This is a genomic window from Mycobacterium europaeum, assembly GCF_002102155.1.
Lineage (GTDB): Bacteria > Actinomycetota > Actinomycetes > Mycobacteriales > Mycobacteriaceae > Mycobacterium > Mycobacterium europaeum.
In genome coordinates this window covers 1-55,489 of the sequence record NZ_LQOU01000039.1, presented here as the reverse complement: position 1 = coordinate 55,489, position 55,489 = coordinate 1, and the positions used below count along the sequence as shown (strand labels likewise).

At 69.8% G+C, this 55,489-nt stretch carries 56 protein-coding genes and 1 pseudogene (1 of these 57 cut by a window edge); 40 read left to right on the top strand and 17 right to left on the bottom strand.

The features are described from left to right. Window positions 1–324 carry the 3' portion of a DUF1802 family protein gene (locus AWC03_RS17870; RefSeq protein WP_085242056.1) on the top strand. It extends 249 nt beyond the left edge of the window, so 324 of the gene's 573 nt are visible here — the last part of the coding sequence; its start codon lies off the left edge, out of view; the stop codon is at window positions 322–324. On the opposite strand, the gene AWC03_RS17865 is transcribed toward AWC03_RS17870, so the two are convergent. Together AWC03_RS17865 and AWC03_RS17860 are read right to left on the bottom strand one after the other, a co-directional pair. Continuing rightward, complete coding sequence (locus AWC03_RS17865) at window positions 283–2,013, bottom strand: CocE/NonD family hydrolase (protein WP_085242055.1); 1,731 nt, start codon at window positions 2,011–2,013, stop codon at window positions 283–285. The two genes, AWC03_RS17870 and AWC03_RS17865, sit on opposite strands and share 42 nt — an antisense overlap. 28 nt (window positions 2,014–2,041) lie before the next feature. After that, complete coding sequence (locus tag AWC03_RS17860) at window positions 2,042–2,626, bottom strand: DUF3558 domain-containing protein (protein ID WP_085242054.1); 585 nt, start codon at window positions 2,624–2,626, stop codon at window positions 2,042–2,044. Window positions 2,627–2,773: 147 nt separating this feature from the next. Here AWC03_RS17860 and AWC03_RS17855 point away from each other — a divergent pair, with 147 nt between their 5' ends. From AWC03_RS17855 to AWC03_RS17840, 4 genes and pseudogenes are all read left to right on the top strand, one after another. Beyond that, window positions 2,774–3,751 (top strand): metallophosphoesterase family protein, encoded by a 978-nt coding sequence (locus tag AWC03_RS17855; RefSeq protein ID WP_085242053.1) that lies wholly within the window; start codon window positions 2,774–2,776, stop codon window positions 3,749–3,751. Beyond that, entirely contained in the window at window positions 3,748–4,428 is a 681-nt protein-coding gene (pptT, locus tag AWC03_RS17850; RefSeq protein ID WP_085242052.1) for a 4'-phosphopantetheinyl transferase PptT, read from the top strand. The genes AWC03_RS17855 and pptT overlap by 4 nt, the downstream gene beginning before the upstream one ends. Continuing rightward, window positions 4,425–5,315: pseudogene (gene truB / locus AWC03_RS17845) on the top strand (tRNA pseudouridine(55) synthase TruB); the annotation flags it as partial. The gene pptT and the pseudogene truB, both read left to right, overlap by 4 nt. Before the next feature lie 146 nt (window positions 5,316–5,461). Then, complete coding sequence (locus AWC03_RS17840; RefSeq protein ID WP_085242051.1) at window positions 5,462–6,652, top strand: lipid-transfer protein; 1,191 nt, start codon at window positions 5,462–5,464, stop codon at window positions 6,650–6,652. Between the two features lie 17 nt (window positions 6,653–6,669). Here the strand turns inward: AWC03_RS17840 and mntR are convergent, their stop codons facing one another. Continuing rightward, window positions 6,670–7,374: a manganese-binding transcriptional regulator MntR gene (gene mntR / locus AWC03_RS17835; protein ID WP_085242050.1), complete on the bottom strand. Its 705-nt coding sequence runs from the start codon at window positions 7,372–7,374 to the stop codon at window positions 6,670–6,672. Window positions 7,375–7,475: 101 nt separating this feature from the next. Between mntR and AWC03_RS17830 the strand changes: the two genes are divergently transcribed. The 5 genes from AWC03_RS17830 to AWC03_RS17810 all read left to right on the top strand — a co-directional run bounded on the left by AWC03_RS17830 (window position 7,476) and on the right by AWC03_RS17810 (window position 13,874). Then, window positions 7,476–8,453: a bifunctional riboflavin kinase/FAD synthetase gene (locus AWC03_RS17830; RefSeq protein ID WP_085242049.1), complete on the top strand. Its 978-nt coding sequence runs from the start codon at window positions 7,476–7,478 to the stop codon at window positions 8,451–8,453. 136 nt (window positions 8,454–8,589) lie between these two features. Continuing rightward, window positions 8,590–8,859, top strand: coding sequence for a 30S ribosomal protein S15 (gene rpsO / locus AWC03_RS17825; RefSeq protein WP_066995824.1), 270 nt, complete (start codon window positions 8,590–8,592; stop codon window positions 8,857–8,859). A gap of 342 nt (window positions 8,860–9,201) precedes the next feature. After that, window positions 9,202–11,490 (top strand): polyribonucleotide nucleotidyltransferase, encoded by a 2,289-nt coding sequence (locus AWC03_RS17820; protein ID WP_085242048.1) that lies wholly within the window; start codon window positions 9,202–9,204, stop codon window positions 11,488–11,490. Then, complete coding sequence (locus tag AWC03_RS17815; protein ID WP_085242047.1) at window positions 11,477–12,844, top strand: M16 family metallopeptidase; 1,368 nt, start codon at window positions 11,477–11,479, stop codon at window positions 12,842–12,844. The genes AWC03_RS17820 and AWC03_RS17815 overlap by 14 nt, the downstream gene beginning before the upstream one ends. Before the next feature lie 4 nt (window positions 12,845–12,848). Further along, window positions 12,849–13,874 carry a nitronate monooxygenase gene (locus tag AWC03_RS17810; protein WP_085242046.1) on the top strand — a complete coding sequence of 342 codons (1,026 nt, stop codon included), beginning with the start codon at window positions 12,849–12,851 and terminating at the stop codon, window positions 13,872–13,874. Here AWC03_RS17810 and ald read toward each other — a convergent pair. Further along, a complete protein-coding gene (gene ald, locus AWC03_RS17805) occupies window positions 13,871–14,986 on the bottom strand; it encodes an alanine dehydrogenase (protein ID WP_085242045.1) in 1,116 nt (371 codons plus the stop codon). The genes AWC03_RS17810 and ald overlap by 4 nt on opposite strands. 100 nt (window positions 14,987–15,086) lie before the next feature. Between ald and AWC03_RS17800 the strand changes: the two genes are divergently transcribed. Next, a complete protein-coding gene (locus tag AWC03_RS17800; protein ID WP_085242044.1) occupies window positions 15,087–15,548 on the top strand; it encodes an SRPBCC family protein in 462 nt (153 codons plus the stop codon). A 16-nt stretch (window positions 15,549–15,564) separates the two neighbouring features. Here AWC03_RS17800 and AWC03_RS17795 read toward each other — a convergent pair whose 3' ends face one another. Together AWC03_RS17795 and AWC03_RS17790 are read right to left on the bottom strand one after the other, a co-directional pair. Next, window positions 15,565–16,014 carry a GNAT family N-acetyltransferase gene (locus AWC03_RS17795; protein ID WP_085242136.1) on the bottom strand — a complete coding sequence of 150 codons (450 nt, stop codon included), beginning with the start codon at window positions 16,012–16,014 and terminating at the stop codon, window positions 15,565–15,567. 71 nt (window positions 16,015–16,085) lie between these two features. Continuing rightward, on the bottom strand, window positions 16,086–16,661 hold the full coding sequence (locus AWC03_RS17790) for a TetR/AcrR family transcriptional regulator (RefSeq protein WP_420845681.1): 576 nt from the start codon (window positions 16,659–16,661) through the stop codon (window positions 16,086–16,088). 167 nt (window positions 16,662–16,828) lie between these two features. Here AWC03_RS17790 and AWC03_RS17785 point away from each other — a divergent pair, with 167 nt between their 5' ends. Beyond that, complete coding sequence (locus AWC03_RS17785) at window positions 16,829–17,836, top strand: aromatic ring-hydroxylating dioxygenase subunit alpha (protein ID WP_085242042.1); 1,008 nt, start codon at window positions 16,829–16,831, stop codon at window positions 17,834–17,836. Further along, window positions 17,833–18,915, top strand: a complete 1,083-nt coding sequence (locus AWC03_RS17780) for an NAD(P)H-dependent amine dehydrogenase family protein (protein WP_085242041.1) — start codon at window positions 17,833–17,835, stop codon at window positions 18,913–18,915. Before AWC03_RS17785 ends, AWC03_RS17780 begins: the two co-directional genes overlap by 4 nt. Window position 18,916: 1 nt before the next feature. Here AWC03_RS17780 and AWC03_RS17775 read toward each other — a convergent pair whose 3' ends face one another. Continuing rightward, on the bottom strand, window positions 18,917–20,263 hold the full coding sequence (locus AWC03_RS17775; RefSeq protein WP_085242040.1) for an HNH endonuclease signature motif containing protein: 1,347 nt from the start codon (window positions 20,261–20,263) through the stop codon (window positions 18,917–18,919). Between the two features lie 104 nt (window positions 20,264–20,367). Here AWC03_RS17775 and dapB point away from each other — a divergent pair, with 104 nt between their 5' ends. The 3 genes from dapB to AWC03_RS17760 are packed head-to-tail and all read left to right on the top strand — an operon-like array spanning window position 20,368 to window position 22,020. Further along, complete coding sequence (dapB, locus tag AWC03_RS17770) at window positions 20,368–21,105, top strand: 4-hydroxy-tetrahydrodipicolinate reductase (RefSeq protein ID WP_085242135.1); 738 nt, start codon at window positions 20,368–20,370, stop codon at window positions 21,103–21,105. Between the two features lie 7 nt (window positions 21,106–21,112). Continuing rightward, window positions 21,113–21,568: a hypothetical protein gene (locus tag AWC03_RS17765; protein ID WP_085242039.1), complete on the top strand. Its 456-nt coding sequence runs from the start codon at window positions 21,113–21,115 to the stop codon at window positions 21,566–21,568. Further along, entirely contained in the window at window positions 21,565–22,020 is a 456-nt protein-coding gene (locus AWC03_RS17760) for a flavodoxin family protein (protein ID WP_085242038.1), read from the top strand. The genes AWC03_RS17765 and AWC03_RS17760 overlap by 4 nt, the downstream gene beginning before the upstream one ends. Here AWC03_RS17760 and AWC03_RS17755 read toward each other — a convergent pair. Genes AWC03_RS17755 through AWC03_RS17745 form a run of 3 tightly spaced genes read right to left on the bottom strand, consistent with a single transcriptional unit; the run spans window position 22,017 to window position 25,264 of the window. After that, on the bottom strand, window positions 22,017–22,847 hold the full coding sequence (locus AWC03_RS17755; RefSeq protein ID WP_085242037.1) for a thioesterase family protein: 831 nt from the start codon (window positions 22,845–22,847) through the stop codon (window positions 22,017–22,019). The genes AWC03_RS17760 and AWC03_RS17755 overlap by 4 nt on opposite strands. Before the next feature lie 44 nt (window positions 22,848–22,891). Further along, on the bottom strand, window positions 22,892–24,448 hold the full coding sequence (locus AWC03_RS17750; protein WP_085242036.1) for a GAF domain-containing sensor histidine kinase: 1,557 nt from the start codon (window positions 24,446–24,448) through the stop codon (window positions 22,892–22,894). 3 nt (window positions 24,449–24,451) lie between these two features. After that, window positions 24,452–25,264 (bottom strand): response regulator transcription factor, encoded by an 813-nt coding sequence (locus AWC03_RS17745; RefSeq protein ID WP_085242035.1) that lies wholly within the window; start codon window positions 25,262–25,264, stop codon window positions 24,452–24,454. Here AWC03_RS17745 and AWC03_RS17740 point away from each other — a divergent pair. The 4 genes from AWC03_RS17740 to AWC03_RS17725 all read left to right on the top strand — a co-directional run bounded on the left by AWC03_RS17740 (window position 25,263) and on the right by AWC03_RS17725 (window position 30,735). Beyond that, on the top strand, window positions 25,263–25,556 hold the full coding sequence (locus AWC03_RS17740) for a hypothetical protein (protein WP_085242034.1): 294 nt from the start codon (window positions 25,263–25,265) through the stop codon (window positions 25,554–25,556). The two genes, AWC03_RS17745 and AWC03_RS17740, sit on opposite strands and share 2 nt — an antisense overlap. A gap of 61 nt (window positions 25,557–25,617) precedes the next feature. After that, on the top strand, window positions 25,618–25,821 hold the full coding sequence (locus tag AWC03_RS17735; RefSeq protein ID WP_085242033.1) for a hypothetical protein: 204 nt from the start codon (window positions 25,618–25,620) through the stop codon (window positions 25,819–25,821). An 88-nt stretch (window positions 25,822–25,909) separates the two neighbouring features. Next, entirely contained in the window at window positions 25,910–27,454 is a 1,545-nt protein-coding gene (locus tag AWC03_RS17730) for a class I adenylate-forming enzyme family protein (protein WP_085242032.1), read from the top strand. Continuing rightward, window positions 27,451–30,735, top strand: a complete 3,285-nt coding sequence (locus AWC03_RS17725) for an acetyl-CoA carboxylase family protein (protein WP_085242031.1) — start codon at window positions 27,451–27,453, stop codon at window positions 30,733–30,735. Before AWC03_RS17730 ends, AWC03_RS17725 begins: the two co-directional genes overlap by 4 nt. Here the strand turns inward: AWC03_RS17725 and AWC03_RS17720 are convergent. Next, complete coding sequence (locus AWC03_RS17720) at window positions 30,690–31,037, bottom strand: PE-PGRS family protein (protein WP_085242030.1); 348 nt, start codon at window positions 31,035–31,037, stop codon at window positions 30,690–30,692. The genes AWC03_RS17725 and AWC03_RS17720 overlap by 46 nt on opposite strands. 90 nt (window positions 31,038–31,127) lie before the next feature. On the opposite strand from AWC03_RS17720, the gene AWC03_RS17715 reads away from it, so the two are divergent. From AWC03_RS17715 to AWC03_RS17705, 3 genes are read left to right on the top strand one after another with little or no spacing between them, the layout of a single operon-like run. After that, the gene (locus AWC03_RS17715; protein ID WP_085242029.1) at window positions 31,128–31,904 is read left to right on the top strand and encodes an SDR family oxidoreductase; all 777 of its coding nucleotides are present in this window, start codon (window positions 31,128–31,130) and stop codon (window positions 31,902–31,904) included. A 2-nt stretch (window positions 31,905–31,906) separates the two neighbouring features. Continuing rightward, the gene (locus AWC03_RS17710; protein ID WP_085242028.1) at window positions 31,907–33,100 is read left to right on the top strand and encodes an acyl-CoA dehydrogenase family protein; all 1,194 of its coding nucleotides are present in this window, start codon (window positions 31,907–31,909) and stop codon (window positions 33,098–33,100) included. Beyond that, window positions 33,097–34,188, top strand: coding sequence for an acyl-CoA dehydrogenase family protein (locus AWC03_RS17705; protein ID WP_085242027.1), 1,092 nt, complete (start codon window positions 33,097–33,099; stop codon window positions 34,186–34,188). Before AWC03_RS17710 ends, AWC03_RS17705 begins: the two co-directional genes overlap by 4 nt. A gap of 24 nt (window positions 34,189–34,212) precedes the next feature. Here AWC03_RS17705 and AWC03_RS17700 read toward each other — a convergent pair whose 3' ends face one another. After that, entirely contained in the window at window positions 34,213–34,962 is a 750-nt protein-coding gene (locus tag AWC03_RS17700; RefSeq protein ID WP_085242026.1) for a dienelactone hydrolase family protein, read from the bottom strand. A gap of 42 nt (window positions 34,963–35,004) precedes the next feature. Here AWC03_RS17700 and AWC03_RS17695 point away from each other — a divergent pair, with 42 nt between their 5' ends. From AWC03_RS17695 to AWC03_RS17655, 9 genes are all read left to right on the top strand, one after another. Then, window positions 35,005–35,805: a thymidylate synthase gene (locus AWC03_RS17695; protein WP_085242025.1), complete on the top strand. Its 801-nt coding sequence runs from the start codon at window positions 35,005–35,007 to the stop codon at window positions 35,803–35,805. Then, window positions 35,802–36,299, top strand: a complete 498-nt coding sequence (locus AWC03_RS17690; protein ID WP_085242024.1) for a dihydrofolate reductase — start codon at window positions 35,802–35,804, stop codon at window positions 36,297–36,299. Before AWC03_RS17695 ends, AWC03_RS17690 begins: the two co-directional genes overlap by 4 nt. A gap of 86 nt (window positions 36,300–36,385) precedes the next feature. Beyond that, window positions 36,386–37,087, top strand: a complete 702-nt coding sequence (locus AWC03_RS17685; RefSeq protein WP_085242023.1) for a DivIVA domain-containing protein — start codon at window positions 36,386–36,388, stop codon at window positions 37,085–37,087. Window positions 37,088–37,105: 18 nt separating this feature from the next. Further along, complete coding sequence (locus AWC03_RS17680) at window positions 37,106–38,359, top strand: winged helix-turn-helix domain-containing protein (RefSeq protein ID WP_211279251.1); 1,254 nt, start codon at window positions 37,106–37,108, stop codon at window positions 38,357–38,359. Beyond that, window positions 38,359–39,732 carry a type I restriction-modification system subunit M gene (locus AWC03_RS17675; protein WP_085242022.1) on the top strand — a complete coding sequence of 458 codons (1,374 nt, stop codon included), beginning with the start codon at window positions 38,359–38,361 and terminating at the stop codon, window positions 39,730–39,732. The genes AWC03_RS17680 and AWC03_RS17675 overlap by 1 nt, the downstream gene beginning before the upstream one ends. After that, the gene (locus AWC03_RS17670) at window positions 39,729–40,790 is read left to right on the top strand and encodes a restriction endonuclease subunit S (RefSeq protein ID WP_085242021.1); all 1,062 of its coding nucleotides are present in this window, start codon (window positions 39,729–39,731) and stop codon (window positions 40,788–40,790) included. Before AWC03_RS17675 ends, AWC03_RS17670 begins: the two co-directional genes overlap by 4 nt. Before the next feature lie 10 nt (window positions 40,791–40,800). Continuing rightward, window positions 40,801–41,556 carry an FAD-dependent thymidylate synthase gene (thyX, locus tag AWC03_RS17665; protein WP_085242133.1) on the top strand — a complete coding sequence of 252 codons (756 nt, stop codon included), beginning with the start codon at window positions 40,801–40,803 and terminating at the stop codon, window positions 41,554–41,556. Between the two features lie 63 nt (window positions 41,557–41,619). Continuing rightward, window positions 41,620–42,522, top strand: a complete 903-nt coding sequence (dapA, locus tag AWC03_RS17660; RefSeq protein ID WP_085242020.1) for a 4-hydroxy-tetrahydrodipicolinate synthase — start codon at window positions 41,620–41,622, stop codon at window positions 42,520–42,522. Window positions 42,523–42,539: 17 nt separating this feature from the next. Further along, window positions 42,540–44,216 carry a ribonuclease J gene (locus tag AWC03_RS17655; RefSeq protein WP_085242019.1) on the top strand — a complete coding sequence of 559 codons (1,677 nt, stop codon included), beginning with the start codon at window positions 42,540–42,542 and terminating at the stop codon, window positions 44,214–44,216. 14 nt (window positions 44,217–44,230) lie between these two features. Here the strand turns inward: AWC03_RS17655 and AWC03_RS17650 are convergent, their stop codons facing one another. Next, window positions 44,231–44,578: a YbaB/EbfC family nucleoid-associated protein gene (locus AWC03_RS17650; RefSeq protein WP_085242018.1), complete on the bottom strand. Its 348-nt coding sequence runs from the start codon at window positions 44,576–44,578 to the stop codon at window positions 44,231–44,233. Between the two features lie 269 nt (window positions 44,579–44,847). Between AWC03_RS17650 and AWC03_RS17645 the strand changes: the two genes are divergently transcribed. From AWC03_RS17645 to AWC03_RS17635, 3 genes are all read left to right on the top strand, one after another. Next, on the top strand, window positions 44,848–46,161 hold the full coding sequence (locus AWC03_RS17645) for an EspA/EspE family type VII secretion system effector (protein WP_085242017.1): 1,314 nt from the start codon (window positions 44,848–44,850) through the stop codon (window positions 46,159–46,161). A 71-nt stretch (window positions 46,162–46,232) separates the two neighbouring features. Continuing rightward, window positions 46,233–46,547, top strand: a complete 315-nt coding sequence (locus tag AWC03_RS17640) for an ESX-1 secretion-associated protein (RefSeq protein ID WP_085242016.1) — start codon at window positions 46,233–46,235, stop codon at window positions 46,545–46,547. 77 nt (window positions 46,548–46,624) lie between these two features. Then, on the top strand, window positions 46,625–47,215 hold the full coding sequence (locus tag AWC03_RS17635; protein WP_085242015.1) for a hypothetical protein: 591 nt from the start codon (window positions 46,625–46,627) through the stop codon (window positions 47,213–47,215). A gap of 43 nt (window positions 47,216–47,258) precedes the next feature. On the opposite strand, the gene AWC03_RS17630 is transcribed toward AWC03_RS17635, so the two are convergent. From AWC03_RS17630 to AWC03_RS17620, 3 genes are read right to left on the bottom strand one after another with little or no spacing between them, the layout of a single operon-like run. After that, entirely contained in the window at window positions 47,259–48,131 is an 873-nt protein-coding gene (locus tag AWC03_RS17630) for an SAM-dependent methyltransferase (RefSeq protein WP_085242014.1), read from the bottom strand. A gap of 6 nt (window positions 48,132–48,137) precedes the next feature. Beyond that, a complete protein-coding gene (locus AWC03_RS17625) occupies window positions 48,138–48,959 on the bottom strand; it encodes a mycofactocin-coupled SDR family oxidoreductase (RefSeq protein WP_142278429.1) in 822 nt (273 codons plus the stop codon). Beyond that, on the bottom strand, window positions 48,956–49,270 hold the full coding sequence (locus AWC03_RS17620; RefSeq protein ID WP_085242012.1) for a putative quinol monooxygenase: 315 nt from the start codon (window positions 49,268–49,270) through the stop codon (window positions 48,956–48,958). The genes AWC03_RS17625 and AWC03_RS17620 overlap by 4 nt, the downstream gene beginning before the upstream one ends. On the opposite strand from AWC03_RS17620, the gene AWC03_RS17615 reads away from it, so the two are divergent. Beyond that, window positions 49,269–51,950, top strand: coding sequence for a DNA translocase FtsK 4TM domain-containing protein (locus AWC03_RS17615; protein ID WP_211279250.1), 2,682 nt, complete (start codon window positions 49,269–49,271; stop codon window positions 51,948–51,950). The two genes, AWC03_RS17620 and AWC03_RS17615, sit on opposite strands and share 2 nt — an antisense overlap. Before the next feature lie 68 nt (window positions 51,951–52,018). Here the strand turns inward: AWC03_RS17615 and AWC03_RS17610 are convergent, their stop codons facing one another. Beyond that, window positions 52,019–52,546, bottom strand: a complete 528-nt coding sequence (locus AWC03_RS17610; protein ID WP_085242010.1) for an amino-acid N-acetyltransferase — start codon at window positions 52,544–52,546, stop codon at window positions 52,019–52,021. 38 nt (window positions 52,547–52,584) lie between these two features. On the opposite strand from AWC03_RS17610, the gene pgsA reads away from it, so the two are divergent. The 4 genes from pgsA (at window position 52,585) to pspM (ending at window position 55,404) form a co-directional block, all read left to right on the top strand. After that, complete coding sequence (gene pgsA, locus AWC03_RS17605) at window positions 52,585–53,184, top strand: CDP-diacylglycerol--glycerol-3-phosphate 3-phosphatidyltransferase (protein ID WP_085242132.1); 600 nt, start codon at window positions 52,585–52,587, stop codon at window positions 53,182–53,184. 117 nt (window positions 53,185–53,301) lie between these two features. Beyond that, window positions 53,302–53,628, top strand: coding sequence for a transcriptional regulator ClgR (clgR, locus tag AWC03_RS17600; RefSeq protein WP_085242009.1), 327 nt, complete (start codon window positions 53,302–53,304; stop codon window positions 53,626–53,628). A gap of 128 nt (window positions 53,629–53,756) precedes the next feature. Beyond that, a complete protein-coding gene (gene pspA / locus AWC03_RS17595; RefSeq protein WP_085242008.1) occupies window positions 53,757–54,587 on the top strand; it encodes a phage shock protein PspA in 831 nt (276 codons plus the stop codon). Window positions 54,588–54,648: 61 nt separating this feature from the next. Beyond that, complete coding sequence (gene pspM, locus AWC03_RS17590; protein WP_085242007.1) at window positions 54,649–55,404, top strand: phage shock envelope stress response protein PspM; 756 nt, start codon at window positions 54,649–54,651, stop codon at window positions 55,402–55,404. Window positions 55,405–55,489 lie beyond the last annotated feature (85 nt).

Below are 55,489 nucleotides of genomic sequence, written 5' to 3'. Positions count from 1 at the left end.
CTGGTGATACGGGCCGCCGCGAAAGTCGTTGCCGCCGTGGAGGTCGACCGGCCGGAGGGCCTTGCGGCGATCGAGGACCTACACATCTGGACCGCCGAGTCGGTGCGCGCCGACCGGCTCGACTTCCGGCCCAAGCACAAGCTGGCCGTGCTGGTGGTGTCGGTGCACCCGCTGACCGAGCCGGTGGAGATCGACCGGACGCCCGAGTACGGCGGCTGCAAGAGCTGGGTGGAGCTGCCGGTGCGCGCGCCGTTGGCGCCGCCGGCGCTGGACGGGGCCGCGCTAAGCGAGGTCGCCGCGCGCGTCCGCCGCGCCGTTGGCTGACAGGTCCAGCGGGCCGACGGGCAGCAACAACCGGGAGCGTCCGTAGCGCACCCTGTGGGTGGCCGGCCTGGACTGCCGGCCCGTCAGGATCGGCTCGTCGGTGCCCAGGTTGCGTGCGTAGCGCGGAAACCAGCTGCCGGCGATGAGCAGGCGGATGCGTGAGCCGGCGCGAAACCGGTGGGCGATGCCGTCGAGTTCGACGCGGACCGTCTTCCTCGAGTTCTTGGCCGAGTTCTTGACCGGGGCGTCCAGCCTCCGGTAGCCGTCGCTGACGTTCGTCGACCGGCCCTTGGCGTCGACCTCGCTCACCCGGACGAACAGGTCGACATGCGGGGTGTCCGCGCCGTGCGCCAGCTCGACGACCGGGTTGCCGTAGATGGACAAGTCGTGGGTGAGGGTGAGGCTGGTGAAGGCCAGCACGTCGCCGCGCGCCGCGAGCCGGCCGTCGTCGCGATAGCCGCCGTTCGGCGACAGCAGCGGGCCACCGGTGGTGGGGGTCGGGTCGGCCGGGTCGTAGCGGAAGGTCGCCGGCGCCAGCCGCGTCAGGTCCGTCGGCGCGGTCTCGCCCAGGTGGCCGCCGGGCCGCAGGTACAGAACGCGCTCGGTGGTGGCCGGCGGCCAGTCGGCCACGGTCCGCCAGCCCTGCCCGGTGACGTAGACGCGGACCGGGCCGGACCGGCGCGGGCCGGGCGCGCCACCCAGGTGGGTGTCCAGCCAATCCAGCGACTCCCGCACGCAGGTGCTCAGCCCGCTCGTCAGTATCTGGGTGTGCGTCCACGGGCCCATGGTCAGCGCGACGTCGACCCCCCGGGCCCGCAGATGCCGGTACTGCTGCAACGTCTGCCTGACGAAGATGTCCTGCCAGCCGCCGATCAGCAGGACGGGCACGTCGACGCGGTCCAGCGCGTCGCCGCAGCGCAGCGCGTCCCAGAACGGATCGTTCGGGTCGGTGTGCTCGACCCACGACTCGAACCACGGCGCGCCGGCGCCGAGCAGCGCGCGGGCCGTGTCGCCCACGGGCAGCCCGAGCGCCGCCCGTGTCACCCGGTTGCGGCTCTGCAACTGCCGCAGCGCCGACCGGGCGCGCACCGGGTCCTCCTGATGGGCGACCATGTCGCTCCAGCCCAGGAAGTCGTTGATGGCGAACGAGCCGGTGCCCCACACGGATGCGTTGAAATCGTGCGGCCCCACGGTGATGACCGCAGCGGCCAGCTCCGGGGGCGGATCCTGCAGCAGCGCCCACTGGGTGAACCCGAGGTAAGACATGCCGATGGTGGCGAACCGGCCGGTGAACCAGGGCTGCTCGCGCAGCCAGGCCACCGTGTCGGCGCCGTCGGCGACCTCGTTGGCCATCGGCTCGAAATCCCCGCCCGACCCGAACGTGCCACGGACGCTCTGCAGCACGACGTGATAGCCCCGGTTCGCGTAGAACGCGCCGAACACCAGGGAGAACGGGAACGCGCGCCCGTACGGTCCCCGGACCAGCAGGGTGCCGACGGCCGCCGAGGTGGTCGGCGCGTAGTGATCGGCCACCAGCTCGACGCCGTCGCGCATCGGCACCCGGACCCGGTGCACGGTGTAATCGGCGGTCGCCGGCGGCAGGCGCAGCAGCCGCCCCACCGCCCTGCCGCCGAGGTGTCGCAGGGTGTGCAGCGTGGGCTGGGCGGCTCGCGTCGAGGTGATACTCACGGTGCCAGGTTAAGGCCCGGGCCGCCGGTCAGAACTTGTAGTACGGCGCCAGGTCGTTGGCGCGCTGCAGGTCGGTGGACATGCAATCCACCTCGGGATTGGAGTAGACCGTCGAGTAGTAGAGCGCCTGCTGCAGCACGCCGTAACTGGTCTTGAACACGACCATGCAGGAGTAATACCAGTAGCTGTTGTGATAGGTCGGCTTGAGCACCCAGTACTGCGCGGCGCGGTGTCCTGCGATGGTGGTCTCGACCGCGTCGGGCGGCAGGGTCTCCTCGTAGGTGCGCCAGATGATGGGTTCGACGGCCAGCTGGTAGTTACCCGCGTCGAAGTGGCAGCGCAGGCCGTCTTCGTGCTCGGGCGGGGTGAACGCCAGCCCGAGCCGCTGCACCGCATCGAACGGGATGTCCTCGCACGCGTCGAACGGCCGCGGGTCGGTGGTCGCCACGATCGGGCTCTTCATGGTGGTTTCCATCGGCGCCGCCGTCGAGCGCAGCTCCACGCGCCCGGGCCCCGCCGGCCCCGGCGCGGCGCCCTGCCACCCCACCGTGCCAGCTACGGCCGCTGCGACGAGGGCACCGACCGCCCCGATCAGACGCACCTTCGCGAACACGACACCCCCTGACGGCTCGGCGGCCCTTGCCCGGGAGTGTACAAGTCGCGTCGCCACGGCCACAGACAAACAAGAACACGTTCTAATGCCGCGGGCAAGGGCCGGTCCCGGCCGGCGCGCGGCCCCGGGTCATTAGTCTGGTTAATCGTGGCTGGTCAAAATGCGGGGCAGGAATCGGCGAATGGGGGGCAACCGACGCTGTGGGCCGTTTCCGACCTGCACACCGGCCACCTCGGCAACAAGCCGGTCACCGAATCGCTGCACCCGTCCTCGCCGGACGACTGGCTGATCGTCGCCGGAGACGTCGCCGAACGCACCGACGAGATCCGTTGGGCCCTTGACCTGCTGCGCCGCCGGTTCGCCAAGGTGATCTGGGTGCCGGGCAACCACGAGCTGTGGACGACCACGCGTGACCCGGTGCAGATCTTCGGCAAGGCCCGCTACGACTACCTGGTCAACATGTGCGACGAGATGGGCGTCGTCACGCCCGAGCATCCGTTCCCGGTGTGGACCGAGCGCGGCGGGCCGGCGACGATCGTGCCGATGTTCCTGCTCTACGACTACAGCTTCTTGCCCGAGGGCGCGGCCAGCAAAGCCGAGGGCCTGACCATCGCGCGGGAGCGCAACGTGGTCGCCACCGACGAATTCCTGCTGTCGCCGGAGCCGTATCCGACCCGGGAGGCCTGGTGCCGGGAGCGGCTGGCCGTCACGCGGGCCCGCCTCGAGCAGCTGGACTGGATGACACCGACCGTTCTGGTGAACCATTTCCCGCTGGTCCGCGACCCCTGCGACGCGCTGTTCTATCCGGAGTTCGCGCTGTGGTGCGGAACCACCAAGACCGCCGACTGGCACACCCGCTACAACGCCGTCTGTTCGGTCTACGGTCACCTGCACATCCCGCGTACCACCTGGTATGACGATGTGCGCTTCGAGGAGGTGTCGGTCGGTTACCCGCGGGAGTGGCGGCGCCGCAAACCGCACCACTGGCTGCGCCAGGTGCTGCCCGATCCGGAGTACGCGCCCGGTTACCTCAACGACTTCGGCGGCCACTTCGAGATCACTCCCGAGATGCGGCAGCAGGCCGCGCAGTTCCGGGAACGGTTGCGGCAGCGGCAATCACGATGACCGAGGACATGCTGGTTTCCTCGGTGCTGCCGACGGCGGACGGCCTGGCCTACTCGGAGGTGTATACCGATCCGCCCGGCCTCGCGCCGCTGCCCGAAGAGGAGCCGCTGATCGCGAGGTCGGTGGCCAAGCGCCGCAACGAGTTCATCACCGTCCGGCACTGCGCGCGGGTCGCGCTCGGCGAGCTCGGCCTGCCGCCGGTGCCGATCCTCAAGGGTGAGAAGGGCGAACCGTGCTGGCCCGACGGCGTGGTGGGCAGCCTCACCCATTGCACGGGCTATCGCGGCGCGGTCGTGGGGCGCACCGACGCGGTGCGCTCGGTGGGCATCGACGCCGAACCGCACGACGTGTTGCCCGACGGCGTGCTGAACGCGATCAGCCTGCCCGAGGAGCGGCACGAGATGAGCACCCTGCCCGACGGCCTGCACTGGGATCGAATCCTGTTCTGCGCCAAGGAAGCGACGTACAAGGCGTGGTTCCCGCTGACCAAGCGCTGGCTGGGCTTCGAGGACGCCCACATCGTGTTCGACCTCGACCCGCCCGACGGGGGCTCCACCGGGGTGTTCGTGTCCAAGATCCTGATCGATGGGCAGACGCTCGACGGCCCGCCGCTGACCGCGCTGAGGGGCCGGTGGTCGGTGGAGCGGGGACTGGTGCTGACCGCCATCGTGCTATGAGTCAAAGCCCCAGCGGGCCGGGCATAGTCGTCGTCGACAAGCCGGCCGGGATGACCAGCCACGACGTGGTCGGGCGCTGCCGGCGCATCTTCTCCACCCGCAGGGTCGGGCACGCGGGAACGCTGGACCCGATGGCCACCGGCGTGCTGGTGATCGGCGTCGACCGCGCCACCAAGATCCTCGGCCTGTTGACGGCGGCCCCCAAGTCCTACGCCGCCACCATCCGGCTTGGCCAGACCACCTCCACCGAGGACGCCGAAGGGGAAGTGCTGCACAGCGTTTCGGCCGCGCACCTGACGCGTGAGGCCATCACCGCCGCGGTGGCCGCCCTGCGCGGCGACATCGAGCAGGTGCCGTCGGCGGTCAGCGCGATCAAGGTCGACGGGCGGCGCGCCTACCGGCTGGTTCGCGAGGGCCGGGCCGTCGAGCTCGCGGCCCGCCCGGTGCGCATCGACCGGTTCGAGGTGCTCGACGTCCGGCCCGCCGGCCAGTTCGTCGACGTGGACGTGGAGGTGGACTGCTCGTCGGGGACCTACGTGCGCGCGCTCGCCCGCGACGTCGGGGCCGCGCTGGGCGTGGGCGGGCATCTGACGGCACTGCGGCGCACCCGCGTCGGTCGCTTCACGCTGGACCGGGCCCGCTCGCTCGACGACCTGGCCGAGCGGCCGGGCCTGTCGTTGACGCTGGACGAGGCGTGCCTGCTGATCTTTCCTCGCCGCGACCTGACCGCCGAGGAGGCCGAGGCGACGGCCAACGGGCGGCCGCTTGCGGCGGCCGGCATCGACGGCGTCTATGCCGCCTGCGACGCCGGCGGGCGGGTCATCGCGCTGCTGCGCGACGAGGGCGCGCGCACCAAGTCGGTGGTCGTGGTCCGCCCGGCGACGATGCGCGCCGCGGAGCGGCGAGGGGTGGGGGTGCCCCCAGCCGCGGAGCGGCGAGGGGGAGAGCCGGGCAATCCGACGTGAGCCCGGCGACGCTCGGGGAATAGGCTGTGACGCGGATCTCCTCAACCCTGTCGAAGAAGGGGCGCGCTATGTCGAACAAGGTTTACGTCGTCGGCGTCGGCATGACGAAATTCGAGAAGCCGGGCCGCCGCGAGGGCTGGGATTACCCCGACATGGCGCGCGAGTCCGGAACCAACGCGCTGGCCGACGCCGGCATCGACTACCGCGAGGTCCAGCAGGGCTACGTCGGCTACGTCGCGGGCGATTCGACGTCCGGGCAGCGGGCGCTCTACGAGCTGGGCATGACCGGCATCCCGATCGTCAACGTCAACAACAACTGCTCGACCGGCTCGACGGCACTGTTCCTGGCGGCGCAGGCGATCCGGGGCGGGCTGGCCGACTGCGCCATCGCGCTCGGCTTCGAGAAGATGCAACCCGGCTCGCTGGGCGGGGGAGCCCAGGACCGCGAATCGCCGATGGGCAAGCACGTCAAGGCGATGGCCGAGATCGACGAGTTCGCGATGCCCGTCGCGCCCTGGATGTTCGGCGCCGCCGGCCGCGAACACATGAGGCAATACGGCAGCACCGCAGAACATTTCGCCAAGATCGGCTACAAGAACCACAAGCACTCCGTCAACAACCCATTCGCGCAGTTCCAGGAGTCCTACACGCTCGAGGACATCCTGGCCGCGCGGATGATCTCCGACCCGCTGACCAAGCTGCAGTGCTCGCCCACGTCCGACGGTTCCGGCGCGGCGATCCTGGCCTCGGAGAACTTCGTCGACAGCCACGGGTTGGCCGCCCAGGCGGTGGAGATCGTCGGTCAGGCCATGACCACCGACTTCGCCTCCACCTTCGACGGAAGCGCCAAAAATCTGATCGGCTACGACATGAATGTTCAAGCGGCGCAACAGGTTTACCAGCAGTCCGGGTTGGGGCCCGAGGACTTCCAGGTGATCGAGCTGCACGACTGTTTTTCGGCCAACGAGTTGCTGCTGTATGAGGCGCTGGGGCTGTGCGGGCCGGGTGAGGCGCCCAAGCTGATCGACAACGGCGACACCACCTATGGCGGGCGCTGGGTGGTCAATCCGTCCGGCGGCCTGATCTCCAAGGGGCATCCGTTGGGTGCCACCGGGCTGGCGCAGTGCGCCGAGCTGACCTGGCAGCTGCGCGGCACCGCCGACAAGCGTCAGGTCGAGGGTGTCAGCGCCGCGCTGCAACACAACATCGGACTCGGTGGGGCCGCCGTCGTCACCGCCTACCAGCGCGCCGAACGCTAGCCCGAGCCAACTGGGGGCTAGCCCACCACCCAGATCGCCCGGGCGGCCGGGCTGCCCAGGTCGACGGTCGTCTCGGCTCCGTCGCCGTCGTCGATCGCCACTGAGATCATGCCGGCGAACTCGCGACGCGTCAGGACGCGCAGCCGCGAGTCGAGGTTGATGCCGACATCGGCGAAATAGCGCAGCATCTCCGGGTCGGCGTCGGAGATGCGGGCCACGGTTCCGGTGTCTCCGTCGCCGCACGCCCACAGCTGACGTGCCGGCGGAGTGGGCACCTGTCCGTCGGGGGCCGGGATCGGGTCCCCGTGCGGGTCGCGCTGCGGGAACCCCAGCTTGGCGTCGATGCGGGCCACCAGCCGATCCGACACCGCGTGTTCGAGCACCTCGGCCTCGTCGTGCACCTCGTCCCAGCCGTAGCCGAGCTCGTTCACCAGAAACGTCTCCAGCAGCCGGTGCCGGCGCACCATCGCCAGCGCGGCCCGCCTGCCCGCCTCGGTCAGGGTCACGGCCCCGTATTTCTCGTGGTCGACCAGGCCCTGCTCGGCGAGCTTGCGGATGGACTCCGACGCGGTGCTGGCCGACACCCCGATCTTCTCGGCGAGCATCTTGGTGCTGACCTTTTCGGGCGCGTCCTTGGGCGACCACTCCTGGGCGTTCCAGATGACCTTGAGGTAGTCCTGGCCGACGGCGGTGAGACCGCCACGCTCTTCGTCAGCCCTCACAACGACAAAGTTTAGGCAACCCAGACCTGATCGTGTGCTCCTCGCCACCCTCGCGGCGGCGGATCTCCCGGCGGACGGCGGGTGGCCGTAGGCTTGCCCTCGTGCAGCGGTGGCGCGGCCAAGACGAGATTCCCACGGACTGGGGCAGATGCGTGCTCACCATCGGCGTGTTCGATGGGGTGCACCGGGGCCATGCCGAATTGATCGCGCATGCGGTGAAGGCCGGGCGCGCGCGCAACGTGCCGACCGTGCTGATGACCTTCGACCCGCACCCGATGGAAGTGGTCTACCCGGGCAGCCACCCGGCGCAGCTGACGACGCTGACGCGGCGCGCGGAGCTGGTCGAGGAGATGGGCATCGATGTCTTCCTGGTGATGCCGTTCACCAGTGACTTCATGAAGCTGACCCCGGAGCGCTACGTCCACGAGCTGCTGGTGGAACACCTGCACGTGGTGGAGGTCGTGGTCGGGGAGAACTTCACGTTCGGCAAGAAGGCGGCCGGCAATGTCGAGACCCTGCGGCGCGCCGGGGAGCGCTTCGGGTTCGCGGTCGAGGCCATGTCGCTGCTGTCCGAGCACCACAGCAACGAGACGGTGACGTTTTCCTCCACCTACATCCGGTCCTGCGTGGACGCCGGTGACGTGGTGACGGCCATGGAGGCGCTGGGCCGCCCGCACCGCGTCGAGGGCGTCGTCGTCCGCGGCGAGGGCCGGGGCATGGAGCTGGGCTTCCCGACCGCCAACGTGGCGCCCCCGATGTACTCGGCGATCCCGGCCGACGGCGTGTACGCCGCGTGGTTCACCCTGCTCGGGCACGGGCCGGTGACCGGCACCGTCGTCCCGGGCGAGCGCTACCACGCCGCGGTGTCCGTCGGCACCAACCCCACGTTCTCGGGACGCACCCGCACCGTCGAGGCCTTCGTGCTGGACACCGCCGCCGACCTCTACGGCCAGTACGTGGCGCTGGACTTCGTCGGCCGCATCCGCGGGCAAACCAAGTTCGACTCGGTGCAGGACCTGATCGACGCGATGGGCAACGACACCGAGCGGGCCCGCGCGATGCTCTCGGCGCGGGACTGATCCGGGGCGGCGCCGGCCTGGGATTTCGGCCGGGGTCGCAGCCGCTGATAGACTCGCCCCCCGATATGGCGTGTGCTGCAGTCCGCGGCGGCCACGTACACGTTTTTTCGCGGCACCCAATTGATGGAGATGTTTCGTGGCGCTGACAGCCGAGCAGAAAAAGGAAATCCTGGGCAACTACGGCCTGCACGACACCGACACCGGTTCCCCGGAGGCCCAGGTCGCGCTGCTGACCAAACGGATCGCCGACCTGACCGAGCACCTCAAGGTGCACAAGCACGATCACCACTCCCGGCGGGGCCTGCTCCTGCTGGTCGGTCGGCGGCGCCGGCTGCTCAAGTACGTCGCTCAGATCGACGTGGAACGGTACCGCTCGCTGGTCGAGCGTCTGGGTCTGCGTCGCTGACGCTCGGAAACCGCCAATCGGCGAAGCCCTGCCGGCGGCGCAAGTTCGCCATGTAGAGTAGGAGCGTTCTGGGCCGGTTCGGCCCGAGCAAACGGTGCGGTCACGCAGATCCGCGTGTGCCGTTCCAGCGTGTCACTGCGCACGTCACCAGGGAGCAGCCCGGTCTGCATCGGGCGGTCTTCGGTAGTGGCTGCCGGGCTCTCCGGATCTGGGGCAGGTCGGCAGCTTCGATCGATGGCCGTAGCCGCATTCAGACTCTTTCCTCTCCTTAGGAAGCTCTCGGGTTACCTGCGCGTGACCACGCGAAAAAGCTGAATACCCAGAGAGGCCGTACGGACACCTATGTCTGTCGCTGAAATTGAAGAAGGCGTGTTCGAGGCAACCGCCGTTATCGACAACGGGAGCCTCGGCACCCGCACCATCCGTTTCGAGACCGGCCGGCTGGCCCAGCAGGCCGCCGGCGCCGTCGTCGCCTACCTCGACGACGAGAACATGCTGTTGTCGGCGACCACCGCCAGCAAGAGCCCCAAGGAGCACTTCGACTTCTTCCCGCTGACGGTCGACGTCGAGGAGCGGATGTACGCCGCCGGCCGCATCCCCGGCTCGTTCTTCCGCCGCGAGGGCCGCCCCTCCACCGACGCGATCCTGACCTGCCGGCTGATCGACCGCCCGCTGCGGCCGTCGTTCGTCTCCGGCCTGCGCAACGAGATCCAGGTCGTGGTGACGATCATGAGCCTGGACCCCAACGACCTGTACGACGTGCTGGCGATCAACGCCGCGTCGGCCTCCACCCAGCTGGCCGGCCTGCCGTTCTCCGGTCCCATCGGGGGCGTGCGGGTGGCGCTGATCGACGGCACCTGGGTCGCCTTCCCCACGGTCGAGCAGCTCGAGCGGGCCGTGTTCGACATGGTGGTGGCGGGCCGGATCGTCGGCGAACAGGGCGGTGCGCCCGGAAACGTCGACGTCGCGATCATGATGGTCGAGGCCGAGGCCACCGAGAACGTCATCGAGCTCGTCGAGGGCGGGGCCCAGGCGCCGACGGAGACCGTCGTGGCCGAGGGCCTGGAGGCCGCCAAGCCGTTCATCGCCGCGCTGTGCACCGCGCAGCAGGAGCTGGCCGACGCGGCCGCGAAGCCCACCGGCGACTACCCGACGTTTCCCGACTACGGCGAAGACGTCTACTACTCGGTGGCCTCGGTGGCCACCGACGAGCTGGCCAAGGCGCTGACCATCGGCGGCAAGGCCGAGCGCGACGCGCGCACCGACGAGCTCAAAGCCGAGGTGCTCACGCGGCTCGCCGGCGCCTCTGGGACCTACGAGGGCCGCGAGAAGGAGGTCGGCGCCGCGTTCCGCTCGCTGACCAAGAAGCTGGTTCGCCAGCGCATCCTGACCGACCACTTCCGCATCGACGGCCGGGGTGTCACCGACATCCGCGCGCTGTCGGCCGAGGTGGCCATCGTGCCCCGGGCGCACGGCAGCGCGCTGTTCGAGCGCGGCGAGACCCAGATCCTGGGAGTGACCACCCTCGACATGGTCAAGATGGCCCAGCAGATCGACTCGCTGGGGCCCGAGACCAGCAAGCGCTACATGCACCACTACAACTTCCCGCCGTATTCGACCGGTGAAACCGGCCGGGTCGGCTCGCCCAAGCGCCGCGAGATCGGGCACGGGGCGCTGGCCGAGCGGGCGTTGATCCCGGTGCTGCCCAGCGTCGAGGAGTTCCCGTACGCGATCCGCCAGGTGTCCGAGGCGCTGGGTTCCAACGGCTCGACGTCGATGGGATCGGTGTGCGCGTCCACGCTGGCGCTGCTCAACGCCGGGGTGCCGCTGAAGGCGCCGGTCGCCGGCATCGCGATGGGGCTGGTCTCCGACGACGTCGAGGTGGACGGCAAGGCCGAGCGCCGATTCGTCACCCTGACCGACATCCTGGGCGCCGAGGACGCGTTCGGCGACATGGACTTCAAGTGCGCCGGCACCAAGGAGTTCGTCACCGCGCTGCAGCTGGACACCAAGCTCGACGGCATCCCGTCCCAGGTGCTGGCGGGCGCGCTGGCGCAGGCCAAGGACGCCCGGCTGACCATTCTCGAGGTGATGGCCGAGGCCATCGACGAGCCCGACGAGATGAGCCCCTACGCGCCGCGGGTGACCACCATCAAGGTCCCGGTGGACAAGATCGGTGAGGTGATCGGGCCCAAGGGCAAGGTCATCAACGCGATCACCGAGGAGACCGGCGCGCAGATCTCCATCGAGGACGACGGCACCGTGTTCGTCGGCGCCACCGACGGCCCCTCGGCGCAGGCGGCGATCGACCGGATCAACGCCATCGCCAACCCGCAGCTGCCCACCGTGGGCGAGCGGTTCCTCGGCACCGTGGTCAAGACCACCGATTTCGGTGCGTTCGTGTCGCTGCTGCCGGGACGCGACGGCCTGGTCCACATCTCCAAGCTCGGCAAGGGCAAGCGCATCGCGAAGGTCGAGGACGTCGTCAACGTCGGCGACAAACTGCGGGTCGAGATCGCCGACATCGACAAGCGCGGCAAGATCTCGCTGGTGCTGGTCGAGGAAGACGCCGCGGCCCCGGCCGATGCCGGGGCTCCTCAGGAGGCCACGCCAGCCGATGCCGCTAGCTGACCCAGGAAGGCCAGCGGCTGTCGCCGCGTTGCGGCGCGGCAAGCACACCGCCACGGCGGAACCGGACCGCCAGTCCGCGCTGCGCCGCAGCACGCTTCCGGGCGGTCTGCGGGTCGTCACCGAGTACCTGCCATCGGTGCGCTCCGCGTCCGTCGGCGTCTGGGTCGGCGTCGGCTCGCGCGACGAGGGTGCCACCGTGGCGGGCGCGGCCCACTTCCTCGAGCATCTGCTGTTCAAGTCGACGCCCACCCGCAGTGCCGTGGACATCGCGCAGGCGATGGACGCCGTCGGCGGGGAGCTGAACGCCTTCACGGCCAAGGAGCACACCTGCTACTACGCGCACGTGCTCGACAGCGACCTGGAGCTGGCCGTCGACCTGGTGGCCGACGTCGTGCTCAACGGCCGCTGCGCCGCCGAAGACGTCGAGCTGGAGCGCGACGTGGTGCTCGAAGAGATCGCGATGCGCGACGACGACCCCGAGGACGCGCTGGGGGACATGTTCCTGGGCGCGATGTTCGGCGATCACCCGGTGGGCCGGCCGGTGATCGGCACCGCGCAGTCGGTGTCGTCGATGACCCGGACGCAGCTGCACTCGTTCCACGTGCGCCGCTACACGCCGGACCGCATGGTGGTCGCGGTGGCCGGCAACGTCGACCACGACGAGGTCGTGGCGCTGGTGCGTATGCACTTCGGGCCGCACCTGGTCCGCGGGCGCCGGCCCATCGCCCCGCGCAAGGGCGCCGGACGGGTGACCGGACAGCCCCGGTTGATGCTGGGCAACCGGGACGCCGAGCAGACCCATGTGTCGCTGGGCGTGCGTACCCCGGGGCGTAGCTGGCGGCACCGCTGGGCGCTGTCGGTGTTGCACAGCGCGCTGGGCGGCGGCCTGAGTTCCCGGCTGTTCCAAGAAGTTCGCGAGTTGCGCGGGCTGGCCTACTCGGTCTACTCGACGGTGGACATCTTTGCCGACAGTGGCGCGCTGTCTATCTATGCCGCCTGCCAGCCCGAGCGGTTCGCCGAGGTGATGCAGGTCACCAACGAGGTCCTCGAGTCGGTGGCCCGCGACGGCATCACCGAGGCGGAGTGCCGCATCGCGAAGGGGTCGTTGCGCGGCGGGCTGGTCCTCGGTTTGGAGGATTCCAGCTCGCGGATGAGCCGTCTGGGCCGCAACGAACTGAACTACGGCGAGCACCGCAGCATCGAGCACACCCTGCGGCAAATCGACCAGGTGACGGTCGAGGAGGTCAACGCGGTTGCCCGCCGGCTGCTGAGCCAGCCCTACGGCGCCGCCGTCCTGGGGCCCTATGCCTCCAAACGGTCACTGCCCCAACGACTTCGGGCGATGGTAAATTAGCTCCGTGGTACTGGGCTTTTGGGACATCATGGTGCCCATCGTGGGTGCGCCGATGGCCGGCGGACCGGGCACGCCCGAGCTGGCCGCGGCGGTGTCCAACGCGGGCGGGCTCGGCTTCGTCCCCGGCGGCCACCGCAGCGCGGAGCGGTTCGCCGAGGACATCGCCGCCGCGCGCGCGGCCACCACCGGCCCGCTCGGCGTCAACCTGTTCGTTCCCCAGCCCAGCGTCGCGGACTGGGTGGCGCTGGACTACTACGCCGAGGAACTCGAGGAGATCGCCGACTACTACCAGGTCGAGGTCGGACACCCGCAATACGGCGACGACGACGACTGGGAGCGCAAGCTCGAAGTGGTGGCCGACGTGCGGCCCGAGCTGGTCTCGTTCACCTTCGGTGTCCCGCCACCCGACGTCATCCGGAGACTGGGGGCGCTGGGCCTGCTGGTGATGGTCACGGTGACGTCGGTGTACGAGGCGGGCGTGGCCGTCGCCGCCGGCGCGGACAGCCTGATTGTGCAGGGCCCCGACGCGGGCGGGCACCGGGGCACGTTCGCCCCCGACATGGAGCCCAGCAATGAATCGCTGCACCATCTGATCGACCGCATCCGCCATGCGCACGACGTCCCGGTCATCGCGGCCGGTGGGCTGGGCACCGCGCGCGACGTCGCGGCGGTGCTGCACCGGGGCGCCGTTGCCGCACAGGTCGGCACCGCGCTGCTGCTCAGCGACGAAGCCGGCACCAGCGCCGCGCACCGCACCGCCCTGAAGAATCCGGTCTTCGGCACCACCGTCGTCACGCGCGCCTTCTCGGGCCGCTACGCGCGCGGCCTGGAGAACAACTTCACCCGCCTGCTCGACAACGTGGCGCCGCTGGGCTACCCGGAGGTCAACCAGATGACCACCCCGATCCGGGAGGCGGCGGCCGCCCTGGAGGACCCGAACGGGATACCGCTGTGGGCCGGAACGTCGTTCAAGGAGGCGAAGGCGGGGCCGGCGGCCGACATCATCGACAGCCTGGTGGAGCGCGATTAGGTCAGCAGGCCCGCCGGATCGGTGAACGGCAAGTCCAGGTCGGTGGCCACCGGTTCGGACAGCAGCCCGCCGTCGTGCGTCGAAAGGCCTTTCGCCAGAGCGGGATCCGATCGGCACGCCGCCCGCCAGCCGCGGTCGGCCAGTTCGAGCACGTACGGCATGGTCGCATTGGTCAGCGCCACGGTGGACGTCTTGGGCACCGCGCTGGGCATGTTCGCCACGCAGTAGAACTGCTTGTCGTACACGGCGAACGTCGGGTCGTCGTGTGTGGTCGGCCGGGAATCCGCGAAACAGCCGCCCTGGTCGATGGAGATGTCCACCAACACCGCGCCCGGCTTCATCTGTGCCACAAGCGAATTGGGAACCAGCTCCGGTGCCTTGCCGCCCGGCAACAGGACCGCGCCGATCAGCAGGTCGGCGCGCGTGACGGTGCCCTCCAGCTCGTAGGCCGACGAGTAGCGCGTGCGGACCTGTCCGCCGAATTCGGCATCGAGCACGCGCAGCTTGCCGATGTTGACGTCGAGGACCGTCACGTTCGCGCCCATGCCGTTTGCGACCCGGGCGGCGTTGTAGCCGGCCGTACCCGCACCGATCACCACGACGTCGGCCGGCTTGACGCCCGGGACCCCGCCCATCAGTACGCCGCGGCCGCCGTGCGTGCGCATCAGGTGGTAGGCGCCGACCTGGGCCGAGAGCCGGCCGGCGACCTCGCTCATCGGCGCCAGCAACGGCAACGTGCCGTCGGCCGCCTGCACAGTCTCGTAGGCGATCGACGTTGTGCCGGAAGCCAATAGCGCTTGGGTGCAGGTGCGGGAGGCGGCCAGGTGCAGATAGGTGAAGAGCACCTGATCCCGGCGCAGGAGGCCGTACTCGGGCTCAATCGGTTCCTTCACCTTGAGCAGCAGGTCGGCCTCGGCCCACACCTGTTCGGCCGAGTCGGCCAATCGGGCGCCCGCCGCCTTGAACTCGTCGTCGGGGATGGACGACCCGTCCCCGGCGCCGGCCTGCACGAGCACTTCGTGGCCGCGGCGGGTCAGTTCGGCGACGCCGGCAGGGGTGATGGCCACTCTGAACTCGTTGACCTTGGTCTCGGTCGGTACGCCGACTCGCATGCTTGCCCCTCGCTCTGGACGGTTCGCACTCAAGTGTGGAGAAAGTTCGGAGGGGCCGCAATCACGGTGGGATCCGGCGCGTGCTGGCTATGATCGGCGGATGACTGATCCGTGCGTGACGGCCACCGTGCAGGTCGACGCCCGCCCCGAGGTGGTGTATCGGCTCCTCACCGACCTGCCGACGCTGGCCTCGTTCGCCGAGGAGGCGGTGGCGATGGAGTGGCGCAAAGGCGATGCCGCGCGGCCCGGGGCCGTGTTCACCGGTCACAACGAAAGCGGCAAACGACGCTGGAGCACCACGTGCAACGTCACCGACGCGGAACCGGGCCGCGTCTTCGCGTTCGATGTGCGACACACCGTCCTTCCGATCGCGCGCTGGCAATACGACATCGTGGCCGCCGACGGCGGCTGCCGGGTCACCGAGAGTACCTGGGACCGCAGGCCCCGCTGGTTCCGCAAGCTCGCCGGCAGGGCCACCGGTGTTCCGGATCGCGTGGCCGCCAACACCGAACACATCCGGCTCACCTTGCAGCGCCTCAAGCAGCGCGCCGAGTCCGAGTAGCCGGCGGCCGCCGAAGCTAACGCCGACGGAGCCGATAGCCCCGATGGGCGATCTTGACACCGGGCAGCGGCTCCCAGTCCAGGGTGCGCCCGTCGGCGCGAAAGTCGTTCTTCTCGTAGAAGAGTCGCGCCTGAGTGTTGTGTTCGGCGCACCACAGGACGACGTCTCCGGGCGGGCTCTCGGTCAGGGCCGTGGCCAGCAGGCGCATTCCGACACCGTGGCGCTGGCGGTCGGCGGCGATGTAGAGCGAATCGAGTTCGATCTGCTCGGGGTTCGCGGGATCGGGGCCGAAGATCGTCATACCGATTGTCCGCGAACCGGATTCGGCCAGCCACATGCTCCAGCGCCTGCGCCGCAGAATGCCCGGGTACGCCAGGATGGCCCAGCGCCGCGGCGATCCGAGGAGGTCGAGCGTGGCGTCCGGCAGCACGCCGGCCCAGGACTGCCGCCAGACCGGATAGTGCATCTCGGCGACCCGGGCGAGATCGCTCGGGGCGGCTCGGCGGATCGCGATGTCGCACGGGATGTCGCCGGTCGTCACGGACGTGATTGCTCCAGGTAGGCGGCCAGCGCGTTGGTCAGGCCGCGCCGCGCCATGTCCAGGTCGGCGTAGGAGCCGAGCTGCCGCTCGGACACCAGGCCGCGCATCGCGCCGGGGATCAGGGCGGCCACCTCGCGCACCCGATCGGGGTCGACGTCCAGGCCGGCGAAGGCGTTCTGGCAGGTTTCCAGCCAGCTCTTGCCCCAGGAGAACAGCTCGGCGGCGGTGCGCGGGAACAGGCGCTCGAGCTCGCCGGGGTCGCGGGGGAGCGCCGCCCGCAGGTTCTCGATCGCCCGGGAATCCGGCGACGCCAACCCGTCGTAGAGGGTGTCGACGATCGCGCCGACCCGCTCGCGCAGGGGCGCGTCCGGTGAGACCGGGGTCGACAGGGTCGAGAATGTCGCCGCGCGCCGTTCGGCGGTGCGGTGCAGCACGGCCGCCCAGAAACCGTCGGTGTCGCCGAACTGGTACTGCACGGCGCCCCAGGTGGCGCCGATCTCCTTGGCGATGCGGTTGGCCGACACCGAACCCGGGTCGCCGGAGGCCAACGACTTGAGCGCGGCTTCGAGCATGCTTTCTCGCGTGGCGTTGCCACGCCGATTGGGGCGCCGGCTCGCGGTTCCGGCCGGGCTAACCTGCCGAGTCATCTGCCGAGCCTAGCGCGCCCCAGGGTTTCATAGAGGGTACTTTGATTTGGCTGAGCGTCCCGCCTATCATTTCTGCCAAGGAGGGATCCCGCATGGCTAAGCCGCCGTTGTCGATGACACCAACCGGCTGGTTCCAGGTCGCCTGGTCCGACGAGATCGGCGTGGGCGACGTGCACACGATGAAGTACTTCGGGCAGGAGATGGTCGCGTGGCGGGCCGAGTCCGGTCAGCTCACCGTGATGAACGCCTACTGCGAGCACCTCGGCGCGCATCTGGGTTATGGCGGCACGGTCGTCGGCGAGGTGTTGCAGTGCCCGTTCCACGGCTGGCAATGGAGCCAGGAGGGCCGCAACGTCTGCATTCCCTACCAGGACCGGCCCAACCGGGGCCGTCGCATCCGCACCTACCCCGTGGTGGAGCGCAACGCCTCGGTCTACATCTGGCACGACGTCGAGCGCCGTGAGCCGTATTTCGACGCGCCGGACGTCTTCGCCGCGTTCGGCGACGGCAGCAGCGCCGACGACTACTACCCGCAGCAGCGGTTGTATCGGCAGGCCTTGGAGCTGCATCCCCAGTACGTGCTCGAAAACGGGGTCGACTTCGCGCATTTCAAATTCGTGCACAACACGCCCATCGTGCCCGTGTTCACCCGTCATGACTTCGCCGAACCGGTGTCGTTCGTCGACTTCACCATCACGTTCGAAGGTGACGACGGGCAGAAGATCGAGGACGTCAACAGCGGTGTCGAGGCCATCAACGGCGGCTTGGGCATCGCGGTGACCAAGAGTTGGGGGATGATCGACAACCGCACCATCTCCGCGGTCACCCCGGTCGACGAGTTCACCTGCGACGTCCGGTTCATGGTCTACATCGGCCGGACGCCGGGTAAAGACCCCGACCGCGCCGAGCGCAAGGCGGCCGAGTTCGGCCGCGAAGTGATCCGGCAGTTCGAACAGGACATCGAGATCTGGCGGCACCAGCGCTACTCGGACCCGCCGGCACTGGCCACCGACGAGTACCAGGGTTTCACCGCAATTCGCAAGTGGGCCAAACAGTTCTACCCCGAGGCGTTCGCATCACAGGAAGGCTCAATGCAATGACCAGCGCACCGATCCGCGTGTTCCAGGTGGCCACCGGAAACGTCGGTTCGGAGATGATCAAGCGGATCGCGACCCAGCCCGACCTGGAACTCATTGGCGTGCACTGCTATTCGCCGGAGAAGATCGGGAAGGACGCCGGCGAGCTCGCCGGTGTGGCGCCCAACGGGGTGAAGGCCACCGGCACCATCGAGGAGATCATCGCCGCCAAGCCGGACGTACTCACCTTCCACGGCGTGTTCCCCGACGAGGACCTCTATGTCAAGGTGCTCGAGGCGGGCATCAACGTCGTCACCACCGCCGACTGGATCACCGGCTGGCACCGCGACAAAAACCATCCGCACCCGTCGGGCAAGCCGGTGAGCCGGCTACTGGCCGAGGCCTGCGAAAAGGGCGGCGCGACGTTCTACGGGACCGGGATGAACCCGGGCCTGAACCAGATTCTGGGCGTGGTGTGTTCGGCCGACGTCGCCGACATCGAGAACGTCACCACGATCGAATCCGTGGACGTGTCATGCCACCACTCCAAGGACACCTGGATCGAGGTGGGCTATGGCCAGCCGGTCGACGATCCGGAAATCCCGGCCAAGCTGGAGAAGTACACCCGCGTGTTCGCCGACAGCGTGCTCATGATGGCCGATTGCTTCGACCTGCCCCTCGACGAGGTGAAGTTCAGCTACGAGCTCGGCGCTTGCACCAAGGACGTGGATCTGGGCTGGTACACCCTGCCCAAGGGCTCGCTGGGCGGCAACTACATCAAGTACCAGGGCATGGTGGACGGCGTGCCCCGGGTCGAGACGCACCTGGAATGGCAGATGACCCCGCACACCGACCCGAGCTGGAACATCAAGGGCTGCTACATCACCCAGATCAAGGGCGACCCCTGCATCTACAACAAACACATGATCTTCCCCAAGCCCGGCGTCGACCTGTCCAACCCGGACAACTTCGCCTCCATCGGCATGACCGTCACCGGCATGCCGGCGCTGGCCTCGATCAAATCGGTCGTCGCGGCGCCGCCGGGACTCATCACCAGCGCCGACCTGCCACTGCGCGGGTTCGCGGGGCGGTTCAAGATCTAGGTCAAGGGTCCGCAAGCCGTTCCGGGTGGTGGTAGTCGTTGGTGCCCGGGCCGCGGCCCTGTTGCGGCGGCGGTATCCATTCGGTGCGCCCGTTCGGGAGTCTCCTTGTCCGCCAGCCCCTGTCGATCAGCTTGTGGTGCGGCGTGCAGGCGAACGCGATGTTGTCGGCGTCGGTCGGGCCGCCGGTGGCCCAGTCGTCGAGATGGTGGACCTCGCACCAGTAGCCGGGCGCATCACAGCCGGGATGCGTGCAGCCGCGGTCCTTCGCGTACAACACGATACGCTGGTCCGGCGTGGCGATTCGCCGCGTCCGGCCGAGATACAGCGGGCGCCCGGAGTGTTGATCGAAGACGGCCAGATAGTGGTAGGCATGGCGTGCCATCCGGATCACGTCGCGCATGGGGAGCACCGTTCCGCCGCCGGTGACCGCCCGCCCGGTGCCCGCCGTCAGCTCCTGCAGCGTGGTGGAGACGATGACGGTGACCGGCAACCCGTTGTGCGCGCCCAGTTTCGGATCGCCCAGTCGGCCCCGGACCAACGCGTTGAGCGCGTCATGCTGGCGCTGCGCGTGGCTGCGCACGTCGCCGCTCGCCGACTCGTCGCTGGGTTCGCCGTCGACACAGGGCTTTTCGTCGTCCGGGTTGCACGCGCCGGGCGCGGCGAACCGCGCCAGCCAGGCATCCAGGTTGGCCCGCAACTCCGGGGAAGCGACCAGTTTGCCGATGCTCATCCCGTCGATGCGCTGGCCACTCCAGGTGAATCCGCGCTGCCGGGCGCGGTCGGCGCCGGAGAATTTTCCGTCGGGGTTGATCCGCACCGCGCACTGGTTCGCGACCTTCTGCAACTGGTCGGGACGCAGGCCCACCGCCTGCCGGGCCAGGAAACGCTCGGCCGCATCCACCTGATCGGCGGGTGTGGCGTCTGGCAGGTCGCGTACGAAGGTCTGGATCACCCGCAGGTGCTGACCATCAAGAAGGCCGTTCCGCCACGCCCGGGCGGTGGCCGGCAACTCCGGCGGCAGCACCTCGCCGGTCAGGGTCAGGCGCGTCGATAGCTGTCTCGCGTCCCGAACTCGACGGCATGCCTCGGCATAGCTGATCCGCAACCAGTCCCCGATGACCTTGTGAACCGGCCCGCCCAGGTCGCCGGGATCCTCGCGCGCCAGCCCCGCGATCAGGTCATGACTCGTCGCGACCTGCCGCCGGCGCGAGGTCTCGAGACACTCCAGCACCCGCAGCCTGACCACCGGGCTCAGCGCGTCAAAGTTCAGCTCGCGGAGCGCCGCGTCGGCCGCGTCCCGCGCCTCCAGGGCGGCGGCCACCTCCGACGGAAGCTCGATCGAACCCATGTTCGAACACTATCGGGGAGCCTCCGCCGAGCACCACCGAGAAAGCGACCGCTGTGGATAAACACCCGACTGTGGATGAATCGGCCCGGTCTAGGGTGAACCTCATGCGGGTAGGCGTCTTGGGAGCCAAAGGCAAGGTCGGTTCGGCGATGGTGGCCGGCGTGCAGGCCGCCGACGACTTGACGCTGTCCGCGGAGGTGGACGCCGGCGACCCGCTGAGCCTGTTCACCGACTCGGACACCGAGGTGGTCATCGACTTCACCCATCCCGACGTGGTGATGGGCAACCTGGAGTTCCTGATCGGCAACGGGATTCACGCCGTCGTCGGCACCACCGGCTTCACCGCCGAGCGCATGCAGCAGGTCGAGGCGTGGCTCAACAAAAAGCCCGACACCTCGGTGCTGATCGCGCCCAACTTCGCGATCGGCGCGGTGCTGTCGATGCATTTCGCCAAGCAGGCGGCGCGTTTCTTCGAGTCGGTGGAGGTGATCGAGCTACACCACCCGCACAAGGCCGACGCCCCGTCCGGTACCGCCGCGCGCACCGCGAAGCTGATCGCCGAAGCGCGAAAAGGCCTGCCGCCCAACCCCGATGCCACCAGCACCAGCCTGCCCGGCGCGCGCGGCGCCGACGTCGACGGCATCCCGGTGCACTCGGTGCGGCTGGCCGGGCTGGTCGCCCACCAGGAGATCCTGTTCGGCACCGAGGGGGAGACGCTCACCATCCGTCACGACAGCCTGGACCGCACCTCGTTCGTGCCGGGCGTGCTGCTGGCGGTGCGGCGCGTCAAGGAACGGCCCGGCCTGACCGTGGGGCTCGAGCCCCTGCTCGACCTGCAGTGAACCGGCGATGAGCGCCGCACTGCGCACCCAGTTGCTCATCGCGTTCATGTGCGTCGCGATGCTGGCGTACTTCGTGTTGCTGGGGCGGATGGCCGTCGCGCTGATCGCCTCGGGCCGGGCGGCCGCCGTGGGGCTGGGCCTGGCGGTGTTGATCATGCCCGTGATCGGGCTGTGGGCGATGATCGCGACCCTGCGCAACGGGTTCGCCCACCAGAAGCTGGCCCACCTGATCGCGGCCGACGGCATGGAGCTCGACACCAGCGCGCTGCCACGGCGGGCCTCGGGCCGCATCGAGCGGGACGCCGCCGACGCACTGTTCGCCGAGGTGCGCACCGAAGTCGAAGACCACCCCGATGATTGGCGGCGCTGGTACCGGCTCGCCCGCGCGTACGACTACGCGGGGGATCGCCGCCGGGCGCGGGCAGCGATGAAGACGGCGCTCGAATTGCAGGGCCGCCCATGAGCAAGACGCTGCTGATCGTCCACCACACACCGTCCCCGCACTGCCACGAGATGTTCGAGGCGGTCGTCTCCGGAGCCACCGATCCGGAGATCGAGGGTGTCGAGGTCATCCGGCGACCCGCGCTGACCGTGTCGCCGGCCGAGATGCTGAGCGCCGACGGCTATCTGCTGGGCAGCCCCGCCAACCTGGGCTACATGAGCGGGGCGCTCAAGCACGCGTTCGACTGCGCCTACTACCAGCTGCTCGACTCGACGCGCGGGCGCCCGTTCGGCCTTTACCTGCACGGCAACGAGGGCACCGAGGGCGCCGAGCGCGGCGTCATGTCGATCACCACCGGCCTGGGCTGGACGAAAGCCGCGGAGACCGTGGTGGTTTCGGGCAAGCCGGACAAGGGCGACCTGCAGGCCTGCTGGGAACTCGGCGCGACGGTTGCCGCCCAGCTGATGGACTAGGAGAATTCCGGCCGGAACGCCTCGGCCGGCTGGGCCAGGGCCAGTGCCGAGCTGGTGCCGATCGGGCCGTGCCGGTCGAACAAGGTGGCGGCGCCGGTGGCCACCCCGGCCGTGCCGTAATGGCTTTGCGCGGCCAGGCCCAGGTACTCACCGTCGGGCAGGCGGCTGGCGGTGACCGTGTAGTCGGCGTTGATGTAGCGCAATCCGCCGGTGCCCCAATGGGTCAGCGAACTGGTGACGTCACCGACGAAGGCCAGGCGGGTGAACGGGGTCAGTGGGTGGCCCTGCACCATCGGGCGAAACAGCCGCGTCCAGGCGAACTTCTGGGAATGCGACTGTTCCCACTCGCCGGCCGCGATGCCCGGACTTCCCGCCGCGGTGGCCCCGTAACCCCAGATCAGAAACGGCATCTCGGCCGGGAAACCCTCGGAGTCGGCCGGCAGCGGCGGCATCGTCAGGGGTGCCGACCACACCGCACCGTCGGGATGTTCCCCGCGCCGCAGGAACAGCGCGCTGGCCCGCGCGACGGTGTTTCCGTTCTGCACCAGGGCGCCGTCGACCAGCTTGATCCGCCGGCCTTCCCGCTGCACCGAGGTCCGGATCTGCACGGGTTCGAGCAACGCCGGACGGAGCAGGTCGACCGTGAGGCGGGCCGGCTGGAAGTCGGGCTCGATGCCGGATCGTTCTATGCCCCAACCCAACAGGCCGCCGACGATCTGGCCCCCCATCGCGGCGCCCCACGGCCCCCGGGTCATCGCGCCCGGGACATACGAGTCGCCGTCGACGGTGAAGAATGCCTCGGGCGTAACGGCGGAATCATTCGTCACCGCTATGACGATAGGACACTCCGACGGTGAAACCTGCGCGGGCGTCAGGCGCGGGTGGGGATCGCCACCCGCAGCGCGGTCCCGCCACCGGGCGGGCTGGCGATGTCGAGGTGACCGCCAAGCGCTTCGACCCGGTCTGTCAATCCGACGAGCCCGGATCCGTTGCGGCTGTCGGCGCCGCCGACTCCGTCGTCGCGGATGGCGACCGTCAGTTGCGACTCGTCGGTTCGGGCGTCGACGTCGACGAGTGAGGCGTGCGCATGCCGGGCGGCGTTGGTAAGTGCCTCCGCCACAACGTAATACACCGCGACCTCGGCAGACTCGGGAATCTGTTCGTCCAGGGCCAGGCGCACGGTGACCGGTACGGGGCAGCGGCGGGCGAGCGCCTCGAGCGCCGGTCCGAGCCCGCCTCTGGACAGGATCGCCGGATGGATCCCCCGGGCGAGCTCCTGGAGATCGGCAGATGCCGCGTTCAAACCCGTCACGACGGCCGAGATTTCGTCCTTCAGCGGACCCAGTTCGGGCGGAACCCCGGCCTCGATCGAGCGCAGTTGCAGGGCAAGCGATACCAGACGCTGCTGCGCCCCATCGTGCAGATCACGCTCCAGGCGGCGGCGGGCGTCGTCGGCGGCCGTGACGATCCGTGCTCGGGACGCCGTGAGCGCCGCGTGGGCTTCGGCATTGGCAACGGCGACGGCAACGAGTTCGGTGAACTCGCCGATCCGCTGTTCGGTGTCCGGCGGCAGCGGCTCCGCGGAGGAGCCGACGACGGCGACACCCCACAGCCTGCCCTCGACCACGATGGGCGCCCCCACGCCGCTGCGCAATCCGAGGCGGCGAATCAGCGCAGCCACGTCACCAACCGCCGTGTCGTGACTGTCCATTCGAGCGGGTTGACCGGAATCGGCCACCATCGCGCCGATGTTCTGCCCGTCCAACGACCAGCGGCTACCGACGGGCATCCGCGCCACCTGAACCGGGTCGTCGCGGCCCGCGACAAGCGTTGCGGTGCCGTCGCTCTCGTAGCGCCAGAGTGCGGCATTGGCAACGCCGAGCGACCTGGCCAGCTCGTTGGCGACGGCCGGGAAGACGTCCGATGGCCGAACGCCGCGCGCGACCAGGGTCGCGACCCGGCGCAGCGCGGCTTGTCGGTCGGCCAGCGCACCGAGCTCGTCGCGGCTCGCCTCGGCGTCTCGCCGCCGCTGTTCGGCGTCTGCGGCGTGCGCTCGTGCGGTGCGCGCCAAGGCGTTTGCCGCCAGGCCGACGACCACGAAGACCAGCAACGCCGTCCAGTCCTGGGGCTGGGTCGGCACCATCGTGCTGTCCGGCCAGTTGCGAAAGTAGACGAAAGCGAGCGCGCTGAGGGCCGCGGTGGCGGCGGCCAGTCCGGCGCCCCAGCCGGTAGCGACGATCAGGACGCCGATCAGGTAGAGGACGCCGAAGGCGTTTTCTTCGGCGAGTGTCTTCAGCAGCAGCATCACGGAGGTTTCCACCGCAATGCAGGCGGCGGCGACCGCGACGCCCAGCGGCGTGGGTAGCGGGTTCCGCGACAGCGACCTCGAGCCGAGGCGGGACAGGTTCTCCGACTTGGCTTTCGGCACCGGTCAGCGGGCCTTCAGGAAGGTGACGACGGCACGAACCCGCCGGTGATCGTCCGGGGTCTCGCGCAGCTCCAGCTTGGTCATGATGCTGCGGACGTGCTTTTCGACGGTGCCCTCGGTAACCCACAGGCGGCGGGCGATGCCGGCGTTGGAGCGCCCTTCCGCCATCAGGGCAAGGACTTCCAACTCCCGTGGGCTCAGCACGGCCAGCGGATCGTTGCGCGTGCGCGATTCGACCAACTCCTGGACCAGCGCGGGATCGACCACACACCCGCCGTCGGCGATCCGGCGCAGCGTGTCCAGGAAGTCGTCGACATCGGTGACCCGCGTCTTCAGCAGGTAGCCGACGCCGCGGCCGCTGGCCAGGAGTCGCGTCGCGGGCTCGACGTCCACGTGGGCGGACAAGATCACCAGTCCGGCGGCCGGCAGCTCGTCGCGGATGGTCATCGCGGCGTCGAGTCCTTCGGTGGTGCCCGTCGGCGGCATCCGGATGTCGACGATCGCCAGGTCCGGCTTTTCCCGGCGGACCAGCTCGAGAAGGCTCGCGGCGTCACCGGCCTGGCCCACGACGCGGTAGCCCGACCGCGTCAGCAGGCTGGCCAGCCCCTCCCGCAACAGCACGTCGTCGTCGGCGAGGACGACGCGCACGCCCGGCTTGTCCGACTCCACCTGATCCCGGTCCTCTCGTCTGATCCGCACCGGCTGTGCTGAGCGTAATTGCAGCCAGCGGGTACGGCCGCGGTCAGGCTGGCCGTCCCGCAAGACGGGTGTCAGCACCGACGACACCGACCCGGCGGCGCGTGAGCCTGGGGTCATGAAGACGACCACCGCTTCTCCGGCCAGTATCCGCGCCGCGGGCGGCCGGTATCTGGCGAGGTCCGTGCTCCACGTGGCCGAGACGCTCGCCTTCAACGCGGCCGTCTTGTCGGCGGGAGTTCGGCTGACCGGATTGGGCTTGTCGGAGCTGTGTCTGCTGGTGCTGCCGCCGATGATGGCGGGCTCCGGGGCCGTCCTGACGTTCTTGGCGCTCGACGGGATGCTCTTGCGGTCAGAGGCGGCCGAGGCCGCTGTCGACCGCACACCCGATCTGGTCAGTGGAACCCGGTAGTGCGCGTCGCCGTCCGCTTATGTATGGGGCGGGCAGCCGCCGGGTGAGGAGGAGTCGTCAGGTGATCGTCGAGATACTGCTCGCCGCCGCTCTGGCGCTGAGCTGCGGTGGCGGGGCGCCGGTCCGCGCCGACCCCAGCGTCTTCGGCACCCTGGGCTGCGCCTGCGCGGACAGGCCTTCAGGCGGCGGCCCGGTTCAACAACACGACATCGACCGCGGGATCGCGGACGGTCTTTCCGGGTGGCCGCCGGGACCACCGCGCTGATCCGGTCGCCCCGTTTCGGGCCCTGGGGACGGACCGCCTACTACGCTCGCAGCGGAACGTGACTGTTCTTTGTGACGGAGGTCGAGACGTGACGCAGCGGGGCGCAGTCCTCGACATTTCCCGGGACAACAACCCGTTCCCCACGACCGGCGTGATTCGCGGCGCCGACGGCATCCCGCGCTACGACGATCTGCCGGCCACCCTGCTGGACATGCTCGCCGAACACGTCGAGCGGCGCCCGGACGGCGAGGCGGTGGTCGAACTCGGCGCCGGGCGACTGACCTACCGCCAGCTGTGGGACCGGGCGGCGCGCGTGGCCGGCGGGCTCCGCGCGGCCGGACTGCGACCGGGTGACCGCGTCGCGGTGCGCTACCCCGCGGGCATCGACTGGGTGCTGGCGTTCTGGGGCACGGTGATGGCCGGCGGCGTCGCGGTCGCGGTCAATACGCGCTCGGCGCAACCGGAGGTCGAGTTCGTGCTCTCCGACTCGGGGGCGACGCTCGACCTGGCCGCCGACACGCCGTTGCCCGACGGCCGGCCGTACGTGACCGAGCAACTCGGTCCCGCCGACGTGGCCGCGCTGTTCTACACCTCGGGCACCACCGGCCACCCCAAGGGCGTGCCGACCACCCACGAGGCCTTCCTCACCAACACCGAGAACGCCATTCGCTGCCTCGACCAGCCCCGGGATCTCGGCGAAGCGATGCGCACGCTGATCTCCGTGCCACTGTTCCACGTGACCGGGTGCAACTCGCAGCTGCTGGCGGCCACCCGGCTCGGCGGCGCCTCGGTGATCATGCCCGCCCTCGACCTGGCGGGGCTGATCGCCACGCTGAGCGCCGAGCGCATCTCCGTCATGGTCACCGTCCCGGCGATCTACGCATTGATGTTGCGGCACAACAGCTTCGCCGACGCCGACGTCTCCGGTGTGCGCTGGGTGGGGTACGGCGGCGCCCCGATCGCCCCGTCGCTGGTGCGGGCGGTGAAGAACGCCTTCCCCCAGGCCACGGTGTTCAACGGCTACGGCATGACCGAGACGGCCTCGCTGATGACCGTCCTGCCCAGCCGCGACGCCGTCGAGCACGCCGACTCGGTCGGCTACGCGGTGCCGTCGGTCGACCTGGGCCTGGTCCCGTTCGGCGGCGATGAGCCGGGAGTCGGCGAGCTGGTGGTGCGCGGCGCCAACGTGACCGCCGGCTACTGGAACCGCCCGGAGGCCACCGCGGCCACCATCGTGGACGGCTGGCTGCACACCGGCGACGTGGTGCGCGTCGACGACGCCGGCCGGGTCCACATCGTCGACCGGCTCAAGGACATCATCAACCGCGGCGGTGAGAACGTCTCCAGCGTCGAGGTGGAAGCCGTGCTCCTGGCGGCGCCGCACGTCGCCGACGCGTGCGTGCTCGCGGTTCCCGACGACATCATGGGCGAGAAGGTGGGTGCGGTGCTCTTCGGCGGCGCGGACGAGATCGACGTGCCGGCGGTGCTCGACCACTGCCGCTCGCAGCTCGCCGACTTCAAAGTGCCGCAGTACGTCACCGTGGTCGATGGTGCGCTGCCGCGCAACGCCGGCGGCAAACTGCTCAAAGGCAAACTCCGTGAGCAGGTGCGGTGGGGGGACCCGCTGCGATGAGCGCGACCGTGCTGGTCGCCAACCGCGGCGAGATCGCGCTCCGCATCATCCGCACGGCAACCGAACGGGGCATGCGCACGGTGGCCGTCTATGCCGAGGACGATGCCGAGAGCCCGCACGTGCACGCCGCCGACGAGGCGATCGGCCTGCCCGGTGCCGGACCGCGAACGTACCTGGATCAGCCGGCGATGCTGGCCGCGGCAAAGGCTGCCGTAGCCCAGCTGATCCACCCGGGCTACGGGTTCCTCAGTGAGAACGCCGAATTCGCCCGCGCCTGCGCCGGCGCCGGGTGCACGTTCGTGGGGCCGGACGCCGACGCGCTCGAGCTGGTGGGCAACAAGTCCGCCGCCCGCGGCGCCGCCGTCGCCGCCGGGGTGCCGGTGTTGCCCGCGACCGACGGGCCGAGCAGCATCGCGGACGTCGAGGCGTTCTTCGCCGCCCAGGGCGGCGCCATCATGATCAAGGCGCTGGCCGGCGGGGGCGGGCGGGGGATGCGCACGGTGCGCAGCGCCGATCGGATCGGCGACGCCTACCAACAGTGCGCCGCCGAGGCGCAGCTGGGCTTCGGCGACCCGGCGTTGTTCGCCGAGGCGCTGCTCGACGGTGCCCGGCACATCGAGGTCCAGGTGGTCGCCGCCCCGGCGGGGCACCAGACCCGCGCGCTCGCGCTCGGCGACCGCGACTGCAGCATCCAGCGGCGCTATCAGAAGCTCGTCGAAATCGCGCCCGCGCAAGGGCTTTCCGACCGATTGCGGCGGGACCTACACCAGGCCGCGGCCCGGCTGTGCGCGCGCGTCGCGCTGCGCGGGCTGGCCACGGTCGAATTCCTGGTCACCGGTGAGGACTTCGTGTTCCTGGAGGTCAACCCGAGAATCCAGGTGGAGCACACGGTCACCGAGGAGACGACCGGCGTCGACCTGGTGGCCGTCCAGTTGGGCATCGCCGCCGGCGCCTCCTTCTACCAGCTCGGCCTGCCGGCCGGAATCGCCTCCGACGGCACCGAGGTCATCGGCGAGCCCGCCGCGCACCGCGGCATCGCGATCCAGGCGCGGGTCAACGCGGAGACCTTCGTCGCCGACCTCTCGGTCGTCCCCTCCGCCGGCACGCTCACCGCCTTCTCGCCACCGAGCGGGCCGGGGATCCGGGTCGACACCTACGGCCGGGCGGGACTGTCTGTCAACCCGCACTACGACTCGCTGCTGGCCAAGGTGGTCACCCACGTGCACGGACCGTCAACCGAGGCCGCGCTGCGCAAAACCCGGACCGCGCTGGCCGAGTTCGGCATCGAGGGCGTCCGCACCAACATCGATTTCCTGCGCGAGCTGCTGAGCGACCCCGCGGTGGAATCCGGCTGCGTGAGCACGGGTTTCGTCGACGACAAGCTGCCCGAGCTGGCCGCGGCCGCGGCGGCGCACCACCACGAGGTCCCCGTTGCGCCGGTCGAGCTCTACCCCGGCGAGGACGTACTGCGGGCGCAGCTGGCCGGCACCGTGGTCGAGGTGGCGCCCGAGGGCGCCGAGGTTCACGCGGGCGGTCAGCTCGTCATCCTCGAAGCGATGAAGATGCAGCACGTCCTCGTCGCGCCGGATGCGCTGCGGACCGCGCGCAACCTGGTGGCCCCCGGGCAGGTGGTCGGAACCGGTGATCCGTTACTGGTCTTCACCCGCACCGGCACCGCCGGCGGTGGCGATTCGGCAACGGCCGCAGCGGATCTCGATCGGCCGCGCGCCGACCTCGACGAGGTGCACCGGCGGCATCAGCTCACCCTCGACGAGGGCCGCGAGGCGGCGGTTGCCAAGCGGCACAAGCAAGGTCGTCGCACCGCCCGGGAGAACATCGCCGACCTGATCGACCCCGGCAGCTTCGTCGAGTACGGCGCGCTCGCGATCGCGGCGCAGCGCAGCAGACGTTCGGAGGAGGACCTGATCGCCAACACGCCGGCCGACGGACTGGTCGCCGGCCTGGCCGCGATCGGCGCGGACCGCTTCGGGCGAGCGGCGGCCGAGGCCGTCGTGGTGTCCTACGACTACACCGTGCTGGCCGGCACGCAAGGCATGCGCAACCACGCCAAGACCGACCGCGCGTTCGACCTGGCCGCCCGAAAGCGGTTGCCGGTGGTGCTGTTCGCCGAGGGTGGCGGCGGCCGGCCGGGCGACACCGACGTCGGCGGCGCCGCCGGGCTGGACGTGCCGACCTTCCGGATGCTCGCGGCGCTGAGCGGCCGGGTCCCGCTGATCTCGATCGTGTCGGGCCGGTGCTTCGCCGGCAACGCCGCGCTGGCCGGGGTGTGCGACGTCATCATCGCGACCCCGGACGCCAACATCGGCATGGGCGGCCCGGCCATGATCGAGGGCGGCGGCCTGGGGGTGTATCCGCCGGAGGCGATCGGGCCGATCGGCGTGCAGCGGCGCAACGGCGTCGTCAGCCTCGTCGCCCGCGACGAGGCGCACGCGGTCGCGCTGGCCAAGCAGTACCTTTCGTACTTCCAGGGCACGGTGGGCGATTGGGCCGCACCGGATCCGCGGTTGGCCCGGCATGTGGTGCCGCAGAACCGGTTACGGGCCTACGACGTGCACCGGGCGATCGAGGCGATCGTCGACTCCGGCTCGGCGTTGGAGCTGCGGCCCGACTACGGCGTCGGGATCGTCACCGCGCTCGTCCGCGTCGAAGGGGCGCCCTACGGGCTGATCGCCAACAGCACCCATCACCTCGGCGGCGCCATCGATGCCGAGGCTGCCGACAAGGCCGGCGACTTCCTGGCCCTCTGCGAATCGTTTCGGCTGCCGGTGATTTCGCTGTGCGACACCCCGGGCTTCATGGTCGGCCCCGACGCGGAGACCCAGGCGGCGGTCCGGCGGTTCGGGCGCATGTTCGTCCTGGGTGCGCGGCTGACCGTGCCGGTCGGGATGATCATCCTGCGCAAGGGCTACGGGCTCGGCGCCATGGCGATGGCGGGTGGTTCGTTCCGCGCCCCCCAGTTCACCGTCGCCTGGCCGACGGGCGAGATCGGTGGGATGGGCCTCGAGGGCGCGGTACGCCTCGGCTTCAGCAAGGAACTGGCAGCGGAGGCAGACCCGGCGAAGCGCCAGGAACTGTTCGACAAGCTGGTGGCGGCGGCCTACGAGCACGGCAAGGCGCTGCGCGCGGCCACCACGTTCGAACTCGACGACGTCATCGACCCCGCGGACTCCCGGGCCTGGATCGCCAGGCTCCGGGAGTCGCCGGGTCGACCCGATCAGGCGTGGCCGGAACCGCAGCCGACACCCGGCAGACAACCCTGACCGCCGGGGATCCCGCCGGGCCCCGCATTCTGGCCGCCGGAGCCGCAGCCGACGCCCGGGACGCAGCCCTGGCCGCCCGGACCGCCGCCGGGCCCGTTGAACTGGCCGCCGGAACCGCAGTTGCCGTTGGCGTCACAGCCGCCACCGCCCGGATCGTCCTTGAACACCACGTGCGTCGGCGCCGCCGACGGCGCGGGCGCCGAGGCGTGGGAATCGGTCATGGCGATCGGTGCGACCGCGATTGCCGCGGCGGCCGTCCCGCCCACCACCAGTCTTTTCGCGAGGGTTAATTTCGAGAACATGCGGGTCGCATACCACGCGCATACGCGTGTAAAACATCCATGTAGCGAACGGGCAACCGTTGGCATTCGCGCAACGGAAGGCGCATCACGATGACCTCACTGGATCTGACCGGCCGCACCGCGATCATCACCGGCGCCTCGCGCGGGATCGGGCTGGCGATCGCGCAGCAGCTCGCGGCCGCGGGGGCCAACGTGGTGCTCACCGCCCGCAAGCAGGAGGCCGCCGACGAGGCCGCCGCGCAGGTGGACGGCAACGCCCTGGGCGTCGGCGCGCACGCGGTCGACGAGGACGCCGCCCGGCGCTGCGTGGACCTGACGCTGGAGCGCTTCGGCAGCGCGGACATCCTGGTCAACAACGCGGGCACCAACCCCGCCTACGGCCCGCTCATCGACCAGGACCACGCCCGGTTCACCAAGATCTTCGACGTCAACCTGTGGGCGCCGCTGCTGTGGACGTCGCTCGTGGTCAAAGCGTGGATGGGCGAGCACGGCGGCGCGATCGTCAACACCGCCTCCATCGGCGGCCTGCACCAGTCCCCGGCCATGGGCATGTACAACGCCACCAAGGCCGCGCTCATCCACGTCACCAAGCAGCTCGCGCTGGAGCTCTCGCCGCGCATCCGCGTCAACGCCATCGCCCCGGGGGTGGTGCGCACCCGGCTCGCCGAGGCGCTGTGGAAGGACCACGAGGATCCGCTGGCCGCCTCGATCGCGCTCGGACGCATCGGTGAGCCCGCCGACGTGGCCGGCGCCGTGGCCTTCCTGGTCTCCGACGCCGCGAGTTGGATCACCGGCGAGACCATGGTCATCGACGGCGGCCTGCTGCTCGGCGCCGCGCAGGGCTTCCAGGTACGGCCGCAGGGCTAGCGATGAGCTCCGAAGACCTGGCGGTGGACCTCAAGGCGCGGGTCCAGGCGCTGCTGGACGAGCACGACCCGGCCACCACCGACCCGCGCGAGTTCCTTGGCGCGCAATACGACGCGGGCCTGGCCTGGGTGCACCTGCCGCACGGTTTCGGCGGGCTGGACCTGCCGCGCAAGGCCCAGGAAACCGTCGACGCCCAACTGGCCGCCGCGGGCGCGCCGGTGGGCGGCACGGCGAAGAATTTCATCGGGATGGGCATGGCGGCCCCCACCATCGCGGCATTCGGGACGGACGACCAGAAGCGAAAGTTCCTGCGTCCCTTGTTCACCGGTGAGCAGGTTTACTGCCAGCTGTTCAGTGAGCCCGGCGCGGGCTCGGACCTGGCCGGGGTGGCCACCCGGGCGGTCCGCGACGGTGACGACTGGATTGTCAACGGGCAGAAGGTGTGGACCTCGATGGCCCAGCACGCGCAGATGGCCATCCTGGTCGCCCGCACCGACCCCACCGTGCCCAAACACGCGGGCCTGACGTATTTCCTGTGCGACATGACGCAGCCCGGCGTCGAGGTGCGACCGCTGCGGCAGATCACCGGCGAGGCGGAGTTCAACGAGGTGTTCCTCACCGACGCCCGCGTGCCCGACGCCAACCGGCTCGGCCCGGTCGGCGGCGGCTGGCGGGTCGCGACCACCACCCTCAACAACGAGCGCGTCGCCATCGGCACCCGCGCGGGGACACCGCGCGAGGGCGGGATGATCGGGCAGGTCGCCCGGGTGTGGCGGGATGAGCCGGGGCTGCGCAACCCCGGGATGCACGACGAGCTGATGCGGCTGTGGGTCGACACCGAGGTCCTCCGCCTGGCCGGTGAGCGGCTGCGACAGCAGGCCCAGGCCGGCCAGCCGGGACCGGAAGGCGCGGGCATGAAGGTGGCCTTCGCCCGGCTCGCGCAAGCCATTTCGGGCTTCGACATCGAGCTCCACGCCGAGTCCGGCCTGCAGTACGACGACTGGACCATGCGCAGGACCGAAGTCGTCGATCTGATCGGACGCGAGCCCGGGTACCGATACCTGCGTGCCCGCGGCAACTCGATCGAGGGCGGCACCTCGGAGATCCTGCGCAACACCATCTCCGAGCGCATCCTCGGCCTGCCCGGCGAGCACCGGGTCGACAAAGACGTCGCCTGGAAGGATTTGGACCGGTGAGTGACCTGCTCTATTCCGACACCGAGGAGGCGTTGCGGGACAGCGTCCGGCAGTTGTTGGCCGACCGCTGCCCGCCCGAATCGGTGGCACGCGCCTACGACCCGGAACCGCAGGACTTTTCGGGTGTTTGGCGGACGCTGGCCGCCGACCTGGGCGTGGCCGGGCTGCTGGTCCCGGAGTCACTCGGCGGGGCGGGCGCCGGTGCCCGGGAGGCCGCGGTCGTCATGGAGGAGATCGGGCGGGCCGTCGCGCCGGTGCCGTTCCTGTCCAGCGCGGTGCTGGCCACCGTCGCGCTGCTGCGCGCCGGCGATACCGAGACCGTGTCCGCCCTGGCGCAGGGCGAGCTCACCGCCGCGTTGGTGGTGCCGCTGTCGACCGCACCCGGCGATCCCACGACCGCGGTGAGCGGCGGCGCCGACGGGCTGAGCGGATCGGTCACCAGCGTCGCCGGCGCCGCCGAGGCCGACGTGCTCGTGGTGCCGGTCGCCGGCCCGGACGGGCTGGAGCTGCATACCGTCCCACGCGCGGCCGCCGGTGTGCGGGTGTCCCCGCTGGTCGCGTTGGACATGACGAGACCCCTTGCCGACGTGAGCTTTTCGGCGGCGGCCTCGTCACGCGTCGGGCCGGCGGACGGGCCGGTCGCCGAGGCGCTGCGCACCGGGGCGGCCCTGCTCGCGTCGGAGCAGCTCGGGGTGGCCCAGTGGTGTTTCGACACCACCCTGGCTTACGTCAAGCAGCGCAAGCAGTTCGGCCGCGCGATCGGCTCCTACCAGGCGGTCAAGCACCGGCTGGCCGACCTGTGGTTCGAGGTCGGGGCGGCGACGGCGGCGGCCCGCTACGCCGCCGACACGTGCGCCCGCGACGACGAAGACGCCGCCGTCGCCACCGCCCTCGCCCAGGCCTATTGCAGCGGCATCGCCGTGCACGCGGCCGAGGAATGCGTCCAGCTGCACGGCGGCATCGGCATGACGTGGGAGTATCCCGCGCACCTCTACCTCAAGCGAGCCAAGAGCGACGAGCTGATCTTCGGCACCGCCTACCGTCACCGCGCCCGGCTGGCCGAATTGGTCGACCTGCCGCCGAGCTAGGCGAGACCTGCGCCGCCGGGCGGCTCAGCGCGGCAACGCCGAACCGAACACCTCGGTCATGGCCTGCCAGTGCCGTTCGGCGGCCGCTGGGTCATACGGCGCGTTGTCGGGAACCGCGAACCCGTGACCAGCCGGATACCACTCGATGGTGTGCTGGACGCCGGCCGCCGTCAGCGCCTTGTCGAGTTGCTCGGCGTCGTCGCGGGTGAAGGACGTGTCGTCTTTGGCGCCGCCCACGTAGACCGTGGCGCTGATCCGGTCGGCCAGCAGGTGCGGGCTGTCCGCGGCGTCGGTCACCAGGCCGCCGCCGTGGAACGAGGCCGCCGCGGCGACGCGTTCGGGCACCCGGCCGGCGACCACCAGCGACGTGCGCCCGCCCATGCAGTAGCCGCACACGCCGAAGCGCTCCCCGGACACCTCGGGCCGGGCCGCCAGGTAGTCGAAGAAGGCGCCGGCGTCGCCGGCCATCTTGTCCGGGGTGACGCTGCCGATCATGCCGAACAGCCGCCTGCGCTCCCGCTCGTCGCCGAACACGGTGGCCATGTCGAACGGTGCCCAGTCGCCGCTGCGGTAATACACGTCGGGCAGCAGCACGGCGTAACCGAAACCGGCCAGCTTCGCGGCCATCTGGTCGAAGGTGCCGCGCAGCCCGCCGGCATCGGGGTACATGACCACGCCCGGCCAGGGGACCTGGCCCTCCGGGCCATCCGGTGTGAAGAAGTGGACCGTGCAGGCCCCGTCAGCGGTGGTGATGGTGTCGATGATCTTCGGCATGGCACCCGTTCTACTCCTGGCCCCGAGAGCTAAGCTGGCCGCGTGCCGATCCCGACGCCCTACGAGGACCTGCTGCGCCTGGTGCTCGAGCGGGGCACGGCCAAATCCGACCGCACCGGCACCGGGACCCGCAGCCTGTTCGGCCAGCAGTTGCGCTACGACCTGTCGGCCGGTTTCCCGCTGCTCACCACCAAGAAGGTGCATCTCAAGTCGGTCGTCTACGAGTTGCTGTGGTTCTTGCGCGGTGACTCCAACGTGGCCTGGCTGCACGAGCACGGCATCACCATCTGGGACGAATGGGCAAGTGAGACAGGCGATCTCGGTCCGATCTACGGCGTGCAGTGGCGGTCCTGGCCGACGCCGACGGGCGAGCACGTCGACCAGATCAGCGCGGCGCTGGAATTGCTGCGCACCGATCCGGACTCCCGGCGCATCATCGTGTCGGCGTGGAACGTCGGGGAGATCCCGCAGATGGCGCTCCCGCCGTGTCACGCGTTCTTCCAGTTCTACGTGGCCGACGGCCGGCTGAGCTGCCAGCTCTATCAGCGCAGCGCCGACCTGTTCCTCGGGGTGCCGTTCAACATCGCCAGCTACGCATTGCTCACGCACATGATGGCCGCCCAGGCCGGCTTGGCGGTCGGCGAGTTCGTCTGGACGGGCGGCGACTGCCACATCTACGACAACCACGTCGAGCAGGTGCGCACCCAGCTCGGCCGCGAACCGCGACCTTACCCGGAACTGCTACTGGCGCATCGTGATTCGATCTTCGACTACACCTACGACGACGTCGTGGTGAAGAACTACGACCCGCACCCGGCGATCAAAGCCCCCGTCGCCGTATGACGCGCCTGGGTCTGGTGTGGGCTCAGTCGACGTCCGGCGTCATCGGCCGCGGTGGCGACATCCCGTGGCGGGTGCCCGAGGACCTGGCCCGTTTCAAGGAGCTGACGCTCGGGCACACCGTGGTGATGGGGCGGCGGACGTGGGAGTCGTTGCCGGCGAAGGTGCGGCCGCTGCCGGGCCGCCGGAATGTCGTACTCTCGCGGCGGAGCGACTTCGTGGCCGACGGGGCGGAGGTCGTCGATTCGCTCGAGGCCGCCCTCGCGCGTGCCGAGGACGAGCCGCAGACCTGGGTGATCGGCGGCGAGCAGGTCTATCTGCTCGCCTTGCCGCGCGCCACCCGGTGCGAGGTCACCGAGGTCGAAGTCGACCTGCGGCGCGACGACGACGACGCGCTGGCGCCGGTGCTCGACGACAGCTGGATCGGTGAGACGGGGGAGTGGCAGGTCAGCCGCACCGGGCTGCGGTACCGGCTGCACAGCTACCGTCGGGCATGAGCCCCGGTCCCCGCGACCGTGACATACTCGGACGCGGGGGTCGGTCTCACGAGGTCACCACACGTTGCCAGAAGGGGGAATTGGCAGTGATAACCGAACCCGCAAAAACGTTCAACCGCATGTTCAGGGGCTACGACCCGGCCGCGGTGGACGCGCACATCGAGATGTTGGCCACCAAGCAGCAGTTGCTGCTCGACGACGTGGAGAACCTGCGGACCCGGCTGAAAGAGGCCGGCGACGAGACGGCCGCGTTGCGCAAGGAGGTCGCCGTCCTCACCGACACCTCGCCCTCACCGCACGCGATGCAGCGCCGGATGGCGAAGATGCTCAACCGCGCGGTCGACGAGGTGGCCGAGATGCAGGCCGAGGCGCGCAGCGAGGCGGACGCGCTGATCGCGGCGGCCCAGGCGGAGATCGAAGCGGCGCAGCGAAAGCACGAAGAGGAGTTGGCGGAGATGGCCGCCCAACGAAAAGCCATGGAAAACGATTACGAGGAAACCAAGAAGCAGCTCGAGGCCGAGCTGGCCGGCATGCGCGCCGAGACCGAAGCGGCGGTCGACAAGGCCTGGCGCGACGCCCAGCGGGAGGCCGATCACTACCGGGAGCAGGCCCGGCGCGCGGCGGACGAGGCGATCCAACAACGGATCAACGTCCTCGAGCAGCTGATGGGCGTGTACCGCGACCTCGAAGCGGTCCCGGCCGCGCTCGAGTCGGCCTACCAAGAGCAGAAGAACGCGCCGGAAGCCAGCGTCGTGGTGCCGCTGGACGGGAAGGTCAACACGGCCTAGCCGCGTCGCCGCCCGCCGCTGTCGCACCCGAGCGGTATTCTCGGCGCCGTGTCGATCCGGACCCCCAGGCTGTCGGCCGCGCAAGCCCGGCGGATCGCCGTTGCGGCCCAAGGCTTTAGCGAGCCGCCGCCGTCCGGCCGGATCACCCGTGCCCACCTGAAGCGGCTGATATCGAGAATCCAAGTGCTGCAATTGGATTCGGTGTCGGTCGCGGTGCGCGCCCATTACGCCCCGGTGTTCAGCCGACTCGGCCCCTACGACCGCGACGTGCTGGACCGCGCCGCCTGGGGCCCGCGGTCGTCACGGCTGCTGGCCGAGTACTGGGCGCACGAGGCCGCGCTGATGGCGGTCGACGACTGGCCGCTGCTGCGCTGGCGGATGCGCCAGTACCGGCACGGCCGCTGGGGCACCCACGTCGTCAAGGCCAATCCCCGACTGGCCGAGGACGTCGTCGCCGCCGTCGCCGAACTCGGCCCCAGCACGGCCGGGCAGATCGAGGCGCACCTGGCCTCCAAGTACGCCGCGCCGCGCCGGAAGAAGGGCGCATGGTGGAACCGCAGCGACACCAAGTGGGTCGCGGAGGCGCTGTTCGCCGCCGGCGTGCTCACCACCGCCACGCGAGTGGGCTTTGCCCGCCACTACGACCTGGTGGAGCGGGTGCTGCCGGCGAGCGTGCTGGCCCGCGAGGTCGACGACGCCGAGGCCGTCCGGGAACTGACGCTGCGGGCCGCCACCGCGCTCGGCGTGGCCACCGAAGCCGACATTCGTGACTACTTCCGCCTGTCGGCCCAGCAGGTCAAACCGGCCTTCGCCGACCTGGTGGCCGCGGGGGAGATCGAGCCGGTCGAGGTTGCCGGCTGGCCCGCGCCGGCCTACCTGCGCGCCGGTCGGGCGGTGCCGCGCACCGACCGCGGCACCGCGCTGCTGTGCCCGTTCGACCCGCTGATCTTCTTCCGGCCCCGCGTCGAGCGGCTGTTCGGGTTCCACTACCGCATCGAGATCTACACCCCGGCCGCCCAACGCCGATACGGCTACTACGTGTGGCCGCTGCTGATGGACGGGCAACTGGTCGCCCGCGTCGACCTGAAGGCGGACCGGGCCGGCGACACGCTGCGCGTCGTCGGCGCGTTCGGCGAACCCGACACCCCGCGACCGCGCGTGGTCGAGGCCATGGCCGGCGAGCTGCGGTCCATGGCGTCCTGGCTGGGCCTGGGCGGGTTCAGCGTCGCGACCCGGGGCGACCTGGCCGCCGACCTGCGGGCGGCCGGCTGATGCGGGCAACGGACAAGGAGCTCAAAGACACGCTCTGGAAGGCGGCCAACAAGCTGCGCGGTTCCCTGCCGGCGAGCCACTACAAGGACGTCATCCTCGGGCTGGTGTTTCTCCAGCACGCGTGCGACGCGCAGTGGGAGTTGTTGAGGCGCAACGCGAAATCGCCGGCGATCGGCCGGCTCGTCGACGACGCGATGGGCACCCTCGCGCTGCCGCGGCTGTGCGAGGGGCTCGACCGGCGCCGGCTCGGTGAGCTGCTCTGCCTGCTCGACTCCGCGCGATTCGGCGAACGGGGCCGCGGCCGCGACCTCATGGGTGAGGTGTACGAATACTTCCTGGGCAATTTCGCGCGCGCGGAAGGCCGGCGCGGCGGCGAATTCTTCACCCCGCCCAGCGTGGTTCGGGTGATCGTCGAGATGCTGGAACCCGCAGGCGGGCGGGTCTATGACCCATGCTGCGGCTCGGGCGGGATGTTCGTGCAGACCGAACGGTTCGTCGCGCAGCACGCCGGCGACCCCGCGGACGTCACCATCTGCGGACAGGAAAGCGTCGAGCAGACCTGGCGGATCGCGCGAATGAACCTCGCCGTGCACGGCATCGACAACACCGGCCTGGGCGAGCGCTGGGGTGACACGCTCCTCGAGGACCAGCACGCCGGCGTGCAGATGGATTACGTGATGGCCAACCCGCCGTTCAACATCAGGGATTGGGCACGCGACGAAGACGACCCGCGCTGGCGCTTCGGCGTCCCGCCCGCCGCCAACGCCAACTACGCATGGATTCAGCACATCCTGTCCAAACTCGCCCCCGGCGGAAAGGCCGGGGTGGTGATGGCCAACGGTTCGATGTCGTCGACCACGCTCGGCGAAGGCGACATTCGCGCCCGGATCGTCGACGCCGACCTGGTCTCGTGCATGGTCGCGCTGCCCGCCCAGCTGTTCCGCAGCACGTCGATTCCGGTGTGCCTGTGGATCTTCGACACGGACAAGGGCGAGCGGTCCGGGCAGGTGCTGTTCATCGACGCCCGTGGGTTCGGCCACCTGGTGAACCGCGCCGAGCGCGCGCTGGCGCACGGGGAAGTCGCCCGCCTCGCCGACACCTATCACGCCTGGCGCGGATCGCGCGCGGCCGCCGCGAAAAACCTCGGCTACCAAGATGTCCCGGGGTTCTGCGGCTCCGCATGCCTCGACGACATCGCCGCGGCCGGCTACACCCTCACGCCCGGCCGCTATGTCGGTGCGCCCGCCGCCGCCGACGACGGCGAGCCGGTAGCGGACAAGATCACCCGGCTGACTGGCGACCTGCTGGCCGCGCTCGACGAATCCGCCCGTCTGGACGATGTCGTGCGCCGGCAACTGGAGCGCCTGCGGTGACAGCCACGCTGGGTGACCACCTGGTCTTCAGCAACGGTAGCAGCGCACCGCGGCGCGCCCCGCGCGGACGCTTTCGCGTCTATGGCGCCAACGGGGCCATCGGCTACTGCAACGAACCCAACGCGGCCGGTCCGCTGATCATCCTGGGACGCGTCGGGGCGCAGTGCGGAAGCCTGCGGTATTGCGACACCGACGTCTGGGTCACCGAGAACGCCGTGGTATGCCGGGCGAAAGACCCACGCGAGACGCGGTATTGGTACTACGCGTTGCACACCTGCCGGCTCGGCGATCACCGCTGCGGATCGGGGCAGCCGCTGCTCAGCCAGCGGGCCCTGCGGGCCGTGGCCGTGCGGAGCGTGGGGGCGCCGCGGCGCCGCGCCGTCGCCGAGTTGCTCGGTTCCCTCGACGACAAGGTATCCGCCAACGCGCGGGTGATCGAGACCGCCGAGAACGTGATGGTGGCCATCGCGGAGTCGGCCCGCGAGCGCGTGCCGCTGTCCGCCCTGGCGAGCCGCGCCACGGAGTTCCTCAACGTGGCCGAGTTCGACGAGGTGGTCGCGCACTTCAGCCTTCCCGCGTTCGACGACGGGGCGAACCCGCGCGTCGTGCCCGCCGAGTCCATCCGGAGCGGCAAGTTCCTGTTGTCGGAGCCGTGTGTGTTGTTCGCGAAACTGAACCCCCGGATCCCGCGGATCTGGAACGTGGTCAGCCTGCCCTCGGAAATGGCCTTGGCCAGCAGCGAGTTCGTCGTCCTTACCCCGAGCGGCGTCGACGCGTCGGCCCTGTGGGCGGCCGTGCGGCAGCCGGACGTCTCCGAACGACTGCAACGTCGGGTCGCCGGAACGTCGGGCAGCCATCAGCGGATCCAGCCCCGCGAGCTGCTGGACGTTGCTGTCCCGGACGTCCGGCGCCTGCCCGCCACGGCCCGGCAAACCATCACCGGCCTGGGAGCGCTGTGCCACGCGCGCCGCACCGAAAGCGTGCGGTTGGCCGCGCTGCGCGACGCGCTGCTGCCGGTGTTGATATCGGGTGAGCTGTCGGTGCGGTCACCGCGTTAAGGTGAGCGCCGTGGCCGAGACCGCGCCGCTACGCGTGCAACTGATCGCCAAGACCGAGTTCCTGGCGCCGCCGGACGTGCCGTGGACCACCGACGCCGACGGCGGCCCGGCGCTGGTCGAATTCGCCGGCCGAGCCTGCTATCAAAGCTGGTCGAAACCCAATCCGAAGACCGCGACCAACGCCGGCTACATCAAGCACATCATCGACGTCGGGCATTTCTCGGTGCTCGAGCACGCGAGCGTGTCGTTCTACGTCACCGGCATCTCCAGATCGCTCACCCATGAGCTGATCCGGCACCGGCATTTCTCCTACTCCCAGCTCTCACAGCGCTACGTGCCCGAGGGTGATTCGCGAGTCGTCGTGCCCCCGGGCATGGAAGACGACCCCGAACTGCGGCAGATCCTGACCGAGGCCGCCGACGCCGGCCGGGCCGCCTACACCGAGCTGCTGGGCAAGCTCGAGGCGAAACTCGCCGCGGGCGAGCCCAACGCGGTCTTGCGCCGCAAACAGGCGCGCCAGGCCGCCCGCGCCGTGCTGCCCAACGCGACCGAGACCCGCGTCGTCGTGACCGGCAACTACCGGGCCTGGCGGCACTTCATCGCGATGCGCGCCAGCGAGCACGCCGACGTGGAAATCCGGCGGCTGGCCATCGAGTGCCTGCGCCAGCTCGCCGGCGCCGCGCCGGCGGTGTTCGCCGACTTCGAGATCTCGACGCTGGCCGACGGGACCGAGGTGGCCACCAGCCCGCTGGCGACCGAGGCCTGAGTTTCCCGCCGGACCTCCGCGCCGTTGCTCAAGCCCTTGCCGCCGCCAGGTAACCTAAAGACCGTGAGCACGGTCGGATTCGACGCCCCGGCACGGTTGGGAACCGTGCTGACCGCGATGGTGACACCGTTTGCTCCCGACGGCTCGCTCGACACCGCCGCCGCGGCACAATTGGCCAACCACCTGGTCGATGCCGGTTGCGACGGCCTGGTGGTCTCCGGAACCACCGGCGAATCGCCGACCACCACCGACGACGAGAAGCGGGACCTGCTGCGCGTCGTGCTGGAGGCGGTGGGTGACCGCGCCCGGGTCATCGCCGGCGCGGGCACCTATGACACCGCCCACAGCGTCCGGCTGGCCAGGGCCTGCGCCGCGGAGGGCGCCCATGGACTGCTGGTGGTCACGCCCTACTACTCGAAGCCGCCGCAGAGCGGGCTGATCGCGCATTTCACCGCCGTCGCCGACGCCACCGAGCTGCCCGTGCTGCTCTACGACATCCCGCCACGCTCGGTGATCCCGATCGCGACCGAAACCATCCGTGCGCTGGCCGCCCACCCCAACATCGTGGGAATCAAGGACGCCAAGGCCGACCTGCACAGCGGCGGCCAGATCATCGCCGAGACCGGGCTGGCCTACTACTCCGGCGACGACGCGCTGAACCTGCCGTGGCTGGCCATGGGCGCCACCGGTTTCATCAGCGTGATCTCGCATCTGGCCGCCGGCCAGCTCCGAGAGATGTTGGCGGCCTTCGCTTCCGGCGACATCGCCACCGCGCGCAAGATCAACGTCACCGTCGCCCCGCTGTGCGACGCGATGAGCCGGCTGGGCGGCGTCACGATGTCCAAGGCGGGTCTGCGCCTGCAGGGCATCGACGTCGGCGATCCCCGGTTGCCGCAGATGCCCGCAACGCCCGAGCAGATGGATGCGCTGGCCGCCGATATGCGCGCGGCATCGGTGCTCCGGTGAGCTGAAGAGGCCCGTAAGTGGATGTAGACCTCGCCCCTCCCGGTCCCTTGACCACTGGCGGGCTGCGGGTCACCGCGCTGGGCGGCATCAGCGAAATCGGCCGCAACATGACGGTTTTCGAACACCTCGGCCGGCTGCTGATCATCGACTGCGGGGTGATGTTCCCCACCCACGACGAGCCCGGGGTGGACCTGATACTTCCGGACCTGCGCCACATCGAGGACCGGCTCGACGACATCGAGGCGCTGGTGCTGACCCACGCGCACGAGGACCACATCGGCGGCATCCCGTTCCTGCTCAAGCTGCGCCCGGACATCCCCGTCGTCGGGTCGAAGTTCACCCTGGCGCTGGTCGCCGCCAAATGCCGCGAACACCGGCTCAAGCCGGTGTTCGTCGAGGTCACCGAGGGACAGCGGAGCACCCACGGCGTGTTCGAGTGCCAGTACTTCGCCGTCAACCACTCCATCCCCGACGCGCTGGCGATCGCCGTGCACACCGGCGCGGGCACCGTCCTGCACACCGGCGACATCAAGCTCGACCAGCTGCCCCTCGACGGCCGGCCCACCGATCTGCCCGGGATGTCGCGGCTCGGCGACGCCGGGGTGGACCTGTTCCTGTGCGACTCGACCAACTCCGAGATCCCCGGCGTGGGGCCGTCGGAAAGCGAAGTGGGGCCGACGCTGCACCGCCTGATCCGGGGCGCCGAGGGGCGCGTGATCGTGGCGTGCTTCGCCTCCAACGTGGACCGCGTCCAGCAGATCATCGACGCGGCCGTGGCTTTGGGCCGGCGGGTGTCGTTCGTCGGGCGGTCGATGGTGCGCAACATGGGCATCGCCCGCGAGTTGGGATTCCTGCGGGTCGATGATTCCGACGTGATCGACATCGGCGCCGCCGAGCTGATGCCGCCCGAGCGGGTGGTGCTGATCACCACCGGCACCCAGGGCGAACCCATGTCGGCGCTGTCACGGATGTCGCGCGGCGAGCATCGCAGCATCACGCTCACCGCGGGGGACCTGGTAGTGCTGGCATCCTCGCTGATCCCCGGCAACGAGGAGGCCGTCTACGGCGTGATCGACGCGCTCGCCAAGATCGGGGCCCGCGTCGTCACCAACGCCCAAGCGCGCGTGCATGTCTCGGGTCACGCCTACGCCGGTGAGCTGTTGTTCCTCTACAACGGCGTGCGCCCGCGCAACGTCATGCCCGTGCACGGCACCTGGCGGATGCTGCGCGCCAACGCCAAGCTGGCGGCCAGCACCGGTGTGCCGGAGGCGTCAATCCTGTTGGCCGAGAACGGCGTCAGCGTCGACCTGGTCGCCGGCACGGCGTCGATCGCCGGGGCGGTGCCGGTCGGCAAGATGTTCGTCGACGGACTGATCAGCGGCGACGTCGGCGACATCACGTTGGGCGAACGGCTCATCTTGTCGTCGGGTTTCGTCGCGGTGACCGTGGTCGTCCATCGCGGCACCGGGCGCCCGGCGGCCGCCCCACACCTGCACTCGCGGGGGTTCTCCGAAGATCCCAAGGCGCTGGAACCCGCCGTGCGCCGGGTCGAGGCGGAGCTGGAATTGCTCGCCGCCGACAGCATCACCGACCCGGGGCGCATCGCCCAGGCCGTGCGCCGCACCGTCGGCAAGTGGGTGGGCGAGACCTACCGCCGGCAGCCGATGATCGTGCCGACGGTCATCGAGGTCTGAGGCGCTCGGCCCGCCTAGGTCAAGCCCAGGCTGTTCTTCAGAGATCCCGCGATCTCAGCCAGCGCCGCGACCAGTCGTTCGTCCTGGGCGTCGGTGGCCGCGGTGGCGGTGGCCACTGCGTTCCGCAGCGCCTCGTTGATGCGCTCTTCCACCACCGCGGCGCCCAGCCTCAGCAGGCCCGGTTCGATGGTGAGGGCGGTCAACCCGCGGTGCGGATCCAGGGTCACTTCGACGCTCTCGTTTTCGTCTGTCGCCGTCACCGTTTCCGTGTGCGTTCGGTGCATGTGGTCGTCGAGGACCGACTGAAACTGCTGGGCCTGCCGCAGCGCCTCGGCGACCTGCGGGTGCATTTCGGCGGTCATGGGCGTCCTTACTTCCGGGAGCGCTGCGGGTCCGGCGGCAACCGTCAGTGTAATTCGATTCGCCCGCCGACCGTATGCGTTTAGCCATGCCATCGGCTTGTGCTGAATTGGACCCGCCTTCTTTGTAGGGAATCCAGTTAATAGTTGCGGTCGGGGCTCCGACCATAATTCGTGCGCCGGGGATGCTGGGAGCGGCGTTACGCTCAACGGGTGAACGCGGTGCTCAGGCCCAACGTCCACCAAGCCCGAAAGCACGAAGGGAATTGCCGATGTCTGTGTTCGCCGCAGCCGCGAAGTTGATCGCCAGCCTGGCCGCCCTGGGGCAACAAGGCGCGGGCCTGGGCCTCGACAGCAGCGGCTGGAGCGGCTCGGAATCGAGCGCCGAAGGCAAGGCCGTGACCGGCTTGAATATGGCGGGTGACGGCGGGTCCCTGGTATTGAATCCTTTTGCCGGGTACATGATCTCCGGGTACATCAAGTCGCTCCCCCACGATGCTCAAGAACAATTTTTCGGGCAGCTTGGAGGTTTGAAGGGCGCAAAACAACACGCTCAAGGACTCAGCATCATCTCCTGGACGATTACTACCGTCGAATTATTGGCGCTGACGGCCGGATTCGGTACACCGTACGAGGGCGATTCCCTCAAAGGCGGATCGCAGCAATTCACGACGCTCGCCGAGCAGCTGAAGTCCGCCCTTCCGGACACCGGCTGGGAGGGCAGCGCTTCGGACGCCTATGCCGGGCTGGACACGGCGCTCTGTAACGCCGCCCAGACCATGGCCGGTCTTGATGACCAGCTGGCGGCCCTCGTGAAAGCGCAGGCCGAGTGGGTCGGCCATATGCAATTGGCGTTCGGCATATTGAAGGATTTTCTTCTGGTGGCCCTCGTCATCGAGATGACCATTACGTTTACGGTGCCCGCCCCGGCCGGTCCCGTCGCGGCGAAAGCCTTCGCAATCACGGTTGCGGTCCTCGGGATTGGTGCTGCCGTGAGCTTCCTTGGCACGTTGCTCGGATATTCCATCGAGCACGCCACAAAGGCGGATGCTTTGGCCGTCACGTACTCGGAGCTGGCGGGTGCGATCGTTCAAAACGGTGCGTTCACCGAGACGGGGGTAGCCACCGCGACGGAGTCCACGGTGGCCAGCTTCGAGGCGATATCGGCCGGCATGTCCGGTACGTCGACCGCCGTCGGCGGGCCGAGCGTCGCCTCGCGGGCCGGCGAGGCCGACGGACCCGCGAAGAGCGCACCCGACCAAGCGGCCCCGTCCACGTCGACGGCCAACATGCCCACGTTGGTGCAGCTGGCGGCAACGACAGGGCAGGCCACGAACCTGTCCAGCCATGAAGACCTCGTCAACCGGGCCCGCGGCCAGTTGCGCACCCTCGCTCAAGCGGCCCGGCAGGGCAAGGTGGCACAAACTCCGGCGGCGACCGCCGAGGAGGTCCGCGCCGCAGACGGCGACGTCGAGGGCACGGGGGCGGGGCTGGGAACACTCGGCGCTGAGCGCGCGCCCGTCGAGGCGGCACCGGCCGACGCCTCCACGGCGCAGGCGCCACGTGGAGTCGAGCGCGCCGTGTGATGCCGATTTTCCAGCCAACCATGTTGTGGCACAACCGGATACAGCAGTCCAGGGCAAAGGAGGAGTGACTTATGGCCGACCTGATCGTCACGCCGGAACACCTCAAGAAGCTGGCAACAGCGCAAGACCAAGCGGCTACCCAAGCCTCGACCGCCGGTACGGCAGGCGACAACATCAAGGCTGCCGTCTGGGTCACCCACGGCATCGTGAGCGGGGCGTCCAACGTGGCCTTCACCAACGCCGCGGCCGCGCGGAAGAGCACGGCCGAGGCCATGAGCAAGGCGTCGACCGAGCTCTCCGGCAAGTTGCGCACCGCGAGAGCCGTTTACCAAAGCGCCGACGACGAAACAAGCAGGAACATCGACGCGCAGGTGCTCGAGCGCTGATCGCGTCGAGTGGGGGAAGCAGCTGACCGGGGCTCGATCCGCCGACCGTTGACGTCATTCTTTGCAAAGGAGGAGCCATGTCGCAGCCCACCGACGACGCTTTGGCCGCCCTGAATTTCACCGCGGACACGTCCGGTTCCGGCGACCCGGCGCCATCGGATGCGTTGGACTTTTCAGCTCCCAAAGACGGCAAAGGCAGCGAGTCGGTCATCGAGGCATTGGGCGAGTTCTCGCCGAACGAGCCGGCCGATACCACAACCGACATGGACGCGATCAACTCGCAGAGTCCGGCTTCCGGGGAACCGCAGAAGGACGCCGTCGAAGTCGTCACGGTGACAAACCCGCCCGGGACCGTGTCGGTGTCGGTGCTCCTAGACGGCACCATGGAAAGTGTCGGGTTGTCACCGAAGGTGACGGGCATGACCGAAGCCGAGCTCGCGGACGAGATACTGGTCATTGCCGCCCTGGCCCGGCAGCAGGGATTGGCTGCGCAGCAAAGCTATTGGCTGGACGGGTCTTCCCTGTCGGAAGTCATGCGTGACGTGGGGTCTGACGGCGCCGACGCCGTTCAAGAGTTCATGGAGCAGGGCCTCGGTTTAACATCACCGGAGTCGGCCGCTGTGGCGCAGGCTGAGGTGTTCGCCACCCGGTACCGCAGCAAGAGATGACGTGTTGGTGGCTGCGCGTCGCAGTCCCGCGGAACGTGCGCCGTCACACCTTCTCCGCATAGGCCGACCACTCCACTTGGGACGCAGGGAGTTTGCGGCCGGTGGGCGCGACGTAGCGCGCAACGAGCTCGTCGGGGCCGGCCTGCTCGAGCAGCCGCCAGCCGTATTCGCCGACGAACCCGCCGACCTCGTCGGGCTGCAGGCCGAAGTGCCACAACTGTCGCCGCTGGCGCACGCTGCGATAGAGCGTGCGGGTGCCGTATCGATTGGTGCCGTCGATGAAATCTCGCCGGACGTAGGTGAAGACCAAACGGCTGCCGGGCGCCGCCGCGCGCAACCCCTCCAAGGTTCGCCGGACGGTCTTCTCGCTGAGGTACTGGGTTACGCCCTCGCAGATGAAGAACGTCCGGTAGTCGGTGTGGTAGCCGTGCTCGGCCAGGGAGGTGAGCAGGTCGTCCCGCTCCAGGTCCAGTGCCACCTGCCGCACGGACATCGGCGGTCCGCCCAGCACCCGCCGGACCGTCTTGAGCTTGCGGGCGATGTTGACCGGCAGGTCGACCTCGAAGACGGGGATGCGGACCTGCCGCGTCAAAAGGTAAGCCCGCGTGTCCAATCCGGCGCCGAGGATGACGACCGCGTCGATGCCGTCCAGCGCTTCGGCCAGCTTGTCGCCGATGAATCGCTTACGGCAGGCCAGATTCGCCCACAGGCCGCGGCCGGACCACTCCGATGCGCGCATCATCAAGCGGCGCACCGGCGCCGCGCGGGTCGCCGCGACGAGCCAGCGCAGCGGCGCCGGCAGGAACAGCTCCGCGAGATCGTCGTCCACCAGACGGCGGCCCGGCGGCTCGTTGTGTTCGACGGCCGCCAACACCACCGGTCCGAAGGCGGTCTGGGCGGCGGGATTTCGGGCCATGGGCCGCTACTTGTTCAGGAATCCGGCGTCGACGGGCAATGTCACGCCGGTGATGTAGCGGGCCTGGTCGGACACCAGCCACGCCACCGCGTTGGCGACGTCTTCGACTTGCAGGACCTCCACCGGCATGGCGTTGCCCATGGCCCCGGGCGTGTCGGTCGCGGCGGCCATCTTGGCCAGCCACTCCCGGGTGAACTCGTTGTTGATCATCGGCGTTTCGACTCCGGACGGGTGGATCGAGTTGACTCGAATATACTGCGTGGCAAGCAGATTCGCGTACACTCGCATCAGCCCCACAACGCCGTGCTTGGCGGCGGCGTAGCCGACCGAACCCGCGTCCGGGCTTCCGACGCCGGCCAGGCCGGCGCTCGAACTGATCAGCACGATCGAGCCGCCGGTGCCCTGCTTGACCATGGTCGGGATGGCGGCCTTGATGGTGTTGTAGACGCCGGTGAGGTTGACGTCGATGACGTCGCGCCAGCCGTCGTCACCGGACTGCATCGGAGCGATGCCGGCGTTGGCCACGACGATGTCGAGCCGGCCGAACTCGTCCAGGCCCGACTGCAGCGCGGCCGACAGTGATGCGCGCTCGCGCACGTCGCCGCGAGCGGCCACGATGCGCGCACCGGTGTCCTCGACCAGCTTGACGGTCTCCGCCAGGTCCTCCGCGGTGGCCAGGGGGTAGGGGACGCTGGCGATCTGCTCGCACAGGTCGACCGCGATGATGTTCGCGCCGTCGGCGGCGAGCCGCACCGCATGCGCGCGTCCCTGCCCGCGCGCCGCGCCGGTGATGAAGGCGACCTTGCCTTCGAGTGGCCGGGTCATCACGACCGCAGCTGACCCTTGTCCGGGTCCCCCGCGGGAACCGGCTGCAGCATCTTGATGTCGGGCGCCCCGGCGAGGTGCTCGCCGGCCGCGCCGAACATCTTGCCGATGGCCGGCGCGGTGCTGTGGGCCTTGAGCGCCTCTTCGTCGGCCCACTGCTCGACGAACACGAAGGTCTCGCCCGATTGGTGCAGCGAGTACAACTGGCAGCCCGGTTCGTTGTGCACTTCCTCCACCGCCTGCGTGAGGATGTCGCGGACTGCGTCGACCGACTCGGGTTTGACGGTCATGGTGGCAACGACGACGACGGGCATGCTGGGGCCTCCTGGGGCAACGGGTGGGGGTGACGCGCATGACTTCTGTTATCTAAATCACCGCTTGTCTACCCTACTCACGCGGTCCGGCGGAGGACCCGCCAGATGGCGCACGGGCCGAATCGTTGCCCGTGTGGCGGGTGGTGCAGATGATGTCGATGCGACTACCCTGGCCGATATGGCTAACAAGACCGCCGCCCGCTCCAAGGCCAGAACGAGCAGGTCAAAGGCCCCTGCGCGGAGTGGGTCGGGTCGCGCGCGGCCGGCGGCGCCCCGCAAACGGCCGAGCAGGCCTGCCAGGCGGCGTAACCATTCGCTGCTGGTGGCCGCCGGACTGACCGGCGGCCGCGCCCTGCGCGCCACCTGGCTGATGGCCGCGCGGAGCACCGGGGGCGCGGCGCGGTCGATCGGACGGGCCCGCGACATCGACCCGGGACACCGCCGCGACGGCATCGCGCTGATGCTGCTCGCGATTTCCGTCGTGGTCGCCGCGAGCTCGTGGTTCCACGCCGCCCGGCCGGTCGGCGCGTGGGTCGACACGTTGTTGCGCACCTTCATCGGGGCGGGCGTTCTGGCGCTCCCGGTCGTCACCGCCGGCGTGGCGGTGGCGCTGATGCGCACCCAGCCCAATCCCGACGCGCGGCCGCGGCTGATCCTGGGCGCCACCCTGATCGCCCTTTCCGTGCTCGGGCTGCGCCACCTGTGGTCCGGCTCGCCCGAGGACCCGGAGGCCCGGCGCCGCGCGGCCGGATTCGTCGGCTTCGCGATCGGGGGCCCGCTCTCGGACGGGCTGACCGCCTGGATCGCCGCGCCGCTGTTGTTCATCGGCTTCATGTTCGGCCTGCTGTTGCTGACCGGGACGACCATCCGGGAGGTGCCCGACGCGGTGCGCGCCATGTTCGGCGCCCGACTGCTCGGCGACGACGAATACGACTACGACGACTACGACGACCACGGCGACTACGACGACGCCGATCCCCTTGCGGCCGAGGGCTTCTCGGACGGCTTCCCCGACGAGGCGGTGCCGGCCCCCGGCGACGAGCCGCCGGCCTGGGCGGTCGACCCGGCCCCCGCCCTGCGCGACAACGAGGACGACATTCCCACCACGCCGGAGCCGGCCATCGGGAAGAGCCGCCGTCGCCCCAAGAAGCAGACCGAGGTGCTGGACCGGGTCGTCGAGGGCCCCTACACCCTGCCCTCGCTGAACCTGCTGGTCGCCGGTGACCCGCCCAAGAAGCGCAGCGCCGCCAACACCGTCATGGCCGACGCCATCAGCGAGGTGCTGACCCAGTTCAAGGTCGACGCCGCGGTCACCGGCTGCACCCGCGGGCCCACCGTCACCCGCTACGAGGTCGAACTCGGGCCCGGCGTCAAGGTGGAGAAGATCACCGCGCTGCAGAAGAACATCGCCTACGCGGTGGCCACCGAGAGCGTGCGCATGCTCGCGCCGATCCCGGGCAAGTCCGCGGTCGGCATCGAGGTGCCCAACACCGACCGCGAGATGGTGCGGCTGGCCGACGTGCTGACCGCGCCGTCGACCCGCCGCGACCACCACCCGCTGGTGATCGGGCTGGGCAAGGACATCGAGGGCGACTTCATCTCGGCCAACCTGGCCAAGATGCCGCACCTGCTGGTCGCCGGCTCCACCGGGTCCGGCAAGTCCAGCTTCGTCAACTCCATGCTGGTCTCGCTGCTGACCAGGGCCACCCCCGAGGAGGTCAGGATGATCCTGATCGACCCGAAGATGGTGGAGCTGACGCCGTACGAGGGCATCCCGCACCTGATCACGCCGATCATCACCCAGCCCAAGAAGGCGGCGGCGGCGCTGGCCTGGCTGGTCGAGGAGATGGAGCAGCGCTACCAGGACATGCAGGCCTCCCGGGTGCGCCACATCGACGACTTCAACGAGAAGGTGCGCTCCGGGGCGATCACCGCGCCGCTGGGCAGCCAGCGCGAATACCGGCCCTACCCGTACGTCGTGGCGATCGTCGACGAGCTGGCCGACCTGATGATGACCGCCCCCCGCGACGTCGAGGACGCCATCGTCCGGATCACCCAGAAGGCCCGCGCGGCGGGCATTCACCTGGTGCTGGCCACCCAGCGCCCGTCGGTGGACGTGGTCACCGGCCTGATCAAGACCAACGTGCCCTCGCGGCTGGCGTTCGCCACGTCGTCGCTGACCGACAGCCGGGTGATCCTGGACCAGGCGGGCGCCGAGAAGCTGATCGGCATGGGCGACGGCCTGTTCCTGCCGATGGGCGCGGGCAAGCCGATCCGGTTGCAGGGTGCGTTCATCACCGACGAGGAGATCCAGGCCGTCGTCGCCGCCTGCAAGGACCAGGCCGAACCCGAGTACACCGAGGGCGTCACCACGGCCAAGCCCACCGGCGAGCGCACGGACGTCGACCCCGACATCGGCGACGACATGGACGTCTTCCTGCAGGCCGTCGAGCTGGTGGTGTCCAGCCAGTTCGGCTCCACCTCGATGCTGCAGCGCAAGCTGCGCGTCGGCTTCGCCAAGGCCGGCCGGCTGATGGACCTGATGGAGACCCGCGGCATCGTCGGGCCCAGCGAGGGATCCAAGGCGCGCGAGGTGCTGGTCAAGCCCGACGAGCTGGCCGGGACGCTGGCGTTGATCCGCGGCGGCAGCGACGCCGACGGCGGCGACCCCGACGAGTAGCTTGGCGAGCAGACGCAAAATCGCACGTGTAGGGCCGTCTCAATGAGAATTTGCGTCTGCTCGCGGGACTACAGCACCAGCAGCATCCGGGAGTTGCCGAGGATGTTGGGTTTGACGTAGCTCAGGTCCAGGAACTCGGCGACACCGATGTCGTAAGAGCGGCACATCTCCTCGAACACCTCCGCGGTCACCGGCGTGCCCTCGATCTCGGTGAACCCGTGCTTGCCGAAGAACTCGGTCTCGAACGTCAACACGAACAGCCGCTTCAGTTGCAGCTCGCGCGCGACGGCCAGCAGCCGGTCGACGATCGCGTGGCCGATGCCGTGGCCGGTCATCGCCGGGTCGACGGCGACCGTGCGGATCTCGCCCAGGTCGGACCACATCACGTGCAGCGCGCCGCAACCCACCACGTCGCCTTCGCGCTCGGCCACCCAGAACTCCTGGACCGCCTCGTACAGCGTCACCAGGTTCTTCTCGAGCAGGATCTTGCCGGCGTAGGTGTCGACGAGTCGCTTGATGGCGGGGACATCGGACGTTCGCGCGCGTCGCACCAGACAGTCCTGCGAGCTTTCGGTCACGGCTAACAGTATCGGCATCCGGGACGGGCGTGCTGACCAACAGTTATTCTGTTGCCGTGTCGGGGCAGCCGCAAACGGGTCCGGTGATGGGACCTCCGGGCCGCGTCCACATCGCAAACCTCGCCAACACGCTGACGCTGCTCCGGCTGGTGCTGGTCCCGGTCTTCCTGCTCGCGCTGTTCGCCAAGGACGGCCACGAGATCGCCTTCCGGATCGTGGCGTTCGTGATCTTCACGCTCGCGGTCATCACCGATCGGCTGGATGGCCTGCTGGCCCGCAACTACGGAATGGCAACCGAATTCGGCGCGTTCGTCGATCCGATCGCGGACAAGACGCTGATCGGGTCGGCGCTGATCGGGCTGTCGATGCTCGGCGACCTGCCCTGGTGGGTCACGGTGGTCATCCTGGCCCGCGAGCTCGGCGTGACCGTGCTGCGCCTGGCCGTGATTCGCCGCGGCGTCATCCCGGCCAGTTGGGGCGGCAAGATCAAGACGGTGGTGCAGTCCGTGGCGATCGGCTTGTTCATCCTGCCCCTGTCCGGTCCCTTCCGCGTGACGGCCGCGGTGGTGATGGGCGCGGCCATCGTCCTGACCATCGTCACCGGCATCGACTACCTCGTGTCGACCGTCCGCGAAGTGCGCCGCACCACCGACTGAATCTGTCCCGCGGAACGGGAACCAAGACCCCGCCGGCCGCGTTCCACCTAATGAGCGCCTGCCGGACGGGGCCGTTTCGCTCCGGGCGCGGGCTGACTGGACGAAGGAGGGCGGAAAATGCCGCCATTAGTGCGCGAGGTCATCGGCGACGTGCTGCGGGAGTCCCGGATGACACAGGGCCGGACGCTGCGCGAGGTGTCCGATTCGGCGCGGGTGAGCCTCGGCTATCTGTCCGAGGTCGAACGCGGGCGCAAGGAGCCCTCCAGCGAGCTGCTCAACGCCATCTGCGACGCCTTGCGGGTGCCGCTGTCGTCGGTCCTGATCGACGCGGGCGAGCGGATGGCCGGTGTGGAGCGGACGCCCGCCGACGGGCTGCGCGGTCCGAGCATCGACGCCGACACCAAGGTCGTCATCCCGCCGGTGGCGTCCCTGGCGATCGCCTGAACGCGGCCCGCACCCGGGATCCCACGTCAGGGGTAGGGCGATCGGCGCCGACCCACTAAATTGAGCGACAGGCGACGGGCCCATCCAGGGGCCGTCCGGCCCACAAGAAGCGAAGGTGGAGCTCACTCATGGCCAATCCGTTCGTCAAAGCGTGGAAGTACCTCATGGCGCTGTTCAACGCGAAGATCGACGAGCACGCCGACCCCAAAGTGCAGATCCAGCAGGCCATCGAGGAAGCGCAACGCACCCACCAGGCGCTCACCCAGCAGGCGGCGCAGGTGATCGGCAACCAGCGGCAACTGGAGATGCGGCTCAACCGGCAGCTCGCCGACATCGAAAAGCTTCAGGTCAACGTGCGTCAGGCGCTGACGCTGGCCGACCAGGCCACCGCCGCCGGCGACGCCGCCAAGGCCACCGAGTACAACAACGCCGCGGAGGCGTTCGCGGCCCAGCTGGTGACCGCCGAGCAGAGCGTCGAGGACCTCAAGACGCTGCACGATCAGGCGCTGAACGCAGCGGCGCAGGCCAAGAGGGCGGTCGAACAGAACGCCATGGTGTTGCAGCAGAAGATCGCCGAGCGCACCAAACTGCGTAGCCAGCTCGAGCAGGCCAAGATGCAGGAACAGGTCAGCGCATCGCTGCGGTCGATGAGCGAGATCGCCGCGCCCGGCAACGTTCCCAGCCTCGACGAGGTGCGCGACAAGATCGAACGCCGCTACGCCACCGCGATGGGTGCCGCCGAATTGGCCCAGGGCTCGGTGCAGGGGCGCATGCTCGAGGTCGAGCAGGCCGGGGTGCAGATGGCCGGCCATTCCCGGCTGGAGCAGATCCGCGCCTCGATGCGCGGCGAAGCCTTGCCGACCGGGGCGACGCCGGCCGCCGGGGCCACTCCGGAGGCGACCGCCGCGCCCGCGGAGACCAGCGGGGGCGCGGCCACCGAGAAGCCTTTTGGCCAGTAACGCGGTGTCGGCGGTGAGCGAGACGCGGCGCGGCCTTTGGCGCACGTTGCTCGGGCGTGGGATGGCCACCGCCGCCGACCTGTCCGGCCTGGTGGCCGAGAAGATCAGCGCCGCCGCGGATCCCCGCGCTCGGCTGCTGCGCCGCCGCCGCCGCGCGCTGCGATGGGGCCTGATCTTCAGCGCCGGCTGCGTGTTCTGGGCGGCCGTCACGATGCTGCTGGCCGCCTGGGGCTGGTTCGCGCTGCTGCTGGAGATCACCGGCGCCGTCGCGGTCGTCATGGCCGTCCCGGCGACGCTGTTGTTGTTCCGCTACCGGTGGCTGCGTTCCGAGCCGCTGCCCACACCGCGCCCCACCAACGCCCGTCGGCTGCCGCCGCCCGGCTCGGCGGCGCGCCCCGCGATGTACGCGCTGGGTGCCTCCGAACGCGGTTTCCTGTCGCTGCTGAGCGTGATCGAGCGGGGCTCGATGTTGCCGACGGCCGAGATCCGCGACCTGAGCGCGGCGGCCAACAAGACCTCGGCGGCCATGGCGGCCACCGCCGCGGAGGTGGTGTCGATGGAGCGGGCGGCGCAGTCCAGCGAATCGTCACGGTCGTATCTGGTGCCGACCATCAACGCGTTCACCGCACAGTTGAGCGCCGGCGTTCGCCAGTACAACGAAATGGTCACCGCCGCAGCCCAATTGGTGTCTTCGGCCAACGGTGACCAGTTGGCCGCCTCGCAGCGCTACCGCGCCGAGCTGGCCGGGGCGACCGACCGCCTGGTCGGTTGGGCGCAGGCGTTCGACGAACTCGGCGGGCTGCGCGGCGCCAGCTGATGACCGCGGGCTAGTGTCCTGAGTCATTAATTTGGGTGCAGTAGTTGGCGATGCTGGTCAGGATTTGGTCGGCTGTCTTGGTCCA

What these genes read in the sequence shown, in the direction of transcription:
- AWC03_RS17745 (WP_085242035.1), bottom strand. Translation starts at nt 25,264, where the DNA reads ATGACCCCAGGCTCACGCGCCGCCGGGTCGGTGTCGTCGGTGCTGACA.
- clgR (WP_085242009.1), top strand. Translation starts at nt 53,302, where the DNA reads ATGCCGCCATTAGTGCGCGAGGTCATCGGCGACGTGCTGCGGGAGTCC.
- AWC03_RS17760 (WP_085242038.1), top strand. Translation starts at nt 21,565, where the DNA reads ATGAGCAAGACGCTGCTGATCGTCCACCACACACCGTCCCCGCACTGC.
- AWC03_RS17645 (WP_085242017.1), top strand. Translation starts at nt 44,848, where the DNA reads ATGTCTGTGTTCGCCGCAGCCGCGAAGTTGATCGCCAGCCTGGCCGCC.
- AWC03_RS17795 (WP_085242136.1), bottom strand. Translation starts at nt 16,014, where the DNA reads ATGCACTATCCGGTCTGGCGGCAGTCCTGGGCCGGCGTGCTGCCGGAC.
- ald (WP_085242045.1), bottom strand. Translation starts at nt 14,986, where the DNA reads ATGCGAGTCGGCGTACCGACCGAGACCAAGGTCAACGAGTTCAGAGTG.
- AWC03_RS17650 (WP_085242018.1), bottom strand. Translation starts at nt 44,578, where the DNA reads ATGACCGCCGAAATGCACCCGCAGGTCGCCGAGGCGCTGCGGCAGGCC.
- AWC03_RS17740 (WP_085242034.1), top strand. Translation starts at nt 25,263, where the DNA reads ATGAAGACGACCACCGCTTCTCCGGCCAGTATCCGCGCCGCGGGCGGC.
- AWC03_RS17620 (WP_085242012.1), bottom strand. Translation starts at nt 49,270, where the DNA reads ATGCCCGTCGTCGTCGTTGCCACCATGACCGTCAAACCCGAGTCGGTC.
- AWC03_RS17700 (WP_085242026.1), bottom strand. Translation starts at nt 34,962, where the DNA reads ATGCCGAAGATCATCGACACCATCACCACCGCTGACGGGGCCTGCACG.
- AWC03_RS17800 (WP_085242044.1), top strand. Translation starts at nt 15,087, where the DNA reads ATGACTGATCCGTGCGTGACGGCCACCGTGCAGGTCGACGCCCGCCCC.
- AWC03_RS17720 (WP_085242030.1), bottom strand. Translation starts at nt 31,037, where the DNA reads ATGTTCTCGAAATTAACCCTCGCGAAAAGACTGGTGGTGGGCGGGACG.
- AWC03_RS17615 (WP_211279250.1), top strand. Translation starts at nt 49,269, where the DNA reads ATGCTGGGGCCTCCTGGGGCAACGGGTGGGGGTGACGCGCATGACTTC.
- AWC03_RS17610 (WP_085242010.1), bottom strand. Translation starts at nt 52,546, where the DNA reads ATGCCGATACTGTTAGCCGTGACCGAAAGCTCGCAGGACTGTCTGGTG.
- dapB (WP_085242135.1), top strand. Translation starts at nt 20,368, where the DNA reads ATGCGGGTAGGCGTCTTGGGAGCCAAAGGCAAGGTCGGTTCGGCGATG.
- AWC03_RS17675 (WP_085242022.1), top strand. Translation starts at nt 38,359, where the DNA reads ATGCGGGCAACGGACAAGGAGCTCAAAGACACGCTCTGGAAGGCGGCC.
- AWC03_RS17710 (WP_085242028.1), top strand. Translation starts at nt 31,907, where the DNA reads ATGAGCTCCGAAGACCTGGCGGTGGACCTCAAGGCGCGGGTCCAGGCG.
- AWC03_RS17785 (WP_085242042.1), top strand. Translation starts at nt 16,829, where the DNA reads ATGGCTAAGCCGCCGTTGTCGATGACACCAACCGGCTGGTTCCAGGTC.
- AWC03_RS17715 (WP_085242029.1), top strand. Translation starts at nt 31,128, where the DNA reads ATGACCTCACTGGATCTGACCGGCCGCACCGCGATCATCACCGGCGCC.
- AWC03_RS17725 (WP_085242031.1), top strand. Translation starts at nt 27,451, where the DNA reads ATGAGCGCGACCGTGCTGGTCGCCAACCGCGGCGAGATCGCGCTCCGC.
- AWC03_RS17635 (WP_085242015.1), top strand. Translation starts at nt 46,625, where the DNA reads ATGTCGCAGCCCACCGACGACGCTTTGGCCGCCCTGAATTTCACCGCG.
- AWC03_RS17820 (WP_085242048.1), top strand. Translation starts at nt 9,202, where the DNA reads ATGTCTGTCGCTGAAATTGAAGAAGGCGTGTTCGAGGCAACCGCCGTT.
- AWC03_RS17775 (WP_085242040.1), bottom strand. Translation starts at nt 20,263, where the DNA reads ATGGGTTCGATCGAGCTTCCGTCGGAGGTGGCCGCCGCCCTGGAGGCG.
- pspA (WP_085242008.1), top strand. Translation starts at nt 53,757, where the DNA reads ATGGCCAATCCGTTCGTCAAAGCGTGGAAGTACCTCATGGCGCTGTTC.
- AWC03_RS17780 (WP_085242041.1), top strand. Translation starts at nt 17,833, where the DNA reads ATGACCAGCGCACCGATCCGCGTGTTCCAGGTGGCCACCGGAAACGTC.
- pptT (WP_085242052.1), top strand. Translation starts at nt 3,748, where the DNA reads ATGACCGAGGACATGCTGGTTTCCTCGGTGCTGCCGACGGCGGACGGC.
- AWC03_RS17765 (WP_085242039.1), top strand. Translation starts at nt 21,113, where the DNA reads ATGAGCGCCGCACTGCGCACCCAGTTGCTCATCGCGTTCATGTGCGTC.
- AWC03_RS17630 (WP_085242014.1), bottom strand. Translation starts at nt 48,131, where the DNA reads ATGGCCCGAAATCCCGCCGCCCAGACCGCCTTCGGACCGGTGGTGTTG.
- AWC03_RS17790 (WP_420845681.1), bottom strand. Translation starts at nt 16,661, where the DNA reads ATGCTCGAAGCCGCGCTCAAGTCGTTGGCCTCCGGCGACCCGGGTTCG.
- pspM (WP_085242007.1), top strand. Translation starts at nt 54,649, where the DNA reads ATGGCCACCGCCGCCGACCTGTCCGGCCTGGTGGCCGAGAAGATCAGC.
- AWC03_RS17640 (WP_085242016.1), top strand. Translation starts at nt 46,233, where the DNA reads ATGGCCGACCTGATCGTCACGCCGGAACACCTCAAGAAGCTGGCAACA.
- AWC03_RS17815 (WP_085242047.1), top strand. Translation starts at nt 11,477, where the DNA reads ATGCCGCTAGCTGACCCAGGAAGGCCAGCGGCTGTCGCCGCGTTGCGG.
- AWC03_RS17840 (WP_085242051.1), top strand. Translation starts at nt 5,462, where the DNA reads ATGTCGAACAAGGTTTACGTCGTCGGCGTCGGCATGACGAAATTCGAG.
- AWC03_RS17690 (WP_085242024.1), top strand. Translation starts at nt 35,802, where the DNA reads ATGACGCGCCTGGGTCTGGTGTGGGCTCAGTCGACGTCCGGCGTCATC.